Origin of the sequence: Mucilaginibacter sp. (assembly GCF_028288225.1) — a bacterium.
Lineage (GTDB): Bacteria > Bacteroidota > Bacteroidia > Sphingobacteriales > Sphingobacteriaceae > Mucilaginibacter.
The window spans coordinates 1-46,284 of record NZ_JAQBOC010000042.1 but is presented as its reverse complement, the minus strand read 5'-3'; the positions used below and the strand labels follow the sequence as shown (position 1 = coordinate 46,284).

Sequence of the window (46,284 nt, the reverse complement as noted above, 5' to 3'; positions counted from 1 at the left end):
AAACCAGCAATACCTTATAAACCTGATTCCATCATTTTAATCAATATTTCAAAGAACGCTTTATGGTCTCACGACCGCAATTGTTGACAATAGTTGCGCAACGATCACGCTTGCGGAAGGGAGGGTGGTCCAGCGCAGCGTCGACCGGGTGGGTAAATCTGCGGGCGATATTAACGCAAATGCATTGGCGTTAATGCATGGCGGCGTGGACTCACCCCGGCATTGCTTCGCTCGCCGACTCTTTGCTTCACAGAAAGAGGGGGAACTGTATTTCTTCCTTAACTTAATAACATTGAGCAACTAGCTAAGCCGGGAAGGCTTTATTGTAATTTTCTTCCAAATGGAAAATCCACCATAAATGAACATCAATCCAATAAAAAGGTACACCCAAATTGAAATGTTGCGACCAGCGATCACCAGGTAAAGATAGGGCAGGCTAAAACTAAGCGAGGCGAAAAGCAAGGGAATAAGAATAGCCTTTTTTACTTTTAAATTCTTCAGGAGCCAGGCAAGAAATATAAAAAATCCTATTTTGCTGATCAGGTATAAACTGCCGAGAACTAAAGGATCAACCTCATGCTTTTCTCCCAAACTGATTACCCAGTCTTTAAATACCGTAATATATTCCGTCATGCAATGCAAGATAGACATAACAATCATACTTCCAACAAAACAATGTGATAATCAGGAAGGATATTAAGGTTATTATCAACGCGCTTTTAAATTGATATGGCAGAATTAATTGTAAGCGTAGATGTTCACAAGGAAAAGCACCTCTGCAAATGCATAAAAATCCCGGGTTGAAGTGCTTATTGGCGCCGGTTTCTCACTGTACCCTTGTACATCAAAAAATCCTAAGGCCGAATTGCCCAGGCCAGGCCGTCTGCCCCGCGTATATCAATGTGCCCGGCGACTTCTAACGTCTTGAGGTTTATAATCGCCACATAGTTGTCAGCTGTGCAGCCGATAAACGCGCGCGATCCGTCATCGTCCACCAAAATGCCAGCCGCGCCGCGCCCGGTATTTAGCCGTTTCAATTCCTGGTGTGATGCGGCATCATAAACGAACAGGTCTCCCGTTCGCAGGCTTGTGATCAGTACCCGTTTGCCATCCGGAGTAAACTTCAGCCGGTTGGCCCCAAAAACCTTCGCGTCAATTGTGCCGGTTACCTTTTTTGATGCGATATCGATAATGGTAATGGTGCCGTCATCAGCGCCTGCGGTCCACAGCTCGCGTTCATCAGGCGAAACATCAAACCCCTCAGAACCTTTTCCTACAGGGATAACAGTTTGCACCCAGTCCTGACGCGCCGGAGGCGTGAACCCCGCCGGATTGGGTGTGGGCTTGATCAGGCTATCCACCAAAATGCTGACTGTTCCTGCCGAAACGTTTGTGGTGCAGACCGTCTTCGCATCCGGGGTTACGTAAATCATATGCGTTCTGTTCTGGCCTGTTCCCATGGCCCAGTCTAGTTTACCCGTTGCGGGGTCATAACGGCCAACGGCTTTGGCGCCCTCTGCACTAAACCACACCTTACCGCCAACGAACGTGAGGCCGTGCGGGCCCATCAGTGGCTTTGTATCAATATTGGGTAAAGGCTTTTGTGCCACCAGGTCGATCACATTAAGCTCGTGCAAGCTGCCGCCGCCGTAGATCGAAACATACGCCGTCTTTCCGTCAGCTGATGCGATAACCTCATGAGGATCGGAACCCACCGGGACACGTGCGATAATCTTCAGCGTACCCGGATCTATTATTGCCAGAATATGATCGCCTTTTGAAAGCGCCAGCAGCGTACGCGGAGGCGTAGCCTGGGCGGCACATTCGGTTGCGGGGTAAACCAAGGCTAATAATAAAAATATTACTTTAGTGATTTTCATAATTTTAGGCTGAATAAAGTGATGACTAAAAAGCTTTATGAATTGTTTTGGGTACTCTAAGGTAACCACATATATTGTCAATTTTTTTTAAAATCGACCTAAGCTGAAAAACAATAGATGTTAGGAAGGTTTTAACCGATCAGTTAAAGTTAGTTTACCCGTCTCAATACAGCGTAAAGATGGCCCATATCGTAAGGCTCTGCTAACTTAATGATATCACGCTCTCCCAGGGAAGCTACCGTGTACCCACAATTTTTAAGAACACGTGAATGACAATGAGCCGTAGGCTCTACCGCTTTGTAGAAAAATAACGATTAAGATTTTTGCCTCATCGAGGCTACCCAGCCGTCAGATTTGTAACAATCGGATCCGCATCGTGCCGGAAATGGTGGTAAAGGGTAGCCACCTACGGGGCAAAATATCTTTCTTTCCAGTAGCTACAAAGAGGTAGAACCCATGGGTCAAGAAAAACATGCCTGACAAAAAGATATGGGTACGCGATAGCCCAGGGACGGGGATTGCACAAGCCTTGTTTTTCAACATCTACTACCTCTGCAACAACCCCAGCCTAAATCAACTTATCAGGCGTAATAGGCAAATCCCTTACCCGTTTGCCCGTTGCGTTGTATATGGCATTGGCTATGGCTGCGGCTACGCCTATGGTGGCAATTTCGCCCATGCCTTTTGCACCTATAGGGTTAATTATGGGGTCGGGTTTATTTACAAAGTATGCCTCTACCAGTGGTATATCGGCCTGTACGGGTACATGGTAATCGGCAAAGTTATTGTTTACCAGCCGGCCATAACGGTGATCTATCACGGCCTCTTCCATCAACGCCATACCGGTTCCCATAATAGTACCGCCTATCATCTGGCTGCGGGCAGTTTTTGCACTTATTATTGTTCCGGCATCTGCACTTGAAACTGCTTTATCAATTTTTATTACGCCCGTAGCGGGATGTACCAGCACCTTTATAAAATGTACCGACCATGAGTACATGGAGTATTTACCCTGTTCCTCACCGCCTTTTGATGCGGTGGTTACTTCAAGCTTGTCAAGGTTTTGCTGTTTAAGGATCTGGGTATAATCAGTGGCGCTGGAGTTGCCTGCCAGGGTTTTAAACTTTTCTTTAAGCGCCTCGCAGGCATCGTGCACTGCCGAACCTACGGTTGATGTTATTTGCGAACCGCCCTGAGTTGGTGATGGCGGCAATGATGAATCGCCCATATCAAACCTGATCTTATCAGCAGGGATGCCCATAGTTTCAGCTGCCACGGTTACCATTGCCGTACCTGTACCGGGGCCTATATCTGTTACCGCGGTTTGCAATATCAGTGTACCGTCAGCCATCATCCTGGCCGTTACCGTAGCCGAGCTGCGGTGAGCGCCAAACATGCCGGCAGCCATTCCATAGCCCGCGAGCCAGCCATTTTGGGTTACCGAACCCGGTTGCTGGCTCCGGTTGCTCCAGCCTATTTTATCCGCGCCAAGCTTATAAGCATCACTTAAAAATTTGCTCGAATACGGCTTGTTGTTTGATGGATCAGTATCGGCGTAGTTTTTAAGGCGCAGCTCTATTGGGTCGATATTAAGGGCGTAGGAAAGCTCATCCATCGCTGATTCAAGCGCGAACGCTCCTGTCGCCTCACCGGGACCACGCATAGGCGTTGGCACATTTACATTGAGCGATACCAGGCGGTATTTTGTATTTACATTCGGACAGGCATACATCAGCTGACTGATATTAACCACACCCTCCGTAAAATCTTCATAAGCCGAGGTTTGCCCGGTAGCTTCATGGGTGATGCCTACCAGCTTGCCATCGGCAGTAGCGCCTATGCCCACCTTTTGCCAGGTATAAGGGCGATAGCCTACCGAAGTAAACATATCGGCACGGCTCAGCACCAGCTTAACCGGTTTGTTTAGTACTTTTGCGGCCAGTACTGCAGCAATTTCATGCGGCCAGGTGCGCAGGGCGGCTCCAAAGGCGCCGCCGACAAATGGCGAGGTTACCTGCACATTTTCGGGCGGTACTTTAAATGCTTGTGCAATAGTTCTCTGGGTTGATTTTACGCCCTGTGTTTTATCCCAAACGGTTATTTTATCGTCGGCATCCCATCGGGCAATAATGGCATGCAGCTCCATGGGGTTATGCACTTCGGTTGGGATGATATATTCCTGCTCAATTTTTATCGGAGCCGATTTGTATGCATCTTCCTGCCCTTTTACATAATCTTTTCCCTTGCTAGGCGCAAAGCCATTGCTCATATTTGTTTTCAACTCAGTTTGATGAGCAGTTACATTATACGTGGCACTAACCAGCGATGCGGCAAACAGGGCCCGTTCAAATGTATCAGCAACTACAAGGGCAATTGGCTGTCCGTTGAAGTAGATCTGATCGTTATAAAATATTTTTAAAGGACCTTTTGGTGGAGGGTTATCTACCTGGTAACCCGGAATTTTTGGAGCATTTAAATAGGTAAGCACCGAAAGTACACCGGGTGCGCCTTCTGCTTTTTTTGTATCGATGGCTTTGATGCTGCCTTTGGCAACCGTACTGCCAACCAGCACACCATACACCAAACCTTGCACATTATATTCTGCGGAATATTTGGCTTTTCCGGTAACCTTCAGACGGCCGTCAACACGGCTAAGGCCTTCTGTATTGCTTATTGTTTTGTTTTCCATACTTATAGTAGATATAAGGGGTAGTATAAATGAACTTTTAAAGAGCTGAACCAGCTTGGCATCCTGTAACGCTTGTAATATTTGTTTCACCCCGGTACAATTGTTACAGTCGTTACAACGGATATAGCGACCTTACAATGGGATGTCATCCTGAGTTTGTCGAAGGGCGACGTGCGCAGAGGCCTATCCGCTTGCCCAAGCATGGAGCAGAGGCCTTTGCCCGCGTCGTGGTTCGACAAGCTCACCATGACAGGCCGTTGAAAACCTCACCATGACATCCCCCTTATCATTTCTCCAGGATTTCCCCCGGAATTTATATTTCAGCATACCCCCTCTTAACTCAATCAACCTAATCCAACTTAATCAACCCAATCAACTTCTCCCGATCAACTCAACTCCACATCCATCCCTACCAGCTTATCTGGCGTAATGGGCAGCTCCCTTACCCGTTTACCGGTTGCATTATATACTGCATTAGCTACTGCTGCGGCCATGCCTATTAAAGCGATCTCGCCCATGCCTTTGGCGCCCATCGGGTTTATGTACGGATCGGGCTTGTTTACAAAAAGGGCCTCTATCTGCGGAATATCCGCATTAACAGGTACATGGTAATCGGCAAAGTTGTTATTCACTATTTTGCCGTAGCGATGATCTATCACTGTCTCTTCCATCAGCGCCATGCCTATCCCGCCAATAGCACCGCCAACTATCTGGCTGCGGGCCGTTTTAGGGCTCACTATCCGGCCCGAATCGGCCACACAAACTGCTCTGTCTACCTTAACAACCCCAGTTGAAGGGTGCACCAGCACTTTTATAAAATGCACCGACCATGAGTAAAACGCATACTTATCGCGTTCAGTCCCACCGCTTGCTGAGGTGGTTACTTCCAGTTTTGGCAGGTTATGTTTTTTTAGTACGGCTGCATAATCAGGATGATCAGTACCGCCGTTACCTATTAATTTTTGAAAATTTTCTTTCAGCTCGGTACACGCCGCATAAACAGCCGAGCCTACTGTTGCCGTAGTTGCCGAACCACCCTGGCTTGGCGCCTGTGGTAATGACGAATCGCCCATATCAAACCTGATCTTTTCTGCAGGGATGCCCATAATTTCGGATGCTATGGTTACCATTGCTGTGCCTGTACCCGGGCCAATATCACTTACAGCCGTTTGTATAATCAGTGTTCCGTCAGCCATCATTATTGCTTTTGCAGCTGCTTTGTCACGATAGGCGCCAAACATGCCGCCCCCCATTCCATAGCCAACCATCCAGCCATCTTTTGTAACCGATGCCGGTTTGGCATTCCTGTCGTTCCAGCCAATACCATCAGCCCCCAACTTATAGGCCTCATTCAAAAACTTGCTCGAAAAAGGTTTGCCGCTCTCCGGGTCGGTTTCGGCATAGTTTTTCAGGCGGAGCTCTATCGGGTCGATTTTCAGCTCATAAGAGATCTCATCCAGTGCCGATTCGAGCGCAAAAGCGCCGGTTGCTTCTCCCGGCCCGCGCATCCATGTTGGTGAGCCGATATCAAGTGCGGCAAGCTTATAAATGGTATTTACATTGGGGCATGCATAAGTGGACCTGCTCACACCTATTGGCCCTTCGTTAAAATCTTCGTAGGTTGATGTTTGGCCTATGGCTTCATGGGTTATGCCTACCAGCTTTCCATCTGCAGTAGCGCCAATTCCTATTTTTTGCCAGGTATAAGGGCGGTAACCTACCGAGGTAAACATATCGGCCCTGCCAAGCAGCAGCTTAACCGGCCGCTTAACCACCTTTGCAGCTATAATTGCGGCAACCTCATGCGGCCAAACCTGTAACGCGCTGCCAAAGGCACCGCCTACAAACTTTGAGTTTACCTGGATATTGTCCTTAGGAAGCTTAAATATATTGGCAATCCCATCGCGGGTATCCTGTACCCCCTGGGTTTTTGTCCACATGGTAAGCCTATCATCAGCCTCCCATTTTGCAATAATGGCATGCAGCTCCATTGGGCTGTGCACCTCGGATGGGATAATGTATTCCTGCTCAATTTTTACCGGGGCAGTTTTCCAGGCATCAACCGTTCCGCGCTTTGTCTGGCCGTCGCCCTCTGGGGCAAAAGCTTTGGCGGCATTATCCCTAAGATTGGTATGATGCTTATCGGCGTTGTATTGCGCCTTAACTAATGATGCAGCAAACAGGGCCCGCTCAAAAGTATCTGCAACAACAATGGCTATGGGCTGTCCGTTAAACAGGATCTTGTTATTATAAAATAGCTTATACGTTCCTTTAGCCGGTTCCGGCTTGCCTGGCTCAACCTGGTAACCAGCCACTTTTGGCGAGTTTAAATAAGTAATAACCTTCAAAACACCAGGCGCTCGTTCAGCCGCTTTGGTATCTATCAACCGGATGCTGCCCTTAGTTATGGCACTGCCCACCAGCACCCCATAAACCATTCCGGCAGGGGTAAACTCTGCAGAATACCGGGCTGCCCCTGTAACCTTTAACCGCCCGTCTATCCGGCTCATTCCTTTGGTCATTGTGTCATTAGTCATTGTGTCATTGGTAAAAAGGAACCTGTTAATCGATTGAATTATTGCTTCGTAAATGCCCTTACAACTTCTACAACAATTACAACCCTTACAACTCGCAATAAACTAAACTAACCCCGCCGCATGTTTCAATGCTTCGGTAATGGTAGCAGGGGCCAGCTTTAATTTAAATGAATTATACTGGTAACCTTTAGCGCCCTGCATGGCTATTTGTGCGGCTTGCTTAAAGCTGTCTTCGGTTGCGGGCTTGCCTATAAGAGATTTTTCAGCATCAAATAAACGCCATGGCTTATGCGCCACACCGCCCATTGCCAGCCGGGCCTGCTTAATGGTGCCATTGCTGATCTCCAAAGCTGCCGCTACAGATACCAGCGCAAAAGCGTATGACTGCCTGTCGCGCACCTTCAGGTAATAGCAGTTTTTAGCAAAGTTATTATCGGGGATCTCCACACCGACAATCATCTCGCCGGCTGCCAAACGATTATCCAGTTCCGGATGATCTCCGGGCAGGCGGTGAAACTCTGTGAAGGGGATCCGTCTTTCGCCTTTTTTACCGGCAATAATTGCAACAGCATCCAGCGCAGCCAAACCTACACTCATATCACTTGGGTTTACGGCTATACATTGCTCGCTTGTGCCAAATATGGCATGCATACGGTTAATACCTTCCAGCGCACCACAACCGGTGCCGGGCGCCCGCTTGTTGCAGGGCATAGTGGTATCGTAAAAATAAGTACAGCGGGTGCGCTGCATCATATTACCGCCAACCGTGGCCATGTTGCGCAGCTGAGGCGATGCCCCTGCCTTTAAGGCCATACTTAGCAAAGGTTGCTTTTGAAGCACCAGGCTATTTTCTGATACTACACTATTTAATGCCAGCGCACCAAGGTGCAAACCGGTTTTAGTAGCAGTTATAGTTTTTAATGGCAGCTGATTTATATCCACCAGCTTATCAGGCGCAGTAACACCACGCTTCATCAGGTCGATGAGGTTGGTCCCGCCTGCTATAATTTTTGTACCGGGTTTGGCAATGGCCTCAATGGCGCTTTGCTGCGTTAATACCCGGGTGTATTGAAACTGTTTCATACGGCTTTCCCTCCTTCCTTAACTTCCTGTATGGCGTTAACTATGTTTGGGTAGGCCCCGCAACGGCAGATATTCCCGCTCATGTATTCCCTTATCTCTATCTCCGAATTGGCGTGCCCTTCCCTTATACAGGATACTGCCGACATGATCTGCCCCGGTGTGCAATACCCGCACTGGAACCCGTCATGCTTTAAAAAGGCTTCCTGCATAGGGTGCAGCTCTTCGCCTTTGGCAAGTCCCTCAATGGTGGTTATTTTTTTGCCACTGGCCATAACGCCAAGTGTAAGGCAGCTGTTTACCCTGTGCCCGTCAACATGCACCGTACAGGCGCCGCACTGGCCATGGTCGCAGCCTTTTTTGGTGCCGGTAAGGTCGAGCTGTTCGCGTAAAATATCAAGTAAAGTAGCACGCGGCTCAACCGAAAGGCTGTGCGCAACACCATTAACCTCAATTTTTATGGGCATCTTTTCAAATGCTGCCGCTATTTTTTCATCAACATGCATCTCCGCAGCTTTAACAGCGGTACCTGGTGTTAAGGCAATAGCAGTTAATAAGGTGCTCTGTTTTAAGAAATTACGGCGTGAATTATCCTTCGCCTCCGGGTCATGTCCGGGCAAAGCATGGTCTTTTTCGTCTTCCATAGGATATGGCTTTATTGTAGTACAAGTTAGGGAATATTTTATTTAGATAAAGAAGAGGAAACAAAGATTTTACAAAAAGTACCGTTATGTTTTATTTTATATAATGCTTTTATACAGGTAGTTAGGGTGATAAATAATTAAACCTCAGCAGCAGGTTATTGCAATAAAGTGCAGAATGTCAGAGGGATCACTTTTAGAATTTTTAACACCATTTATTCCGCAGGCCTTCGACCTGCGCTGGTCCATTTCGCACTTTCAGGGCTTGATGTTTTTGGTTCTCTACACTATATAAAGGCCTGATATTAAAGGCCTGAAATGCCGAAATACATTAGCGCAGGTCGAAGGCCTGCGGAAGAGGGTATAAGAAACATGTTAATAAACCCCGGCTGCTAGTTTATCGTCGTTTTTCTAACCGATTTTTGGTCTTGTTATTTTTAAAAGCGATTTCCCTCGTCAGGGGGATTCGCTGTTAGCTTTTTGTAATTCCTTTTCATTACATTTACAAAAACCCATGCTTGCCATATTGGCATGCAAAACAACTTTTGTAACAACGGTATGTGGTTTGCTATCTAATTTGTAAATTCAAACTGCTTAAATCTAAAAAAGAAACATAATGAAGAACTTATTAATAGTATTGGGCATCATTATAGTGATATGCCTTATTGGGTCATGCAGCTATAATGGCATGGTATCAAAACAAGAAAATGTAAAAGCTAAATGGGGCGATGTACAATCAAACTATCAGCGCCGTGCGGATTTGATCCCTAACCTGGTTGCTACCGTTAAAGGTGCGGCTAATTTCGAAAAAAGCACACTGGTTGAAGTTACCAATGCCCGTGCAAGGGCTACCTCTATACAGGTTGATCCTACAAAACTGACTCCTGAAAGCATTCAAAAATACCAGGCGGCACAAGGGCAGTTAAGCACCGCTTTAGGCCGGTTGCTGGTTGCATCTGAAAATTATCCCGACCTGAAATCAAACAGTAATTTCACCAATCTGCAAGCCTCGCTTGAAGGGACTGAAAACCGGATTAACGTTTCGCGCCGCGATTTTAATGCCGCCGTTCAGGAATACAATACAACTATCCGCTCGTTCCCGGCTGTAGTAACTGCCAAATTATTCGGCTTTAACGAAAAAGGAAGCTTTACCGCCGACCCTGAATCGCAAAAGGCACCTAAAGTTGCTTTTTAACGATTTTGTGATTACACCGATTAGAGGAATGATTATACTGATTAGCAATCAAACCGGTGTGATCACTCTCAAATCAGTGTAATCCTATTAACATATCGGTGTAATCATTCTAAAAAAATCAGTGTAATCATAAACAGTATGGCAGTATTTACCGAAGATGAGCAGCAGCGCATCCGCACCGCAATTGAAAATGCCGAGAAGTATACTTCAGGGCAGATCCGCGTTTGTATCGAGAAAACCTGCAGCGAAGATGTGCTTGACCGTGCCGCTAAATATTTTCACCAGCTGGATATGCACAAAACCAAGCTGCGCAACGGTGTGCTTATTTATGTGGCCACTGTTGACCGTAAGTTTGCTATTATTGGCGATGCCGGTATAAACAAAGTAGTGCCTGCCAATTTTTGGGATGATACCAGGGAGAAAATGCTGGAGAATTTTAAATATGGCAACCTGGTTGAAGGGATTGTTACCGGGCTTGAAATAGCGGGCACGCATCTGCAAAAATTCTTCCCGTACCAGGCTGGCGGCAACAATGAACTATCAGACGATGTATCCTTTATGGATGGCGAATAAACATAAACTCATGTTAAGAAAACTCATTTTATTTATTAACCTGCTGCTAATAGGCTTTATTGCCTTTGGGCAGGAGCTGCCGCCAAAGTCGGGCACATTGGTTACTGATTTTACCAAATCCACGCTTAACGATGAGCAAAGAGGCTTGCTTGAAAGCAAGCTGGTGCAGTTTAATGATTCTACATCAACCCAAATTGCAATAGTAATTATTAAATCAGTAGGCGATTATGATATTAATGAGTTTGGCCAAAAACTCGGCCGGGCATGGGGCATTGGCGAAAAGGGCAAGAATAACGGGATCCTGATACTGGTTGCAGTAGGCGACCGCAAGGTGGCCATTCAAACAGGTTATGGCGCCGAAGGAGCCGTACCCGATGTTATTACACACCAGATAATTCAAAACGATATTACGCCACGCTTTAAGCAGGGCGATTATTATGGCGGACTTGATGACGGCACGTCCAAGCTGATGCAATACATGAAGGGCGAGTACAAGGCAAGTAAAAAGCCTAAAGCCAGTGATGGTGGCAGCCCTATTGGTTTTATTGTAATTGTTATTGTGGTAGTGATCCTCATCATAGTGTTCCGTAAACGCGGTGGCGGCGGCGGGCATATTATTGGCGGCCGTGGCGGTGCAAGTCCGTTTTGGTGGTTCCTTGGCGGTGCTATGCTTGGCCGGGGCAGCGGCGGCTGGGGTGGCTTTTCTGACGGTGGCGGCGGCTTCGGCGGCGGATCATCAGGAGGAAGTGACAGCGGTGGTTTCGGCGGATTCGGCGGCGGCGATTTCGGCGGCGGCGGCTCAAGCGGGAGTTGGTAGACCGCTGATTTTCACGTTAATTGTTTTCAGCGGCAGAGAAGAGGGCTTTACCATTTTAATTGATTAAGCTGATTTTTTTGTGCGGATCATAAAATTCGATAATTTTTCCTGTTTACATGTTCAGAGATATTATAGTTGATGAGACTCAAAAACTTGCACTTGTTTTGGCAAAACTGTTGGGTTTTAAAGCCGAAGGGAAGGCTGATGAATTTACGCATCTTGCAGAAAGCACCATGCTGAATGAGTACGATATTACTTTGCATGAGGTGCTTGAATTAAGCATTGAGGATTTTAAAATTAGGCTTGCGGAGCAAAATTATAGTGCTGGCAAACTTGATGCGCTAGCCTCGGTTTTATACCTTACTAGTGAACCCCTTGAGAACAATGCCGAAACAGCTAAAACGCTGCAAAAGGTGCTTATTATTTATGATAGATTAGAACAGCAATATCACCGGCAGTCTTTTGAAAATATAAGTAAAAGAAACATCATTCATCAATTTTTAAAAACTCATTCGGGCAACCTCCCGCTGTAAATATTTATTAAATAAGGGACCTCTTACCTTTAATATTTAAATAGCAGGATAATAAGATATCCTTAGAAACACTTGTTGTTAATATGATTTTTGCAGCGTAATTTAGAAGCACTAAATCACACCTGAAAAAATTATCACAATGACAGAAAATGCACAAACTTTACTTAAGGGTTTTGTACGCTTAAGCGGCTCTGTAGCCGAAGTAGCAAGTAAACTTGGCCCACTTGCAGGCCTTGAAGGTACCTGGCACGGCACCGACGGATGGAACCTGATAGCCGTTCCTTCTCAAAATCACGGCAAGCCTTCTTTTACGCTGCTGGTACAAAACTATTCGGAAACTATAACTTTCACCGCAATTGGTGCACCGGTGCCAAACCGTGGCGGCGCTACCGAGCAGTTTATTACCGGTCTTACCTATGAGCTTACAGTAACCGATAACACAACCCAGGGCGTTCTGCATATTGAAAACGGCATGTGGCTAAATATGGCCGATGTGCAGGCTCAGCCTGACGGTCCGGTAAAAGCTGCAGCACCAATGCCTTTTACCATAGCAAGGATGGCCAGCATCCCGCATGGAGATGTGGTTATGGCACTTGGAAATGCAACAACATCAGGCGGTAAATTTTCAATACCCGATATGAATGCCCTCCCTGTTGATATGGGAAGGCCCGACCTGGGCTACCTGGATGCCTATAAAATTATTCCGCAATTCCCGCATTTCAGGGCTGCCAATCCCAATTTAATGCTGCAGAAAGCTATCGCAAATCAAACTATAGGTAATGTAACCACCATTCATGTTGATACTAAAAACCATGGTGGCAATATTTCAAATATTCCGTTTATTCATGAGCATGTGAATGCCTCGCGGTTCATGTCAACTTTTTGGATAGAAGATGTAACAATGAATGACCTTCACTTTAAACAACTGCAATACTCGCAACAGGCCGACCTTGATTTTCTCCCGAAATTTGGTATTCCCGGCTTAATTATGTGGCCGCATGTAAATGTGAATACGCTGAGAAAGCAATAGGTTGTTCATAGTTGATGGCCGGAAAGCAGGTCGCTTATGATTGACAGATCGTAACGTTGCTTCCGTTTATGAACTATTATGAACTAAAACGGCTATTTCTTACATTCGCCCGGTTCTACTATGAACCATGAACTATGAACCATGAACTAAAGTGGAAAATACTTTCATCACACTATATCCATAAAGGTCCCTGGGCCACGCTGCGGTCTGACCGGTGCGAAATGCCCGACGGCCGGATTGTTGAAGATTATTACGTTTTAGAGTACCCTAACTGGGTAAACGCAGTTGCCATAACTGACGACAATAAGATCTTAATGGTACACCAATACCGCCATGCAGCCGGCATTGTTTCGCTCGAGATCCCGGGTGGAGTAATTGAAGCCGGTGAATCTGCGGAATATGCCTTGCGCCGTGAGCTGCTGGAAGAAACCGGCTACCAGTTTGACGATTTTGAGTTGCTCTGCGAAATATACGCCAACCCGTCAACCGCCAATAATAAAACCTCGTGTTTCCTGGCCCGCAACGGCAAAAAAGTGCAGGATCAGCAATTTGATGAGCACGAAGAGCTTATTGTTGAAACCTTCACCATTGATGAAGTAAAACAGCTGCTGGCTGATAATAAAATAGCCCAGGCACTGCATTGCACTGGGTTGTTTTATGCGCTGGGGAAGCTGAAAGCATAAAGCAAAAAGACCAAAGCTTAAAAAGCTTTCTGCTTTGGTCTTTCAGCTTTCACCTCCCTAAGGTGTTCTCGTAACTGTTAACTTACGGATACAATTATTATCCTGGTCGGCAACATAAATGTTATTGTTGGCATCAACCGCTATTGCCTGAGGCTGGTTAAACAGCGCTGTAGTACCCGCACCGTTTACAAACCCGGAAGTATTTAAAGTCCCTGCCAAAATATAGAGCACATTGGTGGTAGTGCATTCCATTATGCGGCCGCCTTCATCGGCTATGTAAATATTTCCCTGCTTATCAAGCGCTATGCCTGTCGGGTAGTCTATCAGGTCGGTTTGTGTTGGGCCGCCTGCTATGGTTGTAACTACACCATCTGCAGTAATTTTGCGAATGGCAGAATTACTTTGGTCGGCCACATACACGTTGCCGGCGGCGTCTACAGCCACGCCATTAGGGTTGTCAAAGGCTGCAGCGACGCCCGTTGCATTTATATAACCCCCCGTTTTAAAGCCGGCAAGGGTAGTTACCACACCAGCCGGTGTAATTTTACGGATAGCGTTATTACCACGATCGGCCACATAGATGTTCCCGGATGCATCAATGGCAATACCGGCCGGATTGTTAAATTCGCTTGATGTGCCGGTGCCGTTCACAAATCCGGCAGTACCGTTACCTACAAAAGTGCTCACCACTCCACCGGCTGTGATCTTACGGATAACATTGTTACCAAAATCAGCAATATAAATGTTTCCCTGCCCGTCAACAGCTATCCCGTTAGGGCCATAAAATTCGGCACTTAGGGCGTTGCCTTCACCATAGCCAAGTGCTCCGGTCCCGGCAGTAGTACTTGTCAACCCTGCTGCTGTAATAGCGCGGATGCGGTTATTATACGAGTCGGCCAGGTAGATCTTTCCGGATGCATCAACCGTAATTCCCTGTGGGTTATTGAACCGGGCGCTTAAGCCGGCTCCGTCAGCGAAGCCAGCCGCCCCGTTGCCTGCAAGTGTGCTTACCGCAGTAACTACAGCACTAACGCCTGTGCTTGTTGTAAACTGTACAACGCTGCCATAGGCTGTGCCGCTACTGTTGCTGGCATAGGCCCTTAAATAATACGTGGTACCTGCCGTTAAGCCAGTAAGGTTGCTGGTAAAAATAATTGGGAGCGAACCGCTGGTGCTTAACGTTTCGGAGGTTTTGCTGTCAGCTACTGTAGGTGTTTTATTGGTTGCGCTGTAGCAAACACCATTTGCTGTTAATAAGCTGCCGCCGGCATCAGAAATTGTTCCGCCGCTTTGTGCCGTAGTTGATGTTAAGTTGATGATCAATCCGGCCGTAGCAATGGTTGGTACAATTCCGGTGTCGGTGGTGGTAGTACTTTTTTTACAGCTGTTGGCTAATAATACAAATGATAATAATAGTGCAAGTAAAAAGATTTTGCGGAAATAGGGGGTTTTCATGCAAATAAAAAGATAAGGATGTAAAAGTTAGTTCATGCAGCTTGTGCTGGTTTTTATTAATGAACTGCAATTATAGGATTCATATTATAAATGGGAAAAAATTTAACAAATATTAACAGGGCGGTTTAACTCCCGGTTATCGTGAAATAGTTTCAACACGGCATTCATTTTTCAATACATAACCAGTGTTTCACAAAAACCACCCTTCACTTTTATTGTTGTATAGCTATCCCCTTAAATATTAAATATCATGAAAGCATTAGCATTAATTTGGGGCCTGTTATTTTCCCTACCCACATTCGCACAAAAGCAAACACCCCTGCCTCATGGCATGGTTTACGGCACTAAGCCCGATACCGGCGCTATGCTGGATGCTGTAAAGCTGGAAGCTTTTATGGGTAAAAAAACGCGGATCAGCACAACTGTTAAGGGGCGTGTTTTAAACGTTACCAAACCAAAGGGGGGCTGGTTTACTATTGATGCCGGCAATGGGAAAGTAATAGCGGCACACTTTAAAAATTATGGTGTTAATATCCCGGCAAATTTAAAGGGCAAATATATTATTGCCGACGGCATAGCCGCAAAACAATTTATTGCCGATGATCTGCAGCACTTTGCCGGCGATACCGCTACAGGGAAAAAGCAGCATGTCGTTAAAACAGATGCTAAACATAGGCTCACCTTTGAGGTTAAGGGGCTGATGGTGGAATAAAAGGGGATAAGCACGCCGATCTATTTCGGCACCCACAGGACAGATCGCCTACATGCTGGCCACTTAGCATGTGAGGTGCTGAAATAAATTCAGCATGACATTATCTTAGTATTAAGGTTTCACCCCCCCCCCCCCCGGCCATTCCTGATCTTAATTAAACTTCGAATTCCTGGTTAGCACCGAAGGCTCCAAATACAAATCATGTACAAAAAGCTCTTTTACCTTTTCGGCAACTTCATTGCGGTTTACTGTTTGTGCATTGCGGCGGCAGTTACGGGAATGTTCCCGGGCAATCTTCTCCGCAAGATCGCCCAATGTTTTTACGGGCAATTCTTTACCAAATTTGCCCGCAAGTATTAAACCTGTGGCAGATAATATTAAGCCAACACTGCTTATTGCCGGGTAAAAGAACAGGCCGATGATTGATACACCCAAAATCAAAGAAAATACAAAAACGACAGATCCTTTGGGTTTTAACAGGTTCATTTTAAAGCCCATTTCTTTTTCAATCTCTGCAATAACCTGTAAACGGGTATCCCTGGGGAAAATATCCGACAGGCGGGTTTGCGGCTTTATCAGCTCCTTATCGGCGGAAACAGTTGCATTAATAGCATTCCTGAGCTTGTAAAACGCCTTCTGCGTAGTACAGGCATCGCCGTTTTTATGCTTTACCTTTTCAACAATGGTATCGCAAAGGCTGCCAAACGTTTTAACCTCTCTCAGGTCCTCATTAGCAAGTTTGATATCAAATGAATTCTGGATCTTCCTCAGCACATCATCCATATCTTCCGGATCAACATTATTTAAATTGAAGGCCGGGTTATTATTTTTTACGTTAACTTTCAAAACTAATTCACTAAAGTGAAACCATAGCTTACAGGCGTCAAAATAACGCCGGTAAACTTTAACTGAATAGCCGGAGATCCTGCTACCTGCTTAAGTACATTGATTTTTCTTTATACAAATGTCTGAAGTAGGGGTCCTGCAGGTTTGGTATAAAACGGATAGCTTCGCCGGTTGATTTCATTTCAGGGCCAAGCTCCTTATTTACTTCCGGAAATTTATCGAACGAGAACACGGGTTCTTTTATGGCATAACCCCATAATTTACGTTCAATGGTAAAATCTTTTAATTTATTTACACCCAGCATCACTTTAGCCGCAATGTTTATGTAAGGCACATCATAGGCCTTTGCAATAAACGGAACTGTACGCGATGCGCGCGGGTTGGCTTCTATCACATACACTTTATCGTTTTTAACGGCAAACTGTATGTTAAGCAAGCCTATCACATTAAGGGCGTTTGCTATTTTAATAGTATATTCTTCTATCTGGGCTATCACATTGTCCGACAGGTCGAACGGTGGCAGCACGGCAAATGAGTCGCCTGAGTGGATCCCGGCAGGTTCAATATGTTCCATAATGCCTACAATGTGCACCTCATCGCCATCACTTATCGAGTCTGATTCGGCCTCGGCAGCACGATCAAGGAAATGATCTATCAGTACGCGGTTACCGGGCAGGTTCTTTAACAGGCTAACCACCGCCTTTTCAAGGTCCTCGTCGTTAATAACGATGCTCATCCCCTGTCCGCCTAATACATAGCTTGGGCGAACCAGTACCGGGTAACCTACCTGGTGCGCTACTTCAATGGCTTCTTCGGCGCTTTCAGCTACCCCGTATCTTGGATAAGGGATGTCAAGCTCCTTCAAAAGATCAGAGAAGCGGCCGCGGTCTTCGGCAATATCCATATCATTAAATGATGTGCCTATGATCCTGATGCCATGCTCGTGCATTTTCTCGGCCATTTTTAATGCCGTTTGCCCGCCAAGCTGAACAATCACCCCATAAGGTTTTTCAAGCTCGATGATCTCTCTTACATGCTCCCAGTAAACCGGCTCAAAGTATAGCTTATCCGCCATATTAAAGTCGGTAGATACAGTTTCAGGATTGCAGTTGATCATGATGGCCTCAAAGCCTGATTCTTTTGCGGCAAGCAAGCCATGCACGCAGCTGTAATCAAACTCAATACCCTGCCCGATGCGGTTAGGGCCCGAGCCTAATACAATTATTTTTTTCTTATCAGATGCGATGGATTCGTTCTCACCCTCGTAGGTTGAGTAGTAGTAAGGCGTTTTTGCGGGGAACTCGGCCGCGCAGGTATCCACCATTTTATAAACGCGGCGGATGTTTAATACTTGTCTGCGCTGGTAAACATCCTCTTCAGTAACATTGCCTAATATGTAAGCTATCTGCGTATCTGAAAATCCTTTTTGTTTAAGAGTGAAGAAAAACTCTTCAGGAATATTATTGAGTGAATAACGGCGAAGCTCGTTCTCTAAATTTACTACATCCGCAATCTGGTTTAAAAACCAGCGGTCAATTTTAGTAGCCTTTCTAACTGATTCAATCGGTACACCCAAACTCAGGGCGTCATAAATATGGAATAACCTGTCCCAGCTCGGATGCTCCAGGCTGTGCATAATTTCTTCCAGGTTGCGGCTCTGCCTGCCATCAGCTCCAAGACCGGCACGGCCGATCTCCAAACTCTGACAAGCCTTTTGCAGCGCCTCAATAAAGCTGCGGCCTATTCCCATTACCTCACCAACAGATTTCATCTGCAGGCCAAGCTCGCGGTTAGCGCCTTTAAATTTATCAAAGTTCCAGCGGGGGATCTTTACGATCACATAATCAAGCGAGGGCTCAAAATAAGCCGAAGTTGTTTTGGTGATCTGGTTTTCTATTTCGTCGAGGTTGTAACCTATGGCCAGCTTTGCAGCTATTTTAGCGATGGGGTAACCCGTAGCTTTTGATGCAAGTGCGGATGAGCGCGATACCCGCGGATTAATTTCAATGGCGATGATAGCCTCATCAGCCGGGTTTACCGAGAACTGTACGTTACAGCCGCCGGCAAAATTACCAATGGCACGCATCATGCGGATAGCCTGGTTGCGCATATCCTGGTAGCAGCGGTCGCTCAGCGTCATTGCAGGGGCAACGGTTATTGAGTCGCCGGTATGGATGCCCATCGGGTCGAAATTCTCGATAGAGCAGATGATGATCACGTTATCGTTACTGTCGCGCAGCAGTTCCAGCTCATATTCTTTCCAGCCCAAAACTGCCTGCTCAACCAAAACCTCATGTGTTGGCGACGCCTGCAAACCACGACTTAAAGCCGCATCAAAATCTTCTTTTTTATGTACAAAGCCGGCGCCTTTACCACCCAAAGTATAGCTTGGGCGAATAACCAGCGGGAAACCAATTTCCTGCGCGGCTTCTTTTCCTTCTAAAAACGAGTTGGCAATTTTTGAGGTAGCCACGCCTACACCAATGTCAACCATCAGCTGGCGGAAAGCCTCACGATTTTCAGTTTTTTCAATTGCAGCTAAATCAACACCTACAATCTTTACACCGTATTTTTCCCAGATGCCGCGTTCAGCAACCTCAATACAAAGGTTAAGCGCTGTTTGGCCGCCCATTGTTGGCAGTACGGCGTCAATTTTTTGCTCTTTCAGGATCTTTTCAATGCTATCGCTGGTTAAAGGCAACAGGTAAACATGGTCGGCAATAACCTTATCCGTCATTATAGTAGCAGGGTTGCTGTTAATGATGGATACGGAGATCCCTTCTTCTTTTAAGGAGAGGGCGGCTTGCGAACCAGCGTAATCAAACTCGCAGGCCTGGCCTATAATAATAGGACCTGAACCAATAATTAAAACGGATTTTATGGAGGTGTCTTTGGGCATGGGCTTTTTTGTATCCGAAGAAATGCCTGGTGCGAAATGCCAACTTAAAACTTCCGAAATTGATGGTGCTGCATTCCGCAATTCGGGTATCTTCTTGTCGGGGTGCAAAGATACAGTTTGTGAGAATATGTTGTTATATTTTTTTGAATTAGTTCTTTTGGATGATTGGGGTGGATTGGGTTGAGTGGGTTGAGTAGGTTTTGGAAGGGGATTTGGGCGTTTCCCCGTTGGTAGAAACGGGGGGCGCGCTGTACGTTCATACGCCTGCAGGCCTTAGGCTCAGGGCCGGTATCCACTGCCATCCCTAACGCGAAATTTAAAAAAAAGAAAACTATTTTTCAGGGTTTGTAATATCCTCGGCCAGCATTTTCGCCTGTGTCAATATGGTTTGTACAGCCTTTTCCTGTAAATCAGGCGGGTATCCATGAAGTCGAAGAATACGACGGACATTTCGCCTTAACGCAGATTGCACACTTTCTTTAATTGCCCAATCGATAGTAGTACTGTTTCTTACAGTGCTAAGTAATTCTTGCGCAATGTGTTTTAGTGTTTCATCTCCTAATATGGAAACGGCGCTGTTATTAACTTCCAGCGCGGTATAAAAAGCATATTCACGATAATCAAGTCCAAGCTTCTCACCTTTCCTGTCTGACTCCTTAATCTGGTTTGCAAATGGGATTAACACTTTTTCCAAAAACTCCACGGTATCTATCATGCCGTTATGGTAACGTTTGATAGCGTCCTCCAGCATTTCAGAGAACTTTTTACTTTCGACCAGATTGATCTTTGTGCGCTTTTTGATTTCGTCTTTCAACAGCTTTTTCAAAAGTTCAACAGCCAGGTTCTTTTGCGGAAGATCTTTTAACTCCTGCAAAAAGCGGTCATCAAGAATCTCAATGTTTGGCTTCTTTAAACCTGCCGCATCAAAAACATCTATTACCTTGTCAGCAGTTATCGCTTCTGAAATGATTTGTTTAATAGCTGTTTCTATTTCATCATCGCTTTTTCCGCCTTCATTATTGTCGGATATTTTAACCAATCGGGCTTTTATTGCCTGGAATAAGGCAACATTATCCCTGATTAAAATTGCCTTTTCGTGTGGGACTGATATAGCGAAAGCTTTTAACAGGTTCTTTGTGTTTTCGACAAATGATTGTTCTCCGTTTTCCTGACTAAAGATATAATCAACAATTACAGGAATATATCTAAGCTTTTCTTCAGGAGAAAGCCCGAAAAACTTTTGCCAATCGAAATGGCGTAGCTGGTATTCTATGGCCTCATATAGTTCCAGCATTTTTGCAACGGCAAGTTCCTGGTCTAAGGTTGGCTTGCCTTCGCCGCCGCTTTCGGTATAAATAGCTAAGGCATGTTTTAATTCCTGCGCTATACCTAAATAATCAACTACCAATCCACCTTCTTTACCTTCTGTAAATACCCGGTTCACCCGTGCAATGGCCTGCATTAAGCTGTGACCACGCATTGGCTTGTCAACATACAAGGTATGTAAACACGGCGCGTCAAAACCAGTAAGCCACATGTCGCGGACGATCACCAGTTTTAGATTATTAGTTGGGTTTTTAAGCCTTTCCCCAATTGCTTTTCTTCTTGTTTTATTACGGATATGCGGCTGTAAATTCAGTTCATCGCTTGATGAGCCGGTCATTACAACTTTTATAGCACCTTTATCGTCTTCCTCATCATGCCAGCCGGGCCGTAGCTTAATGATCGCATCATACATTTCAACGCAGATCCTGCGACTCATGCAAACTATCATTGCCTTACCATCCAATACCGAACTTCGTTGCTCAAAGTGGTAAACCAAATCTTCTGCTATTTTATTTATCCGGTTGAGGTTGCCAACTATTGCTTCCAGCCTTGTCCATTTGGCGCGTAGCTGCTGCCTGTTTGTTAACTCTTCGCTTTCGGTTAATTCTTCAAAGCGGTCGTCAAGATGGATCTTCTCATTTTCGCTAAACTGAACTTTGGCCAACCGGCTTTCATAAAATATGGGCACGGTAGCCCTGTCAATTACCGCTTGCTGAATATCATAAATATCAACGTAGTTTCCAAAAACAGCCTGTGTATTGCGGTCGCTGCTTTCTATAGGGGTTCCGGTAAAACCAATAAATGATGCATGGGGCAATGCATCCCGCATATATTTGGCGAAGCCATCCAAGAAATCATATTGACTCCGGTGTGCCTCATCGGCAACTACTACAATGTTTTTACGAAGACTTAAAGCTTTTGCATTTGCACCAATGTATTTTACTTCCGGTTCTCTAAATACATTCGGTTCAACAATATCATCATTTTCAACAGGGGTAAATTTTTGAATAGTAGTAAACACAATGCCGCCGGAAGCAACGCTTAACAGCGTTTGTAGATTTTTCCTGTCCGATGCTTGCTTAGGTTCTTGCCTCAACAGCTGCTGGCAATTACTGAAGGTTTCATAAAGCTGATCGTCCAGATCATTGCGGTCGGTAAGCACAACAATGGTAGGGTTGTCCAAAGCCAATACCATTTTACCGGTATAAAAAACCATGCTTAAGCTTTTACCGCTGCCCTGTGTGTGCCATACTACGCCTGCACGCCTGTCGCCGGTATCTTTTGCTGCTGCTACTGTTGTTATTACTGCTTTATTAACTGCATAATACTGATGATAGGCGGCAACTTTTTTTAAGGTTTTGTCTTTACTCTTTTCAAATACGATAAAGTGGCTTAGCAGATCGAGCAGGGTTTGTTTGTTTAACATGCCGTTAAACATCACCTCCATTTGCGGGGTAAGCGTATCCGCGGTTGTTCGGCCATCTTTGGTTTTCCAGCTCAAGAATCTCCCCCAATCACTGGTGATGGTGCCACATTTGGCATCCCAGCCATCGCTAACTATTAACAGCTCATTATAAGTAAATAACGACGGGATAGCCTGCTTATAGGTTTGCACCTGGTTATACGCCGATTTGATAGTCGCGTTTTCATCCGTTGCGTTTTTTAATTCGATAACCACAAGCGGCAGGCCATTGATAAACAGAATTATATCCGGCCTTTTGTGCTGGTTGTTTTCAACTATGGAAAACTGGTTTACGGCTAAAAACTCGTTGCGTTCGTAATTCTCAAAATCAGCAATGTACACTATTTCGCCGCGAATGCCACTGTTTACGCGCATTTCTACAGCAATGCCCTCGGTAAGGTACCGGTGGAAAGTTTCATTATTGATCAATGCAGTTGGGCTATCGGTACGCAATACCTTTTTCAAAGCATCTTCCTTCGCTTCATGTGCGATGCCGGGGTTAAGCCGGTCAATGGCACTCCTTAACCGCTCAACCAAAACAACCTCATTATATTGCCTTTCGGGTGAACTCCCATCCGGCCCGATATCTACGCCATTGAGATATTGATACCCCAACCCTTGTAGGTACGCGATAGCAATTAATTCAATATCGTTTTCGGAGATAGGGTTCATTTAAAAAGGCAATTTACTCTAATATTAACAAATAGCTATGATAATTTATTCGTCGTCGTCTAACGTACTTAAATAATCAAATTGAGCTTCTTTATATGCTTGATAATCTTCTTGAAATAAAATTTTACTGGCAGAAAGAGTTATCGGCCCGATTGACATGGGGTTTATTTCGTCAAAATATTCATTAAAGTTCTGGTTGTCATCATAATGTATTCTGTTATCCGCGTTGCTAATTCGATTATTAATATAACAGTTCAAAATGAACCCGCCGATTGTATCTGTTATTTTATAAGAAAAATAAGAAATTGTTTCCGTTAATCTAGGATTTAATACATCCATTCCATGTGAAACAAAACCGGTGTTATTTCTAATTTCCCCTAATTTTTGAGAGACACTTGCTATTCTTCTGCCTAATTCGACTAAATCATTTCGAAATGACTCCTCCGGGTTTAAAATAGCATCAATCGTTTGTTTGACGAGACTATTAAATACTGCATCATTTGAGTAAGAGATGTTTTTATTGCTTAATATAGTTTTACAAATTCCTTCAATTAATGATTTACAGGTTTCTACACATAGCGTAGGATTAGAAATAACATAATTATCAATAACCTCAACTTGATCCAACAAAGGCGCGAAACTGGGCATTGTAGATAGCTTGCTCCTAATCCAATCCATCAGAAATTTGAATTTTTCCGTCCATCAGTTTAGGTAATAAAGAATCTCTTAACTCGGATAGGTTTTCATTTTCTATTTCATTAGTAACAATTTTGCAAAAAATTGAAGTAGCAATGTTGTCGAAATTTTTTAGTGTCTTGCTGTCTGGTATAACAATATCTATATCCTTGAAATTGGATTTACTTATTTCCTGAAATGTTGAGCCATTGGCCCGGCCTTTAATGGAATCCATATTTTGAATTAGCCAATAAAGCATAAAATAATTAGAAACAGTTTTTCCTTGGATAGCAATGTAGCCTTGATTAATAGCAACAGGAACTTGTGAAATTGCTAGATAACCTATTGGTGCTCTTGATGAAAGAAGTAGTGTCCCTTTTGGTAATATACCTGAACTAATTTGTTGCAACCCAGCTTTCGTTATCTTTCTTTCTGTGCTGAGTAATACATGTGATTTATTATCAGACAAGTCCTTGGGGGTAGTCCAGAATATATTACCGTTCCAATAATCGTTGTTTGATGTGCTCGGAGTTCCTCCTCCTTTTACTTCAACAACCTCGCCTAATTTACTTTTTCTCCATCCTTTCGGTAATTCATCCACAAAAAAGCCATCAAATCCCGGGAAATTAAATTTGATAAACCACTCTTTAAAGACATTTTGCGCTATTTTTTCGAGACTCTGGGTTATTTGTTGATTAACGTCAATTTTATTATCTAAAGATGAAAGAATGTTGGCAATTGCTTGTTGTTCTATGCGAGATGAAGGGGCACTAAATTTATAATTATAAATTTTTGTTGGGGATGTATGTTTGACTGTAGAGCCAGTCGAAGATCCTAGTATATAATGGTGATATAATTGAGTTCTTAATACCCAATAAAGAAAGTCTTTATCGATATCATTAGTTTTTAATTCAACCAGGCCTATTCGTTGATTATGCAAATAATTAACACCTTTTTCCGTTGGAATTTTCGCCGAATAACCTAACGTATCACCGGCTTTGCTTAAGTCGGTCATTGTAACAACGAGATCGTTTTCACTTAAAATATACTTGATCGGATAACTTCCCTTGTAAAATTTGAATTTGGCATTCTTGAACCCTCCTCCAATTTTGAAGTTTCCTGGTGTTAGGAGTACGTTTTTTGTAGGAGTATCGGAAAAAAATTCACCTTTGAATGCATAGCCATGTTTTACTTGAATTAAGTCTGCTAAATGGTAGTTTTTCCAATTTAGCGGTAACTCAAGACTTGCGTCTTGTAAAGTAACGTAGTCTTTTTTAATATTTTCCTTAAAATTATCCGGAATAACATTCCAATCCAATACATCCACCTTAAAAGGCAGGTCTGATTCAGCAAAGGCATCCTTCAATTCAGCCAATTGGCTTTGCTGTTCAGGATCGATAAAAGCAACCAGGTCGAGGTCGGATTCAGGTTTCGAGGTAAATTTCATACGCGAGCCAAAGGCCCAAATGGTTGTTTCAGGTAAAAAAGCTTTCAATAAAGTAACAACCGTTTTTTGGTCGTGTGTTGTTATGTCAAGCAGCATTTATTCAAATATTTTTCCGCTCATGGTAATATACAGATCAATGGCATCTTCAATAAAATCGCCCATCAGCAATAGCGCTTTTATCGCTTTATTTTCAGAATAATCGTGCGAGGTATCCGTACGGGCATCCGCATAAGCCAGCCATTGTTTTATGTCGGAATTGAACAGTTTATTTTCAAAAGCAAAATGAAAAATTGGTTTCGGGCTATTCGGCATATCCGCTATACCTAATTCTTCAATTAAGTAGCGCTTTAATACTTTCCACAAACTGTCATAGCAAAACTCAAACCTTTGGATAACGGACTCTGCAATTGCCTCTTTTTCTAAAGAGCCTAAATCTGGCCTGTCATCCAGTGTATTATAATTATTATATTGTAGTTGCAGGTGTTTGAGGGATTTCCCGAATTTATCATAATCTATCATTGCCGTAATATTTGGTTAAATAGTGTATCCAATTTTTGCAAGATTTTCCTTTATTGCCTTATCCAAATCCGCGGCCTTTTCCATTTGCCCCTTAAGCGTTGCGGTTAGCTGTTTCATTTTTTCGTCAAATGCGGGCCCGTCATCTTCGGTTTCCTTAAAATCAATATAACGACCAGGTGTAAGTACGTAGTTATTCTTTCTTATTTCTTCCAGCGTTGCAGATTTGCAAAAGCCAGGCGTATCCTGGTAAGTGGTTTCCCACTCTTTACTTCGCCAGCTGTGGTAGGCCCCGGAGATTTTTTCAATATCGTCATCAGTCAATTCTTTTTGCCGCCTGCTTATCATGCTGCCAATTTCTCGGGCATCAATAAATAAGATCTTTTTGCTTCGGTCGCGAAATTTTCCGTTGGTCTTGTTTCGGGCCAAAAACCATAAGCAGGCTGGGATTTGAGTGTTGTAGAATAACTGTGCAGGTAGCGCTATCATACAATCAACCAAGTCGTTTTCAATTAATTCCTTCCGTATCTGCCCTTCACCTGAAGTGTCGCTACTCATGCTGCCATTTGCCAAAACGATACCTGCTGTACCATATGGAGCCAGCTTATTGATAAAGTGTTGCAACCAGGCATAATTAGCGTTACCTGCGGGTGGAATACCGAATTTCCATTTATCCGTTTCGGTTTTGTTGATATTATAATCGCTTACGTTAAAAGGGGGATTGGCAAGTACATAATCTACCTTAAGGCCCGGAAATTTATCATTAAAGAGGGTATCACCCAATTCAATTTTAGCATCGATACCGCGAATGGCCAAGTTCATTTTAGCCAGTTTATAAGTAGTAGGGTTGCTTTCCTGCCCATAAATGGAAACCTTGCCCTTTCGATGCTCATGCATCTCTATAAATTCCTCGCTCTGCACAAACATTCCGCCGCTGCCGCAACAGCCATCATACACCCGCTTTTCGGCTTCGGGCGCAAGTACAGCAACCAATAGCTTTACAATACTTTGTGGCGTATAAAATTGTCCGCCTTTTTTACCCTCTGCATCGGCAAACTGTCCCAAAAAATATTCAAACACGAAGCCTAGCAGATCTTTGCCTTTCCCGTTACCATTGCTGCTCAATGTAATTGAACCAATCAAATCGATAAGCTCACCAAGTCGTTGTTTATCTAATGCCGGACGGGCATAATCTTTTGGCAACACGCCTTTTAGGGATGGATTATCTTTTTCAATGGCATCCATCGCTTCGTCAATATCCTTACCAATTGTTGGTAATTTTGCCCTACCCTGCAGCCATTTCCAACGGGCAGAAGGTGGGACGTAAAAAACGCGTTCGGCAGTATATTCGTCCTTATCTTCCGGATCGGCGCCGGTTGTTGATTGTTCGGCGTCGAGCTTTTTATAAAGCTCTTCAAAAGCGTCAGATATATATTTTAAGAATATCAACCCAAGTACAACATGCTTATATTCCGCAGCATCCATGTTATTGCGGAGTTTATCGGCAGCAGTCCAAAGCGTCTTTTCAAGTTCCAGGTTAGTCATGTACGGATTTAGAATGTATTAATGTAAAGTATGCAAAAATACTTTTATAAATATACAGATGATTAAAACTAATGGAATTAATAATTAAGGTGTAGAAATATTTGTATGAAGAAAAAGTTGCCGGATCAATTCTAACCCAGCCAACTAAAACCTACTCCTTATGCACATCCTTAAACTTCAACATGTCCACCAGCTGGAGTTCTTTATCCATATCGAAACCGCATGATGTGGTAAATTCTTTTGGGTTGCTATAAGTGCCAAATAACATATCCCACCAAACAATGTCACCGTAATTGCTGGTATGCTTTTCATATTCATGGTGGATGCGGTGCATTTCGGGCCGCTGAAAAATATAACCTACCCATTTTGGGGTTTTAATATTGGTATGATAAAAGAATTCGCCAAGCGCAGTACACAAGGTATAAATTGCCCCAGCTTCCGGATTTAAGCCCAGCAAGGTATAAACCAGCAGACTGCCAATGATTGAATTGACCGTCATCTCCAAAGGGTGTTTGTAAAATGAGGTGATTACCTCAATCCTTTGTGCGCTGTGGTGGATCTGGTGAAAATGACGCCACAGGTAATCACTTTCATGGCGCCACCTGTGCCACCAGTAAAAAATAAAGGTTGCTATAAAGTAGGCCAGCACCCCGCCCAGCCAGTTGGGCACATGCTGCGAAAGTTTAAAAACTGACCAGGCCGACAGCCATTTTTCCCAACTGAAGCCGGCAGCAACCACCACCAGTAATTGAACGAAATTTATAGCAAGCACACGGATTGTCCAGGTGGGTACTTCGGGTAGCTTCCAGCCCGGGGTAAGCCTTTCAATAAGGAAGCAGAGTGCAAATGAGGATAAGATAATGATAAGCATGATTTTCTTTTTTTGTTCCATCAAATCTCGCTGCCAAACAAGGCAATAAGTTTTGACCAAAGTCAAAAAGTTTATTTACGTCCTCTTATCCTGCTCAGGGTTTCCTGTTTGATACTTAGGTAGGAAGCAATCTGTCCTAATGTTGTCTTTTGGAGGATGCCCGGATAATCTGCAAGCAGTTTTTCATAGCGTTGTTTCGCGGTAAGGGTTTGCAGGTTGATAGCCCTTTCTTCGCTGCGGATGTAGTATTGTTCGGTAATTATCCTGCCTGTGAGGTTAAACTCCGGATGTTGTTTATAAAGTAATTGCAGCTGATCCCAATTGATGGACTGCAGGGTGCAATCTTCCAGCACCTCAATATTTTCAAACGAGGGCTTCCTTGAAAAAAAGCTGTAAACGGAGATAATGAACTCGCCTTCGCCCATAAACCAGGTAGAAAATTCGCTGTTTCCTTTGTGATAATAGGCCCGGATAAACCCCTTTTTTATGAAGTAGATGCGTTGCGATACCTGCCCCTCTTTTAGTAAATGGCTTTTCCGGGTGAAATGCTCCTCTACTAAACAGGCCTTTATCTGATCCTGGAGGCTTTCAGACAATATTGCGATGCTGTTTAGGGTATTTAAAAGATTGGCAGTTTCCATAGCTATGCCGTAAATTACGGCATTGAGACCATATTTTTTAATTTTTATTAAAGAAATATCGGGAACATTAGCAAAGATGGAATTGTTTTGTCCCCGCAGGGTCTCCTGAAAGGGACCCTGCGCCGCATGCCAGGTATGCGCGAGACACACTCCACTCCTATATCGCTGCAAACCATCGCAGGGTCCTCTGCGAGAGACCCGGCGGAGACGGGAACATAAAGGATTCACGTTCCATAGAACGCTTTGTGATTCTTCGCTGATAACACATTATTTTCGGACTTTCCCTTAATTAATTCAAAAAGAAATCCAACAGCGCTTTTTGCACTTGTGCAGTTTGTTCCTGAACAATCCAGTGCCCCGAGCCTTTAACAATAACTTCTTTTACGTTTGTCGCCACCAGGCGCGAGTGAGCTGCCAGGTATGATCCGGCTGAGTGATCAGCCCCAAGGGCAAGTAAGTGCATCGAAAGTTTGGTTTTCATTAATTGCAGGTTATCCTTTGCATCCTGGTTAAATTCGCCAAACCAGTGGAAGGCTCCTGTAGTAGCGCCCGGTACCGAATAGGCCCTGATAAACTCATTTTCCTCCGTTTTGGTAAAGGGATTTTTTACGTAGCCAACTACCGGCCAGAAACTTTTCAGAAAAAGGCCGGCTTTGCCCGCAACAATTTGTCCTGAGTTAGGCATTGCGAAAAAACCAAACCACCAGGCCTGGGAACGCACCTGGCTCCATACCGGTTCTACACCCGGCAATAAAGCATCCATTAACGCGATCTTTTTTACCTCACCTTGAAATTGCGCTGCATAAGCGTAGGCAACCATTAAACCGATATCATGCCCGGCAAGGTTAATATGCCGGTAACCTAATTGCTTCATCAATTCATGCAGGTCAACGGCCATATTTTTTTTGTCGTATCCGCCGGCGGGTTTGCCTGATTCGCCAACACCCCTCAAATCAGGTGCGATCACGGTGAAATATTTCGAAAGCTCGGGCAACAAACGGTTCCACATGTACCAGTTTTGTCCGAAGCCATGAACCAGTAATAAGGGTTCGCCTTTCCCGCCAATAACATAGTGAATTTTAACCCCGTTAACCTTTGCGTATTGATGTTTAAATCCTGGTGGAGGCGAAGCAGCCTTGATATCCCTGCTTTCCGTTGCGCGTACAGCCGTTATAGTAAACATAAATAAAAATGTTAGACTCATGTATTGAATTACTGTCTTTTTCATATTAGGATTTTTTAGCTCGGTTAAAGAATGGGTTACCTGGCAATATTTATTAAAAATAGTGATTATTAATCAGTTAAAGTATAACCTTACCTTATATTTAATCCTCGTTTCGTCCCCGCAGGGTCTCCTGAAAGGGACCCTGCGCCGCTTGCCAGGTATGCGCAAGATCAAACTCCACTCCTATATCACTGCAAACCATCGCAGGGTCCTCTGCGAGAGACCCTGCGGAGACGGGAGTGTAAACCCAAAAGCGGACAAGCCCCCATGGAACGCATGGAGTAAAGTGAAACACGCTGATTATAAACCAATTACACAAACCCATCAAAAAACATTCAATTACGGAACGCCTGATTATCAGGGATTTAGAATGTGTAAAAATGGAATATATTGATAATGAGAATGTTCCACTTTGTTCCACCCGTTCCGCGTGAAAATGGAACGCTTTGCCGGCATCAGCAAAAGCATAGTAATGCTCAGCGGGTCATGTTACTGCAAGTTCCCCTTATTACAGGCTTTTCAACGCAGCAAGATCCCCGTTAAAAATATCCAGATCCAAACTGCCGCCGCTAACGCCCGGGATAGAGGCATTTTCCGAATATTGCCATATTGCATATTTGGTCCAACCTGGTTGGGGTAGCCCGGGAACCTGCTGCTGGTAGGCCGGAATCCAGAGCGGGTTATTGCTAAACTGGCTTATCCCGTTAAAATACTCGTTCCAAAAGCCCTTGGCGGTATAAATTAAAGGCGTGCGCCCGGTTTGTGCTGATACTATATTCAGCCAGTCGGCTATTATTTGCACACAGGTGTTTTTATTATTGGTGATGTAATCATTAAGCTGATTTGTTTCCGCGTCATCGCTGCCAACCTGCCACTCAACATCCAGCACCGGCGGCAGCACGCCCGGGCCTGAAAAAGATGGCCAGCAAGCTAAAAAATTATCCGCCTGTACCTGGGCAGAGTCCTGGAAAGTGAGAAAATGATAGGCGCCGTACAAAAGCCCATTTTGTTGGATAGAACTGAGGTTAGTGCTAAACATGGGATCTTTGTAGGTTGCCCCCTGGCTGTATTTGCTATAAACAAATTGAATGTGCGGCGACAGGCTGCTCCACCCGATGGTTCCATTATGGTGTGAAATGTCCATCCCCTGCGGGGCCAGGTTATCCAGCGCACCCCAGGTCGCAGGGCCGGCTACGCCATCGGCTATAAGGCCCTGTGCTGTTTGAAATTGTTCTACAGCGGCTTGTGTTCCCGGGCCAAAGCTTCCGTCAACAGTGCAGTTATAGCCCAATAGTGAAAGTGCGCGCTGCAACATGGTTACTTCGCCGCCGCTTGATCCGTTTGAAAGTGTATTCATGGTAAGGTTTCAGGTTAATAAGTAAATTTAGTGCTATAAATATAAATCAATAAATTAATTGCTGCAAGTTTTTTATAGTGGATGATTAGGGCAAACGCAATAAATAATAATACATATCATTAGGAGGCTCTCCCGCCGTTGTTGGTGTTGTCACCAACAAACGGATGATGCCCATGGTGTGTACCAGACAGCGGAGTGTAATACTAATCTGAATTCTGATATGTCAAACGTATAGTCCAAACCATAAGCGCTTTCCGCTTGTTGGTGACAACACCAACAAGGGCGTGACCAGGAAAATCAAGGTTTAGAAAAAACAGCAAAGACATGACTAAATGTCCCTTATTTTTTAATTTTTATCAAAGAAATATCCTGAACATTATCAAAGATGGAATTGTTGTGATTTTATAAAATATTAATTGCCAAATAGTTGAAAATGCCAAAATTTAACACAATTATTACATTAGCTTTATGTGCGGATTCTCCGCCAGCTAGATAAACCAGAGAGAGATATAATTATGAGAAGGATCGTTTTATTTATTTCACTTATTTTACCATTGGTTTCCGGCAGCTGTGCCATGATGCAATCTATTGTAAAGTCAACTTTCCCTTATACTACAACCGTTGTAATCCCAAAAACATCAAAGGTGGGCGAAGACCTTTCTGTAACAGGCATGGCCACCAGTTTCGACCAGGATTTTAGGAAGGACGGGAATAACGGCGCCAAAATAAGCGAGGTAAGAATGGTATCGGCCAGGCTGGAATCAAAAGATCCTTCTGATTTTAACATTGGCAATTTGGTTTCGGTAAGGGTTTATATGGCAAAGGCTGATGGCAGTGAAGAGGTTTTGGTAGCATCCCGGTCAGACATAACTGCCGGGGTTGGCAACGGCCTGGTTTTGGATATTGATAATTCAACCTTTTTAGATCAGCGGGCGCGCGAGCCGCAGGTAAGGATAAAAATGGTCTACAAACTGCGCAACCATATCGATACAGATGTAAGTCTGCACCTGGTATTGGGGCTTGGCGCTTACCCATCAAATTAGGGTCTCGCCCGCGCCCTCTCCCACAAGAAGATTCCAAAAGCAGAAAATCCTTTATTTACTTTATTAATTTATTATCGTTATCCGGAAAGATCAATATCGGCTCGTATTGCCGTGCCTCATCAACTTCCATGTATGCGTACGACATAATGATCACAATATCTCCCACCTGTGCCAGCCTGGCTGTTGCACCATTTAAGCAGATAGTACCGGTACCGCGTTCGCCTTTTATAACATAGGTTTCAAAACGGGCGCCATTATTATTATTTACAATTTGCACCTTTTCATTAGCTATAATATTAGCCGCATCCAACAAATCTTCATCAATAGTAATACTGCCTACATAATTCAGTTCGGCCTGTGTTACCCTTACCCGGTGAAGCTTGGATTTTAATACTTCAATTATCATAAGGCAAAGTTAGAAATAATTGCTGATAGTGGTTAGAGATCAGAGATTAGTCAGGAATGTGCAACTTTTTGAAACCGAACAACTAACCTCTGATCTCTAACCTCTGGTCTCTGTGGCACGCAAAAAATATTTGGATATTAAAACTTAAATGACTTATCTTCGTTTTACACAAAAGCAAGACTATGTAGGCGCTGTCCATATAGTCTTGTTTGCTTTTTAAAAGAACGTCATTGCGTCCTTCTTAAAACAGGGGGGCGGTTTTTTTTTGGGGCAACCACGAGAACTTAGTATTAATAAAATTTAATTTGTGCGTTATGGCAGAGGTAGCATATTATACCAAAGAAGGTTTAGAAAATTTAAAGAAAGAATTACACGAACTGAAAACTACAGGCCGGACCAACATTAGTAAGGCAATAGCCGAGGCGCGTGACAAAGGCGACCTGTCGGAAAATGCAGAATATGATGCTGCAAAAGAGGCGCAGGGACTGCATGAAGCAAAAATTTCCAAAATGGGCGAAATGCTGGCGAATGCCCGCCTGCTTGATGAATCGAAAATAGACGCATCAAAAGTACTGGCACTATCTATTGTTAAAATAAAAAATGTTAAAAATGGCGGCGTAATGAGCTACCAGCTGGTATCAGAAAATGAGGCCGACCTGAAATCGGGCAAAATATCGGTAGCATCGCCAATAGCTAAAGGCTTATTGGGCAAAAAAGTAGGCGAAACAATTGAAATAACTGTACCAGCCGGTAAAATGGAATTTGAAATAATGGAGATATCAAGATAGTTGATTAAGTTGGATTGGGTTGATTAAGTGAGTGGTTTTTTTAAGTCGGAAAGTCAGTAAAGTCCGAAAAGATCAAACGCAGAAAATCGACCTAATCCATAACTCCAAATACAACTTAATCAACCCAATCAACTACTCACCCAATCAACTTAACCATGACCATTTTCTCAAAAATAGTATCAGGCGAGATTCCGGCTTACAAGGTTGCCGAAACTATCGATTTTTTGGCATTCCTGGATATTAACCCGCTTGCCGAAGGGCACGTGCTGGTAATCCCTAAAAAGGAGATTGATTACCTGTTCGACCTGGACGATGAGCTGTATACAGGCCTGCAGATCTTTGCTAAAATTGTTGCCGGAGGCATAAAAAAAGCCATACCGTGCATGAAAGTTGGTGTAGCCGTTATCGGCCTTGAGGTACCTCATGCGCATATTCATTTAATCCCGATGAACAGGGTTGATGATATGAACTTTTCACGCCCTAAACTTAGCTTTACGCCTGAGCAATTGGAAACTACAACGAATAAGATCAGGGAAGCTTTGAAGCAGGAATAATGATGTGCAGATATGCAAATGTGCGGATGATGTAAATGATGTGCGAATGTGCGGATGATATAAGCAAGAGTAATTTGAAGTAATGAATAGGGCTACAATTGGAAAGTATACTATTGAGGCTTTTAACGATGTTTACCCTGTAAATTCAACTGATAATAACGATTAGGGCGCAATTCAAATTCATCCTGCGGGCGCGATCCGCAATAAAGTTAAAATACCCCTTTTCTAAACGATTGATTTTAAATCTTTAGAAAAGGTGCATATGCAATTGTCGCTAACCTGCTGATTTTTTGGCTAAAGCCCTTAGTCACTCATTTATCCTATCCGTCACTTAAAAAGTGACGGCAATGAAGTTGTTTGCTATTTTTTATTCATTGCCGTTTGGCTTCAGCCAACGGGTAATGGGCGATCAAAATAGGGCTTTAGCCAAATTCCGCGCCTACATCCGTTATAACAAAAGATAATTATTGCTCTTCAGCATCCGGATCAGCAACCTTTTTAGCGGCCATTGCCAAAACAGGTTTGCCAATCACTTTATAATTGCCTTCGCCTTTTAGTATGGAGGCCATCATGTCTTTATCCTGCATTACCTTTACGGCCTGTGCAAGTTCCTTGTCATACTTAAAATTAGACTCGTAACGGCCTTTTTCAAAATAGAAACGGCCGGCTATTTCGTTTTCAAGCACCTGTTTTATTTCGTCTTTATGCTGTTGCAGATCGTTCTTTTTACTGGCGGCCATTTTTACTTTCAAAGCATCATATTCTGTCTGGATCTCGCCAAACTGTTTTTCTTTGGTCGCCTCGGTTTTTAATGTAGCCAGTACTTTTTCAGACGTGGTGTTGTAGCTGTAGTTCTTCCCATCCAGAAATTTCACAAAATCAGCATAGTCAGCATCGCTTAACGTAAATTTTTTGCTGTTATCAATGCTTGCATGTGTGTTGCGGTAACGGTTGGCATAATCAAATACAAACAATTTGCCCACCAGCGCCTGGGTAACATTGGCAAAACGCTCCTGTTTTACAAAAATATCAGGGTAAATACCGCTGCCATCATAAACAGAGCGGCCATTTTTGGTTTTAAACTCGTGGATCAATGAATCAGCGACCTTAACAACGCTGCCATCGTCCTTGCGGTGGGAATAATCAATCTCCTGGATGCAGCGGCCCGATGGCACGTAATATTTGGCAATGGTAATTTTTACCAGACTGTTATAAGGCAGGTTAAACGTTTGCTGTACCAGGCCTTTGCCATAGCTGCGCTGACCAATGATAATGGCACGGTCAAGATCCTGTAACGAGCCGGCAACAATTTCAGATGCCGAAGCAGAGTGACTGTTAACCAGTACAACCAACGGCAAATTAGGTTCAAGCGGTGCGCTTACGGTATTGTAAGTAAAGTTCTTCTCTTTTATTTTACCCTTTTGCGATACTACCTCAACATCCTTCGGCACAAACAGATTAACAATTTTTACAGCTTCCTGCAGGATCCCGCCACCGTTAGAGCGTAAGTCAAGGATGACGCCGCTGGGGTTATTCTTTTTTATATTGGTAAGGGCATTGGTAACCTCTTCGGCTGAGTTTTCAAGGAACTTATCAAGCTTAATATAACCCATATTGCCATCAACCATGCCCGAGTAAGATACATTTGGCTGTTTAATTTCGTCACGCACCAAATCCTTTTCAACAGGCTTTTCGTCGGTTTCGCGCTTAACAAGCAGTTTTATTGTAGCGCCCTTTGCACCTTTAAGTAAAAGACTTACCTGGTCGTTGTTTTTACCATCAAGGGTTATGTCATTTATTTTAACCAACTGGTCGCCAGGGCGGATATCAGCCTTTTGGGCAGGGAAACCCAAAAACACATCAGAAACAAACACTTTTCCATTGCGCGTAAAAATGCCGGCGCCTATTCCACCATATTGTGTACTAACATAGTGTAGTTTATAGTCTTCAATTTCCGATTCGGGAACAAATTCAGTGTAGGGATCCAAACCATCCAGCATAGCATCTACGCCGGTCTTTATCATTTTTGCCGAATTAATATCATCAACGTAGTTAATATTAACCTCTTTGTATACAGAAGCAAACACATCCAGGTTTTTTGACAGCTGGAAAAGATCGTCCTTAAAGCTCCATGTACAAAAAGCCAGCACAAGGATGCCTGTAAAAAACAACAGTTTTTTATATTTACTCAAAATCACCTTACCCTTATTCATCCTTAAACTTAATTTTAAAAATATAAAGCTACAAAAAAGTACAACAGTTTTTATATCCCGCTGTTTTACAAACGGTTATTGTCTATATTCACTAACGCCTTTTTCAGGGTAAATAGTACATACTTCCTGTCGCGGTTAACCAACTGCATCAGCTTGCTTATCAGGCCTTCTTCCTGCCCCTCGGCATATTGTAACTGCTCGTCTGTGAGGTGGTTATACTTACGTTGGATCTTAATTTTAACACGTTCCCACTCTTTATTGGTGATACTTATCTCAGCCATGATTAATTTTATTTTCAACAAAAATATAAAAATAGAACGTGCCACCCACTAATTTTTTGGCAAGGCTATTGTTAAGATAATGTAATTATTTATTCAATTAAACATTTGGTAAATTAATTATGAAAAACAATGAGGCTGCGCACACTACCGGTGCCGGTTTCAAAACATGTAAACTTAAATTGAAATTTATGAAAAGGATTCTATTAAGTGCCGCACTGCTGATAGCGGTATGCGTCAGCGCACAGGCACAATTCTCGTTAGGGATTAAAGGTGGTGTGAATTTTTCAAAAATCAATACCGATAACCTGAGCTCATCAAGCCGTACTGGTTACCAGGCCGGTATTTTTACCCGCTTTGGCAGCGCTCTTTATTTACAACCAGAGCTTTATGTGAGCGGAACAGGCGGCGAATTTCATTCCAGCGATAACTCGGTAAGCGGTAATGCTCATTTTACAAACCTGAACGTTCCAGTATTGATAGGTCACTCTTTTGGCGAAAAAAACCTGAATTTCAGAATAATGGCCGGGCCTGTTTATACCTCTGTATTAAGCAAAAGCCTATCACAAAGCCTTAATAATGCCTATGCCGATTTTGGGCATTACAAAAACAGCACACTCGGTTTCCAGGCTGGTGCAGGTGTTGATATTGGCGCTATTACAGCCGATTTTCGTTACGAGGGCGGCCTAACCAAAATTAATTCCGACTTTGGCCAGCGTCAAAATCTGTGGGCGCTGAGCGTTGGATTTAAGTTACTGTAAGTAGGTTGTTGAAAAGGGTTGTAAAGGTTGCAGTTGTTGTAAGGGTTTGAAAGGTTATTGAAACCGATACTCTTCCAATTAAACATCATCCCAAAATCCTACAACAAAAAAATCCCGGCTGATAACAGCCGGGATTTTTTTATACATTAAAGGCTTTATCACTCTCTACAACCCTTTCAACAACTACAACCCTTTCAACCCCAATTCATATGCCATTTCCAGCATGTAATCAGGATACTTTAACAGCTTATCACCACTAAGCTTTATTTTTTTATCAATTTTAACACCTTTGCCTTCACTAAAGCTATCGTTTAAGCCTATGGTTTTTACGGCGGTATATGATGCCTCAATACCACCCGGGTAATCAACAAATAAGATATTACCCGTAGTGCCCGCGGTTTGCCGCCCCATTATAATGGTATTCGGCCTGAACCTAAGCTCGTACGCAGCACTTTCGGCCAGGCTTTGGGTTTGCTCATTAACCAGCACGATCATTCGCCCTTTGTATAGCAGCAGCTTTGAGGTGCTCAGCTTGTCATAAGCCAGCCCCGCATGTTTAGCAAAAGCACCGGGATAAAAAAGCATCCCGTTATAGTAAACGGTGGTTTCTGGCTCCTGTGCAAATAAACCGCTGCTAATTACCTGCATCACCTTAAATTTAGGGTATGATCGCATGTCCCACATAACAACCTTTGCCTGTTGGAGATCGGTAAATAGCTTTTTTAATGTATCAGGGTTTTCAATTTCGCAGATCCTTACATACCAAATACCTTTGCCCATATTTTCCCAAAGCTTTAAAGGGTGATCTTTACTATACCGGTTTAATTCGGGCCAGGTATAAAGACGAATTGTTTTTTCTATCAGGCTGCCCTGTCTTTTAATGGTTACGGGCATTGTATGGTTGGTATCTGTTTTAAAAAGGCTGCCCGCAATATTTCTATAAACCGAGAGCTGGTTGGTCCCCGCAGTAAATGGCATTAGTTCATTCACTCTTTCTTTCACAGGCTTACTATTAACGCTTACTATTTCATCACCCACTTTTAAGTCCTGCTGCTTCATCAGCAAATCGTACCGGCTATCCCCAATAAAATATTTGCCGTCAATATAATAAGTAGTAAATGGGGCGTTCATGCGGTCGTGCGCATTGTTCCATTCCTGCTGTTTGTAAAACGAATGACTATCCTTTATTTGTGCTGTAAGCATCAAAAACGTTCTGCGGTAATCATCAGCATTGGCAGCTGTAATAAAACGCGGTATAAAATCAGCAAGCACATCGTTCCAATGTGATGCGTTTATTTTTTTATGGGGATAAAAATAGTTGATGATATTCCAATACCGGAACAGTGCCAGTAAACGATGCACCTCATCCGGGTAGGCAGGAGCAGCCAACGGGTCTTCCTTATGATAGATATAATCAAACCGGATCTCTTTGTAATGATTATCTATAAACTTGTTCGAATCGGGGATGTGATACAGGTAAAGCCTTGTTAATTCATTCTGTAAGTTTCCGGTGATACCAAAACGCCGAATATCCTTTTCATCAAAAACACGCATAATGGTATCATTTTGCAGTTGGGTGATAGTTGATGAGAGTTTAGCTTTTGGCAATGCGTTGTACCATTCGGTTAGCGTTTTATTAAAAGCTTCATCCGTTTGGCTCGCTTTTATAATTGGAATCATCCGCATCAGCTCTTTGTCCCAATCGGGGTTGCCTTTTGCTACTTCGGGGTGATAATATTTTAAAAATCCCCAAACTTTGGCAAAGGTGGCCAGGGCTTTTGTCTGCTCCTTATCCTGCGCATAAAGGCTGTTTAAGCTTAAAGCTATTATTGTAAATAAGGCAATTGGTTTTTTCATGCTGCAAATTCGCAAAAGCCGGGCAGCCGGCACGAATTTATTAGATGAACCTCGTTTATGGCGGGTTTAATCCAGCTTTTTAAAATTCAGCGGGCAAAATCAATGGTTCATCGAAAATTATTGCCGTTTATAAAAAAGAATAAAGTATTTTGAGGGATGCAAACCAGCTTATCATCGCTTACTTATAAACAAAAATCACTGTTAACAGAGGTCTTTTACCTGTTTATTATATGCGTAATGGTGCCGCTTACCATTGGCTTGCAAATCTTCGATAAGTTTAGCCATACGCTTAGCCTTATATTGGTTAACCTGTTGCACCTCCCAGGCATATTGCTTTTTTACAGGTGGCTGCTGCCCGCTACCTTTGGGAAAGGAAAGTATTGGTTATTTTTTCTTCTTTTTCCTGTTTACATTATAGTTTATGAGCTCAATGGCCGGTTATCAAGCATCCTGGTAAGCGTGTTGCCTTTTGTACCTAAAGCATACCGCGAGAGCCTGGCCTCCGCCCACCCGCAGGATTTTACCATTACCTATATTATCCAAAACCTGGGCTGGACATGCCTCGTGTTGCTTGCAGCAACCTCATTATATGTAATAAGGCAATTGTTCAAAAATCAGCACGCAATGTTCCAGCTGGAAACCGATAAACTAAAGCTTGAATTAACGCACCTGAAATCGCAGGTACAGCCGCACTTTTTTTTCAATACGCTGAATAATTTATATGCGTTAAGTGTAAAAAAATCATCAAAAACATCGGCCATGATAGCTGATCTTTCGGCAATTATGCGTTACGTTCTTTATGAAACGGAGCACGAAAAGGTGCCGCTTGAAAAGGAGATAAATTTTATTAACAGCTATGTACAGCTGGAACGAATCAGGCACGATGAGCCCAACCTGGTAGATTTTGCTGTGCAGGGTAATCCAACATTAATTGAAATAGAACCCCTGCTTTTTTTGCCCCTTATTGAAAACGCATTTAAGCATACATTACAAAAAGACCTGCCCGGTAAGTATGTAAAAATAGCGCTGGTAATTGACGATGACGAGCTGGTATTTCAAACATCAAACCCAAAACAAAAAACAGGCATGCATCAACCCGAAATAAATGAAGGCGGCATTGGCTTAAAAAATGTAAAGAAACGCCTGGAACTGCTTTACCCCGGCAGGCACCAGCTTGAAATTGACAAAGCGGGCGAAACATTTAATGTAATTTTAACCATAAGCTTTAAGAAATGATCCGCTGTATTATAGTTGATGACGAACCGCTTGCCAGGGAGCTATTGGGATCATACATTGATCAGCTGCCGAATTTTAGCTGCGTTGCCGTTTGCCAGAGTGCATTACAGGCCTTTGCCGTTTTACATGGGCAGCAGGTAGATCTGATGTTTTTAGATATCCAGATGCCGGGAATAACAGGGCTTAATTTTTTTAAGTCGATAAAAAATCCACCTAAAGTCATCTTTACTACGGCCTACATGGAGTACGCCGTTGAAGCCTTTGAGCTGGAAGCAGTTGATTACCTGTTAAAACCCATAACACTTGAACGTTTTATAAAAGCGGTGCAGAAGATCTCCCCAAAAAAAGAAGAGCTTGCAGAGATAGCCGCAAAGGGAAATGAGAATAATTATATTTTCTTAAAGGTTGACAAGCGCCTGGTAAAGATAGATCATCCGGATATTATTTATGCCGAAAGCCTGGGCGATTATATTAAAGTATACACTACCGCACAAACGTACACTACTTACCTTACCATGAACAAACTGGAGGCGCTGCTGCCGGCAAGTAAGTTTGTAAGGATCCACCGGTCGTCAATCATAAATCTTGGTCATATTCAGTATGTTGAGGGCAATTTTGTACGGATAAACAATAGCGACCTGCCCATAGGGCTAACCTATAAAGACGGCCTGGCGCAAAAGCTAGGGAATGTGGAATAAACATTGACATTAAACCAAGTTGTTAATTTATTTTTTGAAGGAGATGAAGGCAACCGACTTTCATTAAAGGCTTGAAACCCATAAGGGAAAATCCAGCGCTTTTTATAAGGAATTTGAAGCGATTGGCGGGTTAAATGAGTTTTACAAGCGTTGATGATTTGAGCATGTCTTCGGCAGTAGTTGCCCTTAACGGTTCATCGTCCTGCATTTTTTTACTTGTCGTTGACTCAATTGTACTGTACCTTTATTCTATAGAAAAAGCGATATGAATACAGAAAAAGCCATTTTGGCGGGGGGGTGCTTTTGGGGAGTAGAGGAACTATTCAGAAATTATCCAGGCGTTGTTTCAACGGTAGTAGGATACACCGGCGGCGATGTCCGCAATGCAACTTACCGAAATCACGGAACACATGCTGAAGCCATAGAAATCTTGTTTGATCCGGCGCGTTTGTCGTACCGGGAACTCCTTGAATATTTTTTTCAAATTCACGATCCGACAACACGAAACAGGCAGGGGAACGACATCGGCGCTTCTTATCGTTCCGCCATTTTTTTTATAAATGAAACACAACAGGAAACTGCCGGGGCTTTGATCGCAGATATGGAAGCCTCCGGTAAATGGCCGGGAAAAATAGTAACGGAAGTTGTCCCTGCAACTGATTTTTGGAATGCAGAAGAGGAGCACCAGGATTATTTAAAAAAGAACCCCTACGGATATACCTGTCATTTTGAAAGACCCGAATGGAAACTGGCTTAATTACAAATCCTGAAATTTTATAAATCATTTATAAAAAATTTCGAAATACCTGGAGGAATCAGAGGATCCTTACAACGGATACTTCAGCGCCTGTAAGCAACCATTTATATGCCATAGTAGTTCAGCATTTTATGATGAACCCTTGTTAGCCCGGATTTATAATCCCTGATTTAATATATGTAGATTTAAAATCCGCGTAAAGATTACTTACTCGTCGAAGTTTAGCAAAGCGTAACTTCGATCTATAGCATCCTGCTTACTGGTCGAAGTTCTACAAACTTCGACCAGTAAGGGATTTGAAATGATTTACTTATTACTTTTATCGCTGAAAAAAACATTACGTAGAAAAGGCGCAATTTCTTGCGCCTCTTTGATTTTTCCTGTGATCCCGACGGGAATTGAATTTATATCACAATTTAACGTCAATATAAATATGCCTTTCGGGTAATTTAATTGGTAATTGTAAAATTAGTTGTACTCACAACTGTTTGCCCGTTAGTAATAACGCTTAATTTCATCGCCCCTGGTGGTATATTCGATGGTACCATGACACTTATTGAAGTGCCGGTAGCGGTTACAATTGGCGCTGCAACAGTACCAAATTTCACGACGGTATTATATGTATTAGGATCGAAACCTGCTCCGTTAATTGTTATTACTGTACCAGCCACACCCGATGTTGGCGAAAAAGATGTTATTGAAGGACCTACAACTTTAAACTTATTCTTAGCTAATAACGATTGGCCATTTATGACCACAGATAGATCCACATTGCCGGGTTGAACACCGGCCGGAACATACGCCCGCAAGGTTGTTGAAGAACTGGCTGTACCATATGAATATATCGAACCAAACATCACATTGTAACCTTGACCCTGAATAAACGTTCCTTGGATATCTACCGCTGTACCAGGGCCGCCTGATAATGGCGTAAAGGTTGAAATCGAAGGAGTAATAACTTTAAGCTTTTGTGGCGCAACAATAGTATAAGGACCAACTTTCAACGTGAAGGTATAACTGCCGGGCGATATATCAGCAGGAATAGAGAAAGAAAGCTGGGTGTCGGATGCTATGTTTGGATAGACTAAAGTACTTCCAAGTGTTGCTGTTGGATTACTGCCATAAGAGTAATTTGCGGGTAAATTTGTCCCTGTAATCACAAAGTTACCTCCGCCTAATGACGACGCTGGTGATATTGCAGTGATTGTTGGGGCGGTTACTTTAAAATTACCTGATAAAACTGTCGACTTCCCATTAATTATCATCGTTATTGGAAAAGTATCACTGGTAATAGTTGGAGGTACAGCAACCTGTAAGTTATTGTAATAGCCTATAGAAACTGGTACTTGTCCGAAAAGCACCTGTAAATTATTAGAATAGTATGAAGGAAGATTGTCTCCTATAAAAGTAATTTGGGTTCCAATAGGGCCGGTTTTTGGTGCGAAATCCTTAATATTTGCCAGGATTGTGAATGACGTGCCAGCATTTAAATTTCTTCCGCCGATAATTATCTGAACTTGGATCTGGCTATTATCGCTGGATGGTATACCCGAGGGTATCTCCGCTACGATCTTAGAGTCTGACACCGAAATAACTTTTGCCGGCATATTACCGAATGAAACATTTATCTGGTCAATTGTTGGCGAAAAAAATTGCCCTGTGAATGTCACCTGGTCGCCAGATTTGCCGCTTTGCGGACTAACACTTCCAATCGAAAGCGTTGGCATATTAACGCTTACCATTGAACCGAAAACAGTCCCTTTACTATTAGTTAAATAAGCACGCACATATAAGGTGTTTTGATACGAATTAATTGATACTATTCCGTTAACCTGCCTGGTGTAATCTCCCACCTTCGGACTACTACCAAATGAAACTTTAGTGCCAGTATTTTGGTCAAAATTTGAGGAGAAGCTGTATACAAATCCATAATCAAGGACACTTGAGTTTCCAACTTTAACAATGCTTCCCTTAAAAGTTACGCTACTTGGAGACAACGTAACAACCGATAGGGTTTGAACTTCAGGGTTAACAGCTTGAGCGTCTTTTTTACAACTTTGAAACAGCGCAAAACCGATTAGGAAGAATACAACCCAACGGAAATATAAAATTATTTTCATCTTACTATTGAATTAAAAGTTGTACCCTAAACGTATCCCGTTCATTAAGTTAGTGCCGAAATTAAAGGCCGAGACTGTGCTGTTGCTGTTATTATTATTACCGCTTCCCTGTCCTGTTACAGTAACATTAACATTATCATAATTTTTCTTGCTTAAATCGAAGCCAAATTCATAGCCGAAGAAAAAGTGCGGGGCTATGTAAAAGTCAAATCCTGAGATCAAATTTACACCGTAGCGCGAATAGCCATTTTCCTGTACTGTTTGTATAGTGGCATTACCGTTATAAGAGTAGGACAACCATCCTCCACTTACAGTAGTAGTAGATTGATTGTTGACGATAGTTTGATTTGATGACTTTTTAGCATAATATACATCGGCTCCAATGTATGGAGAGAGTCTCCTTGTACCGGCGAGGTGCTTTTCAAAACCAAAGTTTACACCATAGGTGGTGGTGTGCCTGGAGTCGTTATAAAAGCTGCTGTTTACTCCATAGGGGTTATTAAAATTCGATGTAGAATCTTTTTTGCTGAGGTTAAAGCCTAACCGCAAAGCAACGCTCGAATTAACAAAATACCTAACCTTTACCTGGTTAAGTGAATTGTTGAGTTTCAGTTGTCCATTAAACGGGTTAAAATTCAATTCTGTGGAAAAATTGCCGGCCTGCGGTTTTAACGATTTTAAAGAGTCTGTTTTAATAGTTTGAGAATAAGTTGTAATACTGGCAAAGACACCTGCCATAAAAAGTAGGATTTTTTTCATGTAATAAAGTTTGCGGCGAAGATATAAAAGAAAATTAAATTCACACGCATTAGCTTGGTTTGAGCAATTTCGAAATTACTTGCAAACGATAAACACCAACCGGCAAAAGGTTATTTTATTTGTCATCCCAACAAATAAAAACCCTATATATAAGCAAAGCCCCTGATGGGCAGGGGCCTTTGCTAACCAATTATAAACCTAAATTATGAGAAGAGCTGTAGGAGAAGGAGTCGAACCTCCACGAAGTGGTTATTCTTATTGCTAAGAGTTTCCCATGATCTTCGCCACCGCGACAAGGAGGTGTGTCTGCCAAAAATTTCACCATCCTACAGGGTTGTAATAAGCCTTGAGTCAGTAGTCATTAGTCCTGGGTCTTTTTCGACTTTGGACTGAAGACTTTCGACTTCGGACTTAAAAGCTGTTGGGGAAGGAATCGAACCTTCAAGGAGTGGTTAGCCCGCTTCGGGTTTCCCATAATCTCCGCCACCGGGACAAGGAGGTGTGTCTGCCTAAAATTTCACCACCCAACAATGTTTTATTTTTTTAAAGAACGCTAAGCTTTTGTCATTTGCTTATTACAAATCTAACAGACATAGCAATTTGTTGCAAATATTTCAATGAAATATTTTTATTTTTATCGAATTTTAATTATTCTTGTATATTAATAAAGAATTTCAAATTTATGTCCCACAGAAAAGCCCAAAATTTAGAAATTGATAATCTCGATATCCAGATTTTATCAATATTGATGAAAAATGCGACCACTCCATACACTGAGATCGCTAAAGAATTGATCGTTTCCGGCGGAACTATACACGTAAGGATGAAAAAATTGGAGGAGATGGGTGTTATAAAAGGCGCCAGTTTAGAGGTTGATCCGCAAAAATTAGGCTATGATATAACGGCATTTTTGGGGATTTTCCTGGAAAAAGGCTCGCAATACAACGAGGCGGTTAAGCAATTAAAAACCGTAAAAGAAATAGTAGAGCTGCATTACACAACCGGTGCCTGGAGTATTTTTGCCAAAATTGTATGCCATGATACCACCCATTTGCGCGAGGTATTAAACGAGCAGATCCAGGGTGTAAAAGGCATCCAGCGAACAGAAACTTTTATATCGCTTGAAGAAAGCATCAGGAGGCAAATAACTTTGGAATAACGTTTACTAAAATATAGGTATTTGCAGAAGCGCCCTGACGTATCGGAGCGTTTCTTATAATATTTTAATAATTACATGTCGTGCTGAGAAGTAAATTCCCGCGTAAATCTGAAGGGGAAAATGAAAAAAGGTCAATTAAAAGTATGTCATTGCGATCCGCTGGCTAGCGGAGGGCAACCGCACGCCATGCACATCGCCAGTGCAAGTTCTACAACTTTCTTTTCGCTCTGTATAGCATGCGATTGCTTCGTACCTCGATTTCTATGATTTACGCAACTAAAATAAGATAATTTTTTTCATACATTCTATTTTGGTTCACGCAGGAGAAAATGCGCTGTACAAGTTTAT

39 protein-coding genes and 1 tRNA gene are annotated in these 46,284 nt (G+C 43.1%); 15 read left to right on the top strand and 25 right to left on the bottom strand.

The genetic code is table 11. The features are described from left to right. Positions 1–300 precede the first annotated feature (300 nt). The 6 genes from JWQ54_RS12955 to JWQ54_RS12930 form a co-directional block, all read right to left on the bottom strand. Positions 301–633, bottom strand: coding sequence for a hypothetical protein (locus tag JWQ54_RS12955; RefSeq protein ID WP_299585320.1), 333 nt, complete (start codon positions 631–633; stop codon positions 301–303). A 221-nt stretch (positions 634–854) separates the two neighbouring features. After that, a complete protein-coding gene (locus JWQ54_RS12950; protein ID WP_299585318.1) occupies positions 855–1,880 on the bottom strand; it encodes a YncE family protein in 1,026 nt (341 codons plus the stop codon). A 568-nt stretch (positions 1,881–2,448) separates the two neighbouring features. Further along, complete coding sequence (locus JWQ54_RS12945) at positions 2,449–4,659, bottom strand: xanthine dehydrogenase family protein molybdopterin-binding subunit (protein ID WP_299585316.1); 2,211 nt, start codon at positions 4,657–4,659, stop codon at positions 2,449–2,451. Between the two features lie 296 nt (positions 4,660–4,955). Continuing rightward, the gene (locus JWQ54_RS12940; RefSeq protein WP_299585314.1) at positions 4,956–7,106 is read right to left on the bottom strand and encodes a xanthine dehydrogenase family protein molybdopterin-binding subunit; all 2,151 of its coding nucleotides are present in this window, start codon (positions 7,104–7,106) and stop codon (positions 4,956–4,958) included. 102 nt (positions 7,107–7,208) lie between these two features. Beyond that, the gene (locus JWQ54_RS12935) at positions 7,209–8,189 is read right to left on the bottom strand and encodes a xanthine dehydrogenase family protein subunit M (protein WP_299585312.1); all 981 of its coding nucleotides are present in this window, start codon (positions 8,187–8,189) and stop codon (positions 7,209–7,211) included. Then, positions 8,186–8,830: a (2Fe-2S)-binding protein gene (locus JWQ54_RS12930; protein ID WP_299585310.1), complete on the bottom strand. Its 645-nt coding sequence runs from the start codon at positions 8,828–8,830 to the stop codon at positions 8,186–8,188. The genes JWQ54_RS12935 and JWQ54_RS12930 overlap by 4 nt, the downstream gene beginning before the upstream one ends. Before the next feature lie 613 nt (positions 8,831–9,443). Here JWQ54_RS12930 and JWQ54_RS12925 point away from each other — a divergent pair. The 6 genes from JWQ54_RS12925 (at position 9,444) to JWQ54_RS12900 (ending at position 13,658) form a co-directional block, all read left to right on the top strand. After that, on the top strand, positions 9,444–10,022 hold the full coding sequence (locus JWQ54_RS12925; protein WP_299585308.1) for a LemA family protein: 579 nt from the start codon (positions 9,444–9,446) through the stop codon (positions 10,020–10,022). Positions 10,023–10,160: 138 nt separating this feature from the next. Further along, positions 10,161–10,595 carry a TPM domain-containing protein gene (locus tag JWQ54_RS12920; RefSeq protein WP_299585306.1) on the top strand — a complete coding sequence of 145 codons (435 nt, stop codon included), beginning with the start codon at positions 10,161–10,163 and terminating at the stop codon, positions 10,593–10,595. A 10-nt stretch (positions 10,596–10,605) separates the two neighbouring features. After that, on the top strand, positions 10,606–11,412 hold the full coding sequence (locus tag JWQ54_RS12915; RefSeq protein WP_299585305.1) for a YgcG family protein: 807 nt from the start codon (positions 10,606–10,608) through the stop codon (positions 11,410–11,412). Between the two features lie 116 nt (positions 11,413–11,528). Further along, on the top strand, positions 11,529–11,945 hold the full coding sequence (locus tag JWQ54_RS12910) for a hypothetical protein (protein WP_299585304.1): 417 nt from the start codon (positions 11,529–11,531) through the stop codon (positions 11,943–11,945). A 139-nt stretch (positions 11,946–12,084) separates the two neighbouring features. Then, positions 12,085–12,975, top strand: a complete 891-nt coding sequence (locus JWQ54_RS12905) for a heme-binding protein (RefSeq protein ID WP_299585303.1) — start codon at positions 12,085–12,087, stop codon at positions 12,973–12,975. A gap of 134 nt (positions 12,976–13,109) precedes the next feature. Then, positions 13,110–13,658 (top strand): NUDIX hydrolase, encoded by a 549-nt coding sequence (locus tag JWQ54_RS12900; RefSeq protein WP_299585301.1) that lies wholly within the window; start codon positions 13,110–13,112, stop codon positions 13,656–13,658. A gap of 57 nt (positions 13,659–13,715) precedes the next feature. Here the strand turns inward: JWQ54_RS12900 and JWQ54_RS12895 are convergent, their stop codons facing one another. Beyond that, positions 13,716–15,113 (bottom strand): NHL repeat-containing protein, encoded by a 1,398-nt coding sequence (locus tag JWQ54_RS12895; RefSeq protein WP_299585299.1) that lies wholly within the window; start codon positions 15,111–15,113, stop codon positions 13,716–13,718. Positions 15,114–15,363: 250 nt separating this feature from the next. Here JWQ54_RS12895 and JWQ54_RS12890 point away from each other — a divergent pair, with 250 nt between their 5' ends. Then, entirely contained in the window at positions 15,364–15,825 is a 462-nt protein-coding gene (locus JWQ54_RS12890) for a DUF4920 domain-containing protein (RefSeq protein WP_299585297.1), read from the top strand. Between the two features lie 150 nt (positions 15,826–15,975). Here the strand turns inward: JWQ54_RS12890 and JWQ54_RS12885 are convergent, their stop codons facing one another. From JWQ54_RS12885 to JWQ54_RS12835, 11 genes are all read right to left on the bottom strand, one after another. Next, the gene (locus JWQ54_RS12885; protein ID WP_299585295.1) at positions 15,976–16,671 is read right to left on the bottom strand and encodes a hypothetical protein; all 696 of its coding nucleotides are present in this window, start codon (positions 16,669–16,671) and stop codon (positions 15,976–15,978) included. 82 nt (positions 16,672–16,753) lie between these two features. After that, positions 16,754–19,570, bottom strand: a complete 2,817-nt coding sequence (gene carB / locus JWQ54_RS12880; protein ID WP_299585293.1) for a carbamoyl-phosphate synthase large subunit — start codon at positions 19,568–19,570, stop codon at positions 16,754–16,756. Between the two features lie 331 nt (positions 19,571–19,901). Continuing rightward, the gene (locus tag JWQ54_RS12875) at positions 19,902–23,030 is read right to left on the bottom strand and encodes a type I restriction endonuclease subunit R (RefSeq protein ID WP_299585291.1); all 3,129 of its coding nucleotides are present in this window, start codon (positions 23,028–23,030) and stop codon (positions 19,902–19,904) included. A 45-nt stretch (positions 23,031–23,075) separates the two neighbouring features. Beyond that, positions 23,076–23,708 (bottom strand): abortive infection family protein, encoded by a 633-nt coding sequence (locus tag JWQ54_RS12870; RefSeq protein ID WP_299585289.1) that lies wholly within the window; start codon positions 23,706–23,708, stop codon positions 23,076–23,078. Next, complete coding sequence (locus tag JWQ54_RS12865; RefSeq protein WP_299585287.1) at positions 23,695–25,248, bottom strand: restriction endonuclease subunit S; 1,554 nt, start codon at positions 25,246–25,248, stop codon at positions 23,695–23,697. Before JWQ54_RS12865 ends, JWQ54_RS12870 begins: the two co-directional genes overlap by 14 nt. Continuing rightward, on the bottom strand, positions 25,249–25,671 hold the full coding sequence (locus JWQ54_RS12860) for an HI0074 family nucleotidyltransferase substrate-binding subunit (RefSeq protein ID WP_299585285.1): 423 nt from the start codon (positions 25,669–25,671) through the stop codon (positions 25,249–25,251). Between the two features lie 15 nt (positions 25,672–25,686). Further along, positions 25,687–27,213, bottom strand: coding sequence for a class I SAM-dependent DNA methyltransferase (locus tag JWQ54_RS12855; protein ID WP_299585283.1), 1,527 nt, complete (start codon positions 27,211–27,213; stop codon positions 25,687–25,689). 151 nt (positions 27,214–27,364) lie between these two features. Then, entirely contained in the window at positions 27,365–28,084 is a 720-nt protein-coding gene (locus JWQ54_RS12850) for a sterol desaturase family protein (RefSeq protein ID WP_299585281.1), read from the bottom strand. A gap of 71 nt (positions 28,085–28,155) precedes the next feature. Further along, positions 28,156–28,725 (bottom strand): Crp/Fnr family transcriptional regulator, encoded by a 570-nt coding sequence (locus JWQ54_RS12845; RefSeq protein ID WP_299585278.1) that lies wholly within the window; start codon positions 28,723–28,725, stop codon positions 28,156–28,158. 289 nt (positions 28,726–29,014) lie between these two features. Next, entirely contained in the window at positions 29,015–29,953 is a 939-nt protein-coding gene (locus tag JWQ54_RS12840) for an alpha/beta hydrolase (RefSeq protein ID WP_299585277.1), read from the bottom strand. Between the two features lie 505 nt (positions 29,954–30,458). After that, a complete protein-coding gene (locus tag JWQ54_RS12835) occupies positions 30,459–31,307 on the bottom strand; it encodes a GH25 family lysozyme (protein ID WP_299585275.1) in 849 nt (282 codons plus the stop codon). Between the two features lie 515 nt (positions 31,308–31,822). Here JWQ54_RS12835 and JWQ54_RS12830 point away from each other — a divergent pair. Next, complete coding sequence (locus JWQ54_RS12830) at positions 31,823–32,350, top strand: hypothetical protein (protein WP_299585273.1); 528 nt, start codon at positions 31,823–31,825, stop codon at positions 32,348–32,350. Between the two features lie 55 nt (positions 32,351–32,405). On the opposite strand, the gene panD is transcribed toward JWQ54_RS12830, so the two are convergent. Continuing rightward, positions 32,406–32,756, bottom strand: coding sequence for an aspartate 1-decarboxylase (gene panD, locus JWQ54_RS12825; protein ID WP_299585271.1), 351 nt, complete (start codon positions 32,754–32,756; stop codon positions 32,406–32,408). 314 nt (positions 32,757–33,070) lie between these two features. Between panD and greA the strand changes: the two genes are divergently transcribed. Together greA and JWQ54_RS12815 are read left to right on the top strand one after the other, a co-directional pair. Continuing rightward, positions 33,071–33,544 carry a transcription elongation factor GreA gene (gene greA, locus JWQ54_RS12820; protein ID WP_299585269.1) on the top strand — a complete coding sequence of 158 codons (474 nt, stop codon included), beginning with the start codon at positions 33,071–33,073 and terminating at the stop codon, positions 33,542–33,544. A gap of 155 nt (positions 33,545–33,699) precedes the next feature. Next, positions 33,700–34,098 (top strand): HIT family protein, encoded by a 399-nt coding sequence (locus JWQ54_RS12815; protein ID WP_299585267.1) that lies wholly within the window; start codon positions 33,700–33,702, stop codon positions 34,096–34,098. A 464-nt stretch (positions 34,099–34,562) separates the two neighbouring features. Here the strand turns inward: JWQ54_RS12815 and JWQ54_RS12810 are convergent, their stop codons facing one another. Together JWQ54_RS12810 and JWQ54_RS12805 are read right to left on the bottom strand one after the other, a co-directional pair. Continuing rightward, entirely contained in the window at positions 34,563–36,311 is a 1,749-nt protein-coding gene (locus JWQ54_RS12810) for a S41 family peptidase (protein WP_299585266.1), read from the bottom strand. Positions 36,312–36,376: 65 nt separating this feature from the next. Beyond that, entirely contained in the window at positions 36,377–36,592 is a 216-nt protein-coding gene (locus tag JWQ54_RS12805) for a hypothetical protein (RefSeq protein ID WP_299585264.1), read from the bottom strand. A gap of 188 nt (positions 36,593–36,780) precedes the next feature. On the opposite strand from JWQ54_RS12805, the gene JWQ54_RS12800 reads away from it, so the two are divergent. Then, complete coding sequence (locus tag JWQ54_RS12800) at positions 36,781–37,350, top strand: porin family protein (protein WP_299585262.1); 570 nt, start codon at positions 36,781–36,783, stop codon at positions 37,348–37,350. 183 nt (positions 37,351–37,533) lie between these two features. Here the strand turns inward: JWQ54_RS12800 and JWQ54_RS12795 are convergent, their stop codons facing one another. Further along, on the bottom strand, positions 37,534–39,207 hold the full coding sequence (locus tag JWQ54_RS12795; protein ID WP_299585260.1) for a S41 family peptidase: 1,674 nt from the start codon (positions 39,205–39,207) through the stop codon (positions 37,534–37,536). Positions 39,208–39,363: 156 nt separating this feature from the next. Here JWQ54_RS12795 and JWQ54_RS12790 point away from each other — a divergent pair, with 156 nt between their 5' ends. From JWQ54_RS12790 to msrA, 3 genes are all read left to right on the top strand, one after another. After that, positions 39,364–40,443: a sensor histidine kinase gene (locus tag JWQ54_RS12790; RefSeq protein ID WP_299585258.1), complete on the top strand. Its 1,080-nt coding sequence runs from the start codon at positions 39,364–39,366 to the stop codon at positions 40,441–40,443. Next, positions 40,440–41,141, top strand: coding sequence for a LytTR family DNA-binding domain-containing protein (locus JWQ54_RS12785; protein ID WP_299585256.1), 702 nt, complete (start codon positions 40,440–40,442; stop codon positions 41,139–41,141). The genes JWQ54_RS12790 and JWQ54_RS12785 overlap by 4 nt, the downstream gene beginning before the upstream one ends. Positions 41,142–41,406: 265 nt before the next feature. Next, on the top strand, positions 41,407–41,898 hold the full coding sequence (gene msrA / locus JWQ54_RS12780) for a peptide-methionine (S)-S-oxide reductase MsrA (protein WP_299585254.1): 492 nt from the start codon (positions 41,407–41,409) through the stop codon (positions 41,896–41,898). A gap of 449 nt (positions 41,899–42,347) precedes the next feature. Here msrA and JWQ54_RS12775 read toward each other — a convergent pair whose 3' ends face one another. From JWQ54_RS12775 to JWQ54_RS12765, 3 genes are all read right to left on the bottom strand, one after another. Further along, positions 42,348–44,018, bottom strand: a complete 1,671-nt coding sequence (locus JWQ54_RS12775) for an IPT/TIG domain-containing protein (protein ID WP_299585252.1) — start codon at positions 44,016–44,018, stop codon at positions 42,348–42,350. Between the two features lie 12 nt (positions 44,019–44,030). Continuing rightward, on the bottom strand, positions 44,031–44,777 hold the full coding sequence (locus JWQ54_RS12770; RefSeq protein ID WP_299585250.1) for a hypothetical protein: 747 nt from the start codon (positions 44,775–44,777) through the stop codon (positions 44,031–44,033). A gap of 418 nt (positions 44,778–45,195) precedes the next feature. Beyond that, positions 45,196–45,307, bottom strand: a tRNA-Asp gene (locus tag JWQ54_RS12765). Between the two features lie 152 nt (positions 45,308–45,459). Between JWQ54_RS12765 and JWQ54_RS12760 the strand changes: the two genes are divergently transcribed. Next, complete coding sequence (locus JWQ54_RS12760) at positions 45,460–45,936, top strand: Lrp/AsnC ligand binding domain-containing protein (RefSeq protein WP_073403246.1); 477 nt, start codon at positions 45,460–45,462, stop codon at positions 45,934–45,936. The last annotated feature ends 348 nt before the right edge of the window (positions 45,937–46,284 follow it).

Coding starts and splice junctions, on each gene's coding strand:
- JWQ54_RS12955 (WP_299585320.1), bottom strand. CDS start 633: ATGACGGAATATATTACGGTATTTAAAGACTGGGTAATCAGTTTGGGA.
- JWQ54_RS12950 (WP_299585318.1), bottom strand. CDS start 1,880: ATGAAAATCACTAAAGTAATATTTTTATTATTAGCCTTGGTTTACCCC.
- JWQ54_RS12940 (WP_299585314.1), bottom strand. CDS start 7,106: ATGACTAATGACACAATGACCAAAGGAATGAGCCGGATAGACGGGCGG.
- JWQ54_RS12935 (WP_299585312.1), bottom strand. CDS start 8,189: ATGAAACAGTTTCAATACACCCGGGTATTAACGCAGCAAAGCGCCATT.
- JWQ54_RS12930 (WP_299585310.1), bottom strand. CDS start 8,830: ATGGAAGACGAAAAAGACCATGCTTTGCCCGGACATGACCCGGAGGCG.
- JWQ54_RS12925 (WP_299585308.1), top strand. CDS start 9,444: ATGAAGAACTTATTAATAGTATTGGGCATCATTATAGTGATATGCCTT.
- JWQ54_RS12920 (WP_299585306.1), top strand. CDS start 10,161: ATGGCAGTATTTACCGAAGATGAGCAGCAGCGCATCCGCACCGCAATT.
- JWQ54_RS12915 (WP_299585305.1), top strand. CDS start 10,606: ATGTTAAGAAAACTCATTTTATTTATTAACCTGCTGCTAATAGGCTTT.
- JWQ54_RS12910 (WP_299585304.1), top strand. CDS start 11,529: ATGTTCAGAGATATTATAGTTGATGAGACTCAAAAACTTGCACTTGTT.
- JWQ54_RS12905 (WP_299585303.1), top strand. CDS start 12,085: ATGACAGAAAATGCACAAACTTTACTTAAGGGTTTTGTACGCTTAAGC.
- JWQ54_RS12900 (WP_299585301.1), top strand. CDS start 13,110: ATGAACCATGAACTAAAGTGGAAAATACTTTCATCACACTATATCCAT.
- JWQ54_RS12895 (WP_299585299.1), bottom strand. CDS start 15,113: ATGAAAACCCCCTATTTCCGCAAAATCTTTTTACTTGCACTATTATTA.
- JWQ54_RS12890 (WP_299585297.1), top strand. CDS start 15,364: ATGAAAGCATTAGCATTAATTTGGGGCCTGTTATTTTCCCTACCCACA.
- carB (WP_299585293.1), bottom strand. CDS start 19,570: ATGCCCAAAGACACCTCCATAAAATCCGTTTTAATTATTGGTTCAGGT.
- JWQ54_RS12875 (WP_299585291.1), bottom strand. CDS start 23,030: ATGAACCCTATCTCCGAAAACGATATTGAATTAATTGCTATCGCGTAC.
- JWQ54_RS12870 (WP_299585289.1), bottom strand. CDS start 23,708: ATGGATTGGATTAGGAGCAAGCTATCTACAATGCCCAGTTTCGCGCCT.
- JWQ54_RS12865 (WP_299585287.1), bottom strand. CDS start 25,248: ATGCTGCTTGACATAACAACACACGACCAAAAAACGGTTGTTACTTTA.
- JWQ54_RS12860 (WP_299585285.1), bottom strand. CDS start 25,671: ATGATAGATTATGATAAATTCGGGAAATCCCTCAAACACCTGCAACTA.
- JWQ54_RS12855 (WP_299585283.1), bottom strand. CDS start 27,213: ATGACTAACCTGGAACTTGAAAAGACGCTTTGGACTGCTGCCGATAAA.
- JWQ54_RS12850 (WP_299585281.1), bottom strand. CDS start 28,084: ATGCTTATCATTATCTTATCCTCATTTGCACTCTGCTTCCTTATTGAA.
- JWQ54_RS12845 (WP_299585278.1), bottom strand. CDS start 28,725: ATGGAAACTGCCAATCTTTTAAATACCCTAAACAGCATCGCAATATTG.
- JWQ54_RS12840 (WP_299585277.1), bottom strand. CDS start 29,953: ATGAAAAAGACAGTAATTCAATACATGAGTCTAACATTTTTATTTATG.
- JWQ54_RS12835 (WP_299585275.1), bottom strand. CDS start 31,307: ATGAATACACTTTCAAACGGATCAAGCGGCGGCGAAGTAACCATGTTG.
- JWQ54_RS12830 (WP_299585273.1), top strand. CDS start 31,823: ATGAGAAGGATCGTTTTATTTATTTCACTTATTTTACCATTGGTTTCC.
- panD (WP_299585271.1), bottom strand. CDS start 32,756: ATGATAATTGAAGTATTAAAATCCAAGCTTCACCGGGTAAGGGTAACA.
- greA (WP_299585269.1), top strand. CDS start 33,071: ATGGCAGAGGTAGCATATTATACCAAAGAAGGTTTAGAAAATTTAAAG.
- JWQ54_RS12815 (WP_299585267.1), top strand. CDS start 33,700: ATGACCATTTTCTCAAAAATAGTATCAGGCGAGATTCCGGCTTACAAG.
- JWQ54_RS12810 (WP_299585266.1), bottom strand. CDS start 36,311: ATGAATAAGGGTAAGGTGATTTTGAGTAAATATAAAAAACTGTTGTTT.
- JWQ54_RS12805 (WP_299585264.1), bottom strand. CDS start 36,592: ATGGCTGAGATAAGTATCACCAATAAAGAGTGGGAACGTGTTAAAATT.
- JWQ54_RS12800 (WP_299585262.1), top strand. CDS start 36,781: ATGAAAAGGATTCTATTAAGTGCCGCACTGCTGATAGCGGTATGCGTC.
- JWQ54_RS12795 (WP_299585260.1), bottom strand. CDS start 39,207: ATGAAAAAACCAATTGCCTTATTTACAATAATAGCTTTAAGCTTAAAC.
- JWQ54_RS12790 (WP_299585258.1), top strand. CDS start 39,364: ATGCAAACCAGCTTATCATCGCTTACTTATAAACAAAAATCACTGTTA.
- JWQ54_RS12785 (WP_299585256.1), top strand. CDS start 40,440: ATGATCCGCTGTATTATAGTTGATGACGAACCGCTTGCCAGGGAGCTA.
- msrA (WP_299585254.1), top strand. CDS start 41,407: ATGAATACAGAAAAAGCCATTTTGGCGGGGGGGTGCTTTTGGGGAGTA.
- JWQ54_RS12775 (WP_299585252.1), bottom strand. CDS start 44,018: ATGAAAATAATTTTATATTTCCGTTGGGTTGTATTCTTCCTAATCGGT.
- JWQ54_RS12770 (WP_299585250.1), bottom strand. CDS start 44,777: ATGAAAAAAATCCTACTTTTTATGGCAGGTGTCTTTGCCAGTATTACA.
- JWQ54_RS12760 (WP_073403246.1), top strand. CDS start 45,460: ATGTCCCACAGAAAAGCCCAAAATTTAGAAATTGATAATCTCGATATC.